This window comes from Cryobacterium sp. Y50, from assembly GCF_002929805.1.
Classification (GTDB): Bacteria; Actinomycetota; Actinomycetes; order Actinomycetales; family Microbacteriaceae; genus Cryobacterium.
The window spans coordinates 1-57,671 of sequence record NZ_PJJM01000102.1 but is presented as its reverse complement, the minus strand read 5'-3'; the positions used below and the strand labels follow the sequence as shown (position 1 = coordinate 57,671).

General features: G+C 63.9%; 56 protein-coding genes (1 of these 56 running past the window's edge). 49 read left to right on the top strand and 7 right to left on the bottom strand.

The genetic code is table 11. The features are described 5' to 3' along the window. The 13 genes from CXY73_RS17480 to dapF form a co-directional block, all read left to right on the top strand. Positions 1 to 49: the 3' end of an efflux RND transporter periplasmic adaptor subunit gene (locus CXY73_RS17480; RefSeq protein WP_199184380.1), read on the top strand. Its footprint begins 1,010 nt before the window's first position; only the last 49 of its 1,059 coding nucleotides appear in the window; the start codon falls outside the window, past its left edge; it ends in the stop codon at positions 47 to 49. Next, positions 46 to 741, top strand: coding sequence for an ABC transporter ATP-binding protein (locus tag CXY73_RS17475; protein ID WP_104139590.1), 696 nt, complete (start codon positions 46 to 48; stop codon positions 739 to 741). The genes CXY73_RS17480 and CXY73_RS17475 overlap by 4 nt, the downstream gene beginning before the upstream one ends. Further along, positions 738 to 1,964, top strand: a complete 1,227-nt coding sequence (locus tag CXY73_RS17470; RefSeq protein WP_104178461.1) for an ABC transporter permease — start codon at positions 738 to 740, stop codon at positions 1,962 to 1,964. The genes CXY73_RS17475 and CXY73_RS17470 overlap by 4 nt, the downstream gene beginning before the upstream one ends. A gap of 98 nt (positions 1,965 to 2,062) precedes the next feature. Next, a complete protein-coding gene (locus CXY73_RS17465; RefSeq protein WP_104178460.1) occupies positions 2,063 to 4,954 on the top strand; it encodes a DNA translocase FtsK in 2,892 nt (963 codons plus the stop codon). 3 nt (positions 4,955 to 4,957) lie between these two features. Beyond that, on the top strand, positions 4,958 to 5,551 hold the full coding sequence (pgsA, locus tag CXY73_RS17460; RefSeq protein WP_104178459.1) for a CDP-diacylglycerol--glycerol-3-phosphate 3-phosphatidyltransferase: 594 nt from the start codon (positions 4,958 to 4,960) through the stop codon (positions 5,549 to 5,551). Next, entirely contained in the window at positions 5,544 to 6,113 is a 570-nt protein-coding gene (locus tag CXY73_RS17455) for a CinA family protein (protein ID WP_104178458.1), read from the top strand. Before pgsA ends, CXY73_RS17455 begins: the two co-directional genes overlap by 8 nt. Before the next feature lie 155 nt (positions 6,114 to 6,268). Beyond that, the gene (locus CXY73_RS17450; protein WP_104139575.1) at positions 6,269 to 6,577 is read left to right on the top strand and encodes a helix-turn-helix domain-containing protein; all 309 of its coding nucleotides are present in this window, start codon (positions 6,269 to 6,271) and stop codon (positions 6,575 to 6,577) included. Positions 6,578 to 6,680: 103 nt separating this feature from the next. Beyond that, positions 6,681 to 6,905 carry a DUF3046 domain-containing protein gene (locus tag CXY73_RS17445; RefSeq protein WP_104139571.1) on the top strand — a complete coding sequence of 75 codons (225 nt, stop codon included), beginning with the start codon at positions 6,681 to 6,683 and terminating at the stop codon, positions 6,903 to 6,905. A gap of 355 nt (positions 6,906 to 7,260) precedes the next feature. Further along, entirely contained in the window at positions 7,261 to 8,406 is a 1,146-nt protein-coding gene (recA, locus tag CXY73_RS17440) for a recombinase RecA (RefSeq protein WP_104178457.1), read from the top strand. Between the two features lie 39 nt (positions 8,407 to 8,445). Next, complete coding sequence (locus CXY73_RS17435) at positions 8,446 to 9,126, top strand: regulatory protein RecX (RefSeq protein WP_104178456.1); 681 nt, start codon at positions 8,446 to 8,448, stop codon at positions 9,124 to 9,126. A 76-nt stretch (positions 9,127 to 9,202) separates the two neighbouring features. Continuing rightward, on the top strand, positions 9,203 to 10,807 hold the full coding sequence (gene miaB / locus CXY73_RS17430; protein WP_104139565.1) for a tRNA (N6-isopentenyl adenosine(37)-C2)-methylthiotransferase MiaB: 1,605 nt from the start codon (positions 9,203 to 9,205) through the stop codon (positions 10,805 to 10,807). Positions 10,808 to 10,830: 23 nt separating this feature from the next. Beyond that, positions 10,831 to 11,814 (top strand): tRNA (adenosine(37)-N6)-dimethylallyltransferase MiaA, encoded by a 984-nt coding sequence (gene miaA, locus CXY73_RS17425; protein WP_233198429.1) that lies wholly within the window; start codon positions 10,831 to 10,833, stop codon positions 11,812 to 11,814. 9 nt (positions 11,815 to 11,823) lie between these two features. Next, entirely contained in the window at positions 11,824 to 12,705 is an 882-nt protein-coding gene (gene dapF / locus CXY73_RS17420; protein ID WP_104178454.1) for a diaminopimelate epimerase, read from the top strand. A gap of 179 nt (positions 12,706 to 12,884) precedes the next feature. Here the strand turns inward: dapF and CXY73_RS17415 are convergent, their stop codons facing one another. Then, entirely contained in the window at positions 12,885 to 13,493 is a 609-nt protein-coding gene (locus CXY73_RS17415; protein WP_104178453.1) for a class I SAM-dependent methyltransferase, read from the bottom strand. Between the two features lie 40 nt (positions 13,494 to 13,533). On the opposite strand from CXY73_RS17415, the gene hflX reads away from it, so the two are divergent. Both hflX and CXY73_RS17400 read left to right on the top strand, forming a co-directional pair. Continuing rightward, positions 13,534 to 15,114, top strand: coding sequence for a GTPase HflX (gene hflX / locus CXY73_RS17410; protein ID WP_104178452.1), 1,581 nt, complete (start codon positions 13,534 to 13,536; stop codon positions 15,112 to 15,114). Between the two features lie 360 nt (positions 15,115 to 15,474). Further along, a complete protein-coding gene (locus CXY73_RS17400) occupies positions 15,475 to 15,951 on the top strand; it encodes a hypothetical protein (protein ID WP_146071807.1) in 477 nt (158 codons plus the stop codon). A 281-nt stretch (positions 15,952 to 16,232) separates the two neighbouring features. On the opposite strand, the gene CXY73_RS17390 is transcribed toward CXY73_RS17400, so the two are convergent. Continuing rightward, positions 16,233 to 16,535, bottom strand: a complete 303-nt coding sequence (locus CXY73_RS17390) for a hypothetical protein (protein WP_104178448.1) — start codon at positions 16,533 to 16,535, stop codon at positions 16,233 to 16,235. 22 nt (positions 16,536 to 16,557) lie between these two features. On the opposite strand from CXY73_RS17390, the gene CXY73_RS17385 reads away from it, so the two are divergent. Further along, positions 16,558 to 16,950 carry an LOG family protein gene (locus tag CXY73_RS17385; RefSeq protein WP_199185422.1) on the top strand — a complete coding sequence of 131 codons (393 nt, stop codon included), beginning with the start codon at positions 16,558 to 16,560 and terminating at the stop codon, positions 16,948 to 16,950. A gap of 111 nt (positions 16,951 to 17,061) precedes the next feature. Here CXY73_RS17385 and CXY73_RS17380 read toward each other — a convergent pair whose 3' ends face one another. Next, positions 17,062 to 17,697, bottom strand: coding sequence for a LysE family translocator (locus CXY73_RS17380; RefSeq protein ID WP_104178447.1), 636 nt, complete (start codon positions 17,695 to 17,697; stop codon positions 17,062 to 17,064). A gap of 421 nt (positions 17,698 to 18,118) precedes the next feature. On the opposite strand from CXY73_RS17380, the gene CXY73_RS17375 reads away from it, so the two are divergent. Continuing rightward, positions 18,119 to 19,084: a methylenetetrahydrofolate reductase gene (locus CXY73_RS17375; protein ID WP_199185421.1), complete on the top strand. Its 966-nt coding sequence runs from the start codon at positions 18,119 to 18,121 to the stop codon at positions 19,082 to 19,084. A gap of 88 nt (positions 19,085 to 19,172) precedes the next feature. Further along, positions 19,173 to 21,518 (top strand): 5-methyltetrahydropteroyltriglutamate--homocysteine S-methyltransferase, encoded by a 2,346-nt coding sequence (gene metE, locus CXY73_RS17370; RefSeq protein ID WP_104139532.1) that lies wholly within the window; start codon positions 19,173 to 19,175, stop codon positions 21,516 to 21,518. Between the two features lie 110 nt (positions 21,519 to 21,628). Here metE and lexA read toward each other — a convergent pair whose 3' ends face one another. After that, positions 21,629 to 22,333: a transcriptional repressor LexA gene (gene lexA / locus CXY73_RS17365; RefSeq protein WP_104139529.1), complete on the bottom strand. Its 705-nt coding sequence runs from the start codon at positions 22,331 to 22,333 to the stop codon at positions 21,629 to 21,631. A 290-nt stretch (positions 22,334 to 22,623) separates the two neighbouring features. On the opposite strand from lexA, the gene CXY73_RS17360 reads away from it, so the two are divergent. From CXY73_RS17360 to CXY73_RS17325, 8 genes are all read left to right on the top strand, one after another. Further along, on the top strand, positions 22,624 to 23,037 hold the full coding sequence (locus CXY73_RS17360; protein ID WP_104178446.1) for a LysM peptidoglycan-binding domain-containing protein: 414 nt from the start codon (positions 22,624 to 22,626) through the stop codon (positions 23,035 to 23,037). A gap of 31 nt (positions 23,038 to 23,068) precedes the next feature. Continuing rightward, a complete protein-coding gene (locus CXY73_RS17355; protein ID WP_104178445.1) occupies positions 23,069 to 24,193 on the top strand; it encodes a histidinol-phosphate transaminase in 1,125 nt (374 codons plus the stop codon). A 9-nt stretch (positions 24,194 to 24,202) separates the two neighbouring features. Beyond that, a complete protein-coding gene (hisB, locus tag CXY73_RS17350) occupies positions 24,203 to 24,826 on the top strand; it encodes an imidazoleglycerol-phosphate dehydratase HisB (RefSeq protein ID WP_104178444.1) in 624 nt (207 codons plus the stop codon). Continuing rightward, positions 24,823 to 25,455, top strand: coding sequence for an imidazole glycerol phosphate synthase subunit HisH (gene hisH, locus CXY73_RS17345; protein ID WP_104139517.1), 633 nt, complete (start codon positions 24,823 to 24,825; stop codon positions 25,453 to 25,455). The genes hisB and hisH overlap by 4 nt, the downstream gene beginning before the upstream one ends. Before the next feature lie 93 nt (positions 25,456 to 25,548). After that, positions 25,549 to 26,295, top strand: a complete 747-nt coding sequence (gene priA / locus CXY73_RS17340; protein WP_104139514.1) for a bifunctional 1-(5-phosphoribosyl)-5-((5-phosphoribosylamino)methylideneamino)imidazole-4-carboxamide isomerase/phosphoribosylanthranilate isomerase PriA — start codon at positions 25,549 to 25,551, stop codon at positions 26,293 to 26,295. Next, entirely contained in the window at positions 26,295 to 27,134 is an 840-nt protein-coding gene (locus tag CXY73_RS17335; RefSeq protein ID WP_104139511.1) for an SseB family protein, read from the top strand. Before priA ends, CXY73_RS17335 begins: the two co-directional genes overlap by 1 nt. A 48-nt stretch (positions 27,135 to 27,182) precedes the next feature. Then, complete coding sequence (locus tag CXY73_RS17330; RefSeq protein WP_104178443.1) at positions 27,183 to 31,793, top strand: ATP-dependent helicase; 4,611 nt, start codon at positions 27,183 to 27,185, stop codon at positions 31,791 to 31,793. Then, entirely contained in the window at positions 31,786 to 32,574 is a 789-nt protein-coding gene (locus tag CXY73_RS17325; protein ID WP_104178442.1) for a DNA-formamidopyrimidine glycosylase family protein, read from the top strand. Before CXY73_RS17330 ends, CXY73_RS17325 begins: the two co-directional genes overlap by 8 nt. A 68-nt stretch (positions 32,575 to 32,642) precedes the next feature. Here CXY73_RS17325 and CXY73_RS17320 read toward each other — a convergent pair whose 3' ends face one another. Then, entirely contained in the window at positions 32,643 to 33,008 is a 366-nt protein-coding gene (locus CXY73_RS17320; protein WP_104139504.1) for a DUF1844 domain-containing protein, read from the bottom strand. A 289-nt stretch (positions 33,009 to 33,297) separates the two neighbouring features. On the opposite strand from CXY73_RS17320, the gene infC reads away from it, so the two are divergent. The 14 genes from infC to CXY73_RS17250 all read left to right on the top strand — a co-directional run bounded on the left by infC (position 33,298) and on the right by CXY73_RS17250 (position 47,510). Next, a complete protein-coding gene (gene infC, locus CXY73_RS17315; protein WP_104081252.1) occupies positions 33,298 to 33,924 on the top strand; it encodes a translation initiation factor IF-3 in 627 nt (208 codons plus the stop codon). After that, entirely contained in the window at positions 33,917 to 34,111 is a 195-nt protein-coding gene (gene rpmI, locus CXY73_RS17310; RefSeq protein ID WP_092341054.1) for a 50S ribosomal protein L35, read from the top strand. The genes infC and rpmI overlap by 8 nt, the downstream gene beginning before the upstream one ends. A 35-nt stretch (positions 34,112 to 34,146) precedes the next feature. Then, positions 34,147 to 34,539 carry a 50S ribosomal protein L20 gene (gene rplT, locus CXY73_RS17305; RefSeq protein WP_092449848.1) on the top strand — a complete coding sequence of 131 codons (393 nt, stop codon included), beginning with the start codon at positions 34,147 to 34,149 and terminating at the stop codon, positions 34,537 to 34,539. Between the two features lie 125 nt (positions 34,540 to 34,664). Next, positions 34,665 to 35,465: an RNA methyltransferase gene (locus tag CXY73_RS17300; RefSeq protein WP_104178441.1), complete on the top strand. Its 801-nt coding sequence runs from the start codon at positions 34,665 to 34,667 to the stop codon at positions 35,463 to 35,465. A 263-nt stretch (positions 35,466 to 35,728) separates the two neighbouring features. After that, a complete protein-coding gene (locus tag CXY73_RS17295; protein WP_104178440.1) occupies positions 35,729 to 36,517 on the top strand; it encodes an amino acid ABC transporter ATP-binding protein in 789 nt (262 codons plus the stop codon). Positions 36,518 to 36,568: 51 nt separating this feature from the next. Further along, a complete protein-coding gene (locus CXY73_RS17290) occupies positions 36,569 to 37,441 on the top strand; it encodes a glutamate ABC transporter substrate-binding protein (RefSeq protein ID WP_104139495.1) in 873 nt (290 codons plus the stop codon). Between the two features lie 143 nt (positions 37,442 to 37,584). Further along, on the top strand, positions 37,585 to 38,232 hold the full coding sequence (locus CXY73_RS17285) for an amino acid ABC transporter permease (RefSeq protein WP_104139492.1): 648 nt from the start codon (positions 37,585 to 37,587) through the stop codon (positions 38,230 to 38,232). Next, positions 38,229 to 39,143 (top strand): amino acid ABC transporter permease, encoded by a 915-nt coding sequence (locus tag CXY73_RS17280; RefSeq protein ID WP_104139489.1) that lies wholly within the window; start codon positions 38,229 to 38,231, stop codon positions 39,141 to 39,143. The genes CXY73_RS17285 and CXY73_RS17280 overlap by 4 nt, the downstream gene beginning before the upstream one ends. Positions 39,144 to 39,163: 20 nt before the next feature. After that, on the top strand, positions 39,164 to 40,222 hold the full coding sequence (gene pheS, locus CXY73_RS17275; RefSeq protein WP_104139482.1) for a phenylalanine--tRNA ligase subunit alpha: 1,059 nt from the start codon (positions 39,164 to 39,166) through the stop codon (positions 40,220 to 40,222). Further along, positions 40,222 to 42,885 (top strand): phenylalanine--tRNA ligase subunit beta, encoded by a 2,664-nt coding sequence (gene pheT / locus CXY73_RS17270; protein ID WP_104178439.1) that lies wholly within the window; start codon positions 40,222 to 40,224, stop codon positions 42,883 to 42,885. The genes pheS and pheT overlap by 1 nt, the downstream gene beginning before the upstream one ends. Before the next feature lie 224 nt (positions 42,886 to 43,109). Continuing rightward, positions 43,110 to 44,228 (top strand): N-acetyl-gamma-glutamyl-phosphate reductase, encoded by a 1,119-nt coding sequence (locus CXY73_RS17265; protein ID WP_104178438.1) that lies wholly within the window; start codon positions 43,110 to 43,112, stop codon positions 44,226 to 44,228. After that, positions 44,225 to 45,406, top strand: coding sequence for a bifunctional glutamate N-acetyltransferase/amino-acid acetyltransferase ArgJ (argJ, locus tag CXY73_RS17260; RefSeq protein ID WP_104178437.1), 1,182 nt, complete (start codon positions 44,225 to 44,227; stop codon positions 45,404 to 45,406). The genes CXY73_RS17265 and argJ overlap by 4 nt, the downstream gene beginning before the upstream one ends. 2 nt (positions 45,407 to 45,408) lie before the next feature. Then, a complete protein-coding gene (gene argB / locus CXY73_RS17255) occupies positions 45,409 to 46,323 on the top strand; it encodes an acetylglutamate kinase (RefSeq protein WP_104178436.1) in 915 nt (304 codons plus the stop codon). Further along, the gene (locus CXY73_RS17250; protein WP_104178435.1) at positions 46,320 to 47,510 is read left to right on the top strand and encodes an acetylornithine transaminase; all 1,191 of its coding nucleotides are present in this window, start codon (positions 46,320 to 46,322) and stop codon (positions 47,508 to 47,510) included. Before argB ends, CXY73_RS17250 begins: the two co-directional genes overlap by 4 nt. Before the next feature lie 78 nt (positions 47,511 to 47,588). On the opposite strand, the gene CXY73_RS17245 is transcribed toward CXY73_RS17250, so the two are convergent. Further along, on the bottom strand, positions 47,589 to 48,215 hold the full coding sequence (locus CXY73_RS17245) for a TetR/AcrR family transcriptional regulator (protein ID WP_104178434.1): 627 nt from the start codon (positions 48,213 to 48,215) through the stop codon (positions 47,589 to 47,591). 76 nt (positions 48,216 to 48,291) lie between these two features. Between CXY73_RS17245 and CXY73_RS22995 the strand changes: the two genes are divergently transcribed. From CXY73_RS22995 to CXY73_RS17215, 7 genes are all read left to right on the top strand, one after another. Beyond that, positions 48,292 to 48,543, top strand: coding sequence for a hypothetical protein (locus CXY73_RS22995; protein ID WP_233198438.1), 252 nt, complete (start codon positions 48,292 to 48,294; stop codon positions 48,541 to 48,543). Then, positions 48,489 to 48,971: an MFS transporter gene (locus CXY73_RS17240; RefSeq protein ID WP_233198435.1), complete on the top strand. Its 483-nt coding sequence runs from the start codon at positions 48,489 to 48,491 to the stop codon at positions 48,969 to 48,971. The genes CXY73_RS22995 and CXY73_RS17240 overlap by 55 nt, the downstream gene beginning before the upstream one ends. 89 nt (positions 48,972 to 49,060) lie before the next feature. Continuing rightward, positions 49,061 to 50,701: an AMP-binding protein gene (locus tag CXY73_RS17235; RefSeq protein WP_104178433.1), complete on the top strand. Its 1,641-nt coding sequence runs from the start codon at positions 49,061 to 49,063 to the stop codon at positions 50,699 to 50,701. A 217-nt stretch (positions 50,702 to 50,918) separates the two neighbouring features. Next, a complete protein-coding gene (argF, locus tag CXY73_RS17230; RefSeq protein ID WP_104178509.1) occupies positions 50,919 to 51,848 on the top strand; it encodes an ornithine carbamoyltransferase in 930 nt (309 codons plus the stop codon). 183 nt (positions 51,849 to 52,031) lie between these two features. Beyond that, a complete protein-coding gene (locus CXY73_RS17225; protein WP_104178432.1) occupies positions 52,032 to 53,231 on the top strand; it encodes an argininosuccinate synthase in 1,200 nt (399 codons plus the stop codon). A 7-nt stretch (positions 53,232 to 53,238) separates the two neighbouring features. Continuing rightward, positions 53,239 to 54,675, top strand: coding sequence for an argininosuccinate lyase (gene argH, locus CXY73_RS17220; protein WP_104178431.1), 1,437 nt, complete (start codon positions 53,239 to 53,241; stop codon positions 54,673 to 54,675). A gap of 2 nt (positions 54,676 to 54,677) precedes the next feature. Continuing rightward, the gene (locus CXY73_RS17215; RefSeq protein WP_104139452.1) at positions 54,678 to 54,890 is read left to right on the top strand and encodes a hypothetical protein; all 213 of its coding nucleotides are present in this window, start codon (positions 54,678 to 54,680) and stop codon (positions 54,888 to 54,890) included. Positions 54,891 to 54,939: 49 nt separating this feature from the next. Here CXY73_RS17215 and CXY73_RS21660 read toward each other — a convergent pair whose 3' ends face one another. Then, positions 54,940 to 55,446: a hypothetical protein gene (locus CXY73_RS21660; protein ID WP_146071806.1), complete on the bottom strand. Its 507-nt coding sequence runs from the start codon at positions 55,444 to 55,446 to the stop codon at positions 54,940 to 54,942. A 114-nt stretch (positions 55,447 to 55,560) separates the two neighbouring features. Here CXY73_RS21660 and tyrS point away from each other — a divergent pair, with 114 nt between their 5' ends. Both tyrS and CXY73_RS17200 read left to right on the top strand, forming a co-directional pair. Continuing rightward, positions 55,561 to 56,862, top strand: coding sequence for a tyrosine--tRNA ligase (tyrS, locus tag CXY73_RS17205; protein WP_104139446.1), 1,302 nt, complete (start codon positions 55,561 to 55,563; stop codon positions 56,860 to 56,862). Between the two features lie 60 nt (positions 56,863 to 56,922). After that, positions 56,923 to 57,462, top strand: coding sequence for a GNAT family N-acetyltransferase (locus CXY73_RS17200; protein ID WP_104178430.1), 540 nt, complete (start codon positions 56,923 to 56,925; stop codon positions 57,460 to 57,462). Positions 57,463 to 57,671 lie beyond the last annotated feature (209 nt).

Below are 57,671 nucleotides of genomic sequence, written 5' to 3'. Positions count from 1 at the left end.
CGAGGTCTGTTTCGGCCCGAGCATCTCCAGCTTCGGGATCTCGAAATGACCCTGCTGCACCTTGAGGGAGTCACCCGCACCGTGCAGCTCATCGATGCGCCGCCGCTGACGATTCTCTCCAGCATCGACCTCGATGTCGATATCGGCGACCGCGTCTCGATCGTGGGCCGGTCAGGCTCGGGCAAAACCACCCTGCTCAACCTGCTCGGGCTGCTCGACAACCCTACGAGTGGCACAATGCTGTTCGAAGACCGCCCGGTGCATTCGCTGTCCTCCGGCGCCCGGGACCGGTTGCGCGGTCGTGCGGTCGGCTTCATCTTTCAACAGTTCAATCTGCTGCAGGGCCGCACCGCCCTTGAAAACGTGATGACTCCGCTGCTCTACGCGGAAGGTCGTCAGTTCTGGCAGCGCGCCCGAATCGCCACCGAGATGCTCGAACGGGTCGGCCTCGGCGACCGGCTCGGTTCACTGCCCGACCGATTGAGCGGCGGCGAGCAGCAGCGCGTGGCGATCGCCCGCTCGCTGGTACGCGGTCCACGGTTGATTCTCGCCGACGAACCCACCGGAGCACTCGACCTTGAAACCGGGGAAACGGTGATGGATCTCATCGACGACGTCGCCGCCGAATCCGGGGCAGCGCTCGTCACCATCACGCACGACCCGGCCATCGCCGCCCGAGCCTCCCGGCATCTGCGGCTCGACCACGGCGTGCTCCAGGTCATAAGCGCGGTGCCGGCATGAAGCGTGTCGCGAGCAACCTGGTTGGCTCCGTCATCGAAGCCTGGCAGGAGGTGAGAATCCACAAGACCCGCGTCATGCTTTCACTGATCGGCGTGGCCGTCGCCGTCTGCGCCATCACAACCGTCGTCGGACTCGGCGCGGTCGCCCAGCAGGCGACCCTCGAATCGAGCGAGCGGTCGGGGGGTCGCGCCGCCAGCCTCTCCTTATTCGCCTCGACGAACGACGGCTCCACCCCGACTAAAATGCCCGAAATCTGGCGCACGGCGCTCGAACGCTACCAAATCGACTACGCCAGCCGGGTGGTCAACACTAGCCAGACGGTGCAATTCGCCGACGGCGCTGTCCCGGTGCAGACCGTCGGCGTCGATCTGCCCTACGGCACCATGCACCGCATTACCCTCGAGAAGGGCGTTTGGTTTACCGACGAAGACCAGGCCAGGCTCGCGCCAGCCGTGCTGGTCAACTCCATCTTCTGGGACCGCCTTGGCCGACCCGACCTGCGCACTCATCCAACTGCGACCCTGGTGGGCGAACGCACTACGACAGCCGTCGTAACCGGTGTCTACCCTGCACTCTCGTGGGAGACCGAACCTGCCATGTACATGCTCGCCGATGCGCTCATCGCCATTACGCCCGTCGTCACCGACCCGAACCTGCAATTCGGACCACCGTCCTACGAGCTGTGGGTGCCGGTCGACGTGTCCGAACAGCTAGTGACCGCCCTGCAACGTGACGTGCAGGGCGCTCTTGGCGCTGAGGCATCCGTTCAGGTGAACCGGCAGGACTACGCGGCGTACATGGACGGCGACCCGTACCTTTCGCTCAAGCTCACCGTCGGCGCCATCGCCGGACTCGTGCTGCTTCTCGGTGCCCTCGGCCTGGTCAACATCGCTCTGGTCACCCTCAAGCAGCGCATTCGGGAGATTGGCATTCGGCGCAGCTTCGGTGCAACCGCTGCCCGGGTGTTCTTCGCGGTCATGATGGAAAGCGTCGTCGCGACCGTTGTCGCCGGAATTGTCGGGGTGATCGCCGCCGTGCTCATCGTCAAGAGCCCGCTCGTTGAAGACTTCATCAGCCAGGGCCAGGTCACCGATTTTCCCCCGTTCCCGGTCGAAGCGGCCGTCGTCGGCTTGGTCTGCGCGACGGTCGTCGGCGCCCTGGCCGGGCTGATCCCCGCGCTGGTGGCGGTGCGGGTAAAGGTTATCGACGCCATCCGCTATTGACATTGAGCGGATGCCGCCGGACGGCCTTCGCATGCTAGTCACCGAGGCCGTGGGCGTGGGGTCGGCCGAATGTCGGTGCTGCTTGGTAGCGTTATTCCATGGCTACGAGCACTAAGTCGTCCGGGCGTGCCCGCACCCCGGCAGCGAAGGGCGCTCCGGCGCGCAAACCGGCAACCCGCGGGGCCGGCGCGACCGCCGCACAGAAAACCGTCAGGTTCACCGCCGTCGACGTGAAACCGAGCCTCGGTGCCCGTGCCTGGATGGGTCTGGCCCACCTCACCGGCGGCGCCGCCCGCGCCCTCGGCCCCGAAAAGCTCTCGAAAGATGAACGCCGCGATGGACTGCCGTTCTTTCTCGTACTGCTCGCCATCTCGGGAGCCGTCGTTGAATGGTTTCTCATCAACGACGTCGTGGCGCAGCAGCTCGACGCATACACCTTCGGCGGATTGTTCGGCCGGGTCGCCTTCGCCCTGCCGGTCATCCTGCTTCTGTTTTCCGTCTGGCTGTTTCGCAAACCCAGTTCCGTTCACGACAACGGTCGCATCGGCATCGGGCTCAGCCTTCTCCTCGTGACCATTTCGGGCCTCTGCCACATCTTCGGTGTGCAGCCAGAGCCGCAGGACGGCATGCCAGCCCTCGCGCTGGCCGGCGGGGTGATCGGGTGGATGATTGCCGCCCCGCTGATCCTGCTGACCACGTCGATCGGCGCCACGATCGTCGTCATTCTGTTGTTGCTGCTGAGTTTGTTCATCATCACCAAAACGCCGCCGAATCGCATCGGTCAGCGTTCCCGCGAGCTCTACGACTGGCTGTTCGGCGCGCAACTGACCGACGACGAAGAACGCGCGGCCGCGAGCAAGGGTGCTAAATCGGGCAAGACCGCTCAGGTCGAACTCGACGGTGTCGACGACGAAGACGGCCAAGAAGGCGCATTGCCGTGGTGGCGCCGAAACAACAGCAAGCGCGAGGAAGACCCTGACTTCGGCAGCGCATTGTCGACCGAATCCAAACCTGGTCCGCTTGAGGCCGACCCGCTCAGCGTGCTTCTCGGCGGCAATTCGTCCCGCGGCGGTTTCGACAGCGCCATCGAATCGGAGGTCACCGACCACACCGCGCCGCCCGAACGCGACCACTACGGCACCGAGGTGCTCGAAGACCTGCGCAAGGCCGAGCTCGCCGTCAAACGGTTCACCGGCGAGGTCGACCTCGGCGCCGGCCCGTCCACCGGCCTGCACTCCGACGACCCGGCTGGCCACACCGAAGTCCTTTCCGGCTTCGACGATGTCTTCCCCGAACTGAGCCAGGCAGTGGATGCCGACGGTGCGACCCTGCCTCCCCTCGCTTCAGTCGATCCCCACCCGGCCATTCCGTATCTCGTGCCGGCGGCATCCACTTTGACGGCCGGGCCGCCAGCCAAGGCTCGCTCGGCTGCCAACGACGACGTGGTCAAATCGATCACGGAGGTGCTGCGCCAGTTCCAGGTCGATGCCAAGGTCACCGGGTTCTCCCGTGGTCCAACGGTCACCCAGTACGAGATCGAACTCGGCCCGGGCGTCAAGGTCGAGCGAGTCACCGCCCTGAGTAAGAACCTCTCCTACGCGGTCGCCTCCAACGAGGTGCGCATTCTCTCGCCGATTCCCGGCAAGAGTGCCATCGGTATCGAGATCCCCAACATCGATCGTGAAATCGTCACCCTCGGCGACGTGCTGCGATCGAGCACCGCCACCAACGCCACCCACCCGATGACCATCGGCGTCGGCAAAGACGTCGGCGGTGGCTTCGTCATCGCCAACCTCGCGAAAATGCCCCACTTGCTCGTGGCCGGCTCTACTGGTTCTGGCAAGTCGAGCTTCGTCAACTCCATGATCACGAGCCTGCTCATGCGCGCGAAGCCAAGTGACGTGCGCATGGTGCTGATTGACCCGAAACGGGTCGAGCTCGCCGCGTATGCCGGCGTGCCGCACCTGATCACGCCCATCATCACGAACCCGAAGAAAGCGGCCGAAGCGCTGCAGTGGGTCGTGAAAGAGATGGACATGCGCTACGACGACCTCGCCAGCTTCGGCTTTCGCCACATCGACGATTTCAACAAGGCCGTCGTTAACGAGGAGATTGTGCTGCCGGTCGGCAGCGAACGCAAGCTCAAGCCTTACCCGTACCTGCTGGTTGTTGTCGACGAGCTTGCCGACCTGATGATGGTTGCTCCGCGCGACGTCGAAGACTCGATTGTGCGCATCACTCAGCTCGCGCGCGCCTCCGGCATTCACCTCGTGCTCGCCACGCAGCGTCCGAGCGTCGACGTCGTCACCGGGCTGATCAAAGCCAACGTGCCCTCCCGGCTCGCCTTCGCCGTGACGAGCGTCACCGACTCCCGGGTCATCCTCGACCAGCCCGGCGCCGACAAGCTCATCGGCCAGGGCGACGCACTGTTCCTGCCGATGGGGGCCTCTAAGGCCGTGCGCGTGCAGGGCGCCTGGGTCACCGAAGGCGAGATCGAAAAGGTCGTCAAGCACGTCACCATGCAGGCCAGGCCCGACTACCGGCCCGATGTCTCCATGGTCGCCCCGCGCAAGGAGATCGACTCCGATATCGGCGACGACCTCGAGGTGTTGCTCGCCGCGGCCGAACTCGTCGTCTCCACCCAGTTCGGGTCTACGTCCATGCTGCAGCGCAAGCTGCGCGTCGGTTTCGCCAAGGCCGGCCGTCTGATGGACCTGCTCGAATCCCGCGAAATCGTTGGCCCGTCCGAGGGGTCCAAGGCGCGCGACGTGCTCGTCAACGCTGAACAGTTGCCGAGCGTGCTTGCACGACTGCGCGGCTCCGACGATGAACAGCACGCGCTCAAGGCTCAATCCGACGATTCCCGTGCAGCCACGGCGTCCGATCCGCGCTACGCCGACGACCCGGTGGAGAAAATGTCGCAGGGGTATCCTGAGGTGGACGGCACCGAAGACGACGAGGATGCCTGGAAACTAACGGGCAGGGACTGAGCCATGGCATCACCGCAAGCATCCGTCGTCCGCCCGAGCAACTGGAACCTGCCCAACCTGATCACGGTCGTGCGTATCCTGCTCGCCCCCGTGTTCATTTGGATGCTGCTGACCGCCAATGGCCCACACGACGCTCTGCGCTGGGCAGCCGCGGTGCTGTTCATCATCGCGATCGCCACCGACGGAATCGACGGAATGATCGCCCGCCGCCAAAACCTCGTCACCGACCTCGGCAAGATCCTCGACCCGATCGCCGACAAGATCCTCACCGGCGGCGCCCTGGTCTGCCTATCCATCCTCGGCGAGTTGCCCTGGTGGGTGACCATCGTCATCCTGGTGCGCGAAATCGGCATCACCGTGTTCCGATTCGTCATGCTGCGCGACCGGGTCATCCCGGCCAGCCGCGGCGGCAAACTCAAAACCGTGTCCCAGTCGGTGTCGATCTCGCTCGCGCTGCTGCCGTTTTGGCTGGTCTTCGGCGAGTGGGTGCACTGGCTCAACACGGCCACTATGACCATCACCCTGATCCTCACAGGGGTGACCGGCCTCGACTACCTGCTCTCGGCCTGGCGACTGCGCAAACACGACGATGCCTGACCCGGCCGATTCGATCGATCTTCCCGACGGCACCCTTCGCGCCCGCAACGTTCCGAGAGATCTGCAAGTGGATGCTACGGCGGAGTTGATCGCGCAGCTCACCGCCCGGCACCTCACAATTGCGGTCGCCGAGTCACTGACCGGCGGGCTGCTCGTAGCCGAACTCGTGCGCATTCCCGGGGCATCCGTAGTGGTGCGCGGGGGAGTCGTCGCCTACGACTCGGACCTCAAACGGAGCCTGCTTCAGGTCGACAGTAGTGTGCTCAACGTGCACGGCCCCGTGCACGCTGACGTGGCCAAGCAGATGGCAGTCGGGGTACGCACACTCCTCGCCGTGAACGACGTGCGGGCTGACGTGGGTGTGTCCACCACCGGCGTAGCCGGACCGGGCCCGGACGGCGGCCACCCGGCCGGAACTGTGTATATCGGACTCTCCAAGGGCACGGGCTCCTGGGCCGTTCCACTGCAACTCGAGGGGGACCGGGCCGAGGTTCGCGCCGAAACAGTGCGCCAGGCCGTCGTTGCTGTGCGTGCGCTGATAGCCCAGGATGACGCGGAATAGTTCGTGTTACGGGCTGGTTACCTCGAAGGCATTCACAAGCAAAGCCCAATGTTTCTCGGTTAGTGTCAGCTTGTCAGATGAATGACGTAGTGTTGGCACCAACTGGGAGTCCGATAGTTTGGGTTCACATTATTAGGCATAAGAAGGAGGTTCCGATGATTCTTGTTCGTCAGGAAATCGGCGATGTGCTCAGGGACTTCCGCCTGCAAAAGGGGCGTACCCTGCGTCAGGTCGCAAGCAAAGCCAGCGTCGCGCTCGGCTACCTCAGTGAGGTAGAACGTGGACAGAAAGAAGCTTCTTCGGAGATTCTTGCGTCAGTGGCCGATGCACTGGAGACTCCGATTTCGGTCATCATGCGTGAAGTTGGTGACCGTCTCGCTGTCATCGAGGGAATGGACCAATTCCCCGACACGGTGCCAGAGGACTTCGTCACCACGTTCGATTCCAATTTGATGGTGCGCTAGTCGCCCTCGCGCAGTCGATTACAAAACACCACCGCCGACACCTCGTGTCGGCGGTGGTTGTCTGTCAGGAGTGCTGTGAGCCAGTGCCATCCAGGGGAGTATCATGCGGTTGAGTGAATTTCGCACGGCACTGAAGCTCGAGTTCGGTGAAGCCTACGGGCGTGTACTGACACGCGACCTGGTGCTCACGCCTCTGGGCGGGCGTACGGCCGACCAAGCCATTGCCGCCGGCGTACCCGCTCGCGACGTCTGGCTAGCGCTCTGCGTAGAGGTCGATGTGCCGCGCAGTCGCTGGTACGGTGCCGGAATCCCCGCGCCTCGCCAGTAAAGCACCAGCCGATTGGTTCTGGACCGAGTGCCGTTGGCAGACTCGAGCGTTGGGTTCGGCGGACATTTCGACACGGCAGAAAATACTCTCGAAAATGCTCGAATACCTGTTCGGGATTGATAGGCTCCTTCACAGCAGACAATCTGACAGATTGTTCACCGTTCGATCGCGTTCCCGGCCAATGTCGGAGGTGCGGCGTACAGTCGAATTTGTCAGAGAAAGTCGGCGATTGCCTTGTCGAAACAGGCATCGGGGTCCTCCCGATGAGCGGGCCGACAGCCTATAGGCGCCACCGTGCACGTCCCGAAGCTCCGTTCAAAGCTAGCGATCGTGCAGAACCCAGGAGAAGAAGACCATGGCATCACAAGCGAACCGCGAGAAGGCCCTCGAAACCGCCCTCGCGCAAATCGACCGTCAGTTCGGCAAAGGCTCGGTCATGCGCCTCGGCAGCGACGAGCGTGCCCCCGTTGAAACCATTTCGACTGGGTCGATTGCCCTGGACGTCGCACTCGGCGTAGGCGGACTGCCGCGTGGCCGCATCGTGGAGATCTACGGTCCGGAATCCTCGGGTAAGACCACGCTCACCCTGCACGCCATCGCGAACGCGCAGAAGAATGGCGGCATCGCCGCGTTCATCGACGCGGAGCACGCCCTCGACCCGGAATACGCCAAGAAACTCGGCGTTGACATCGATGCTCTTTTGGTCTCGCAGCCCGACACGGGCGAGCAAGCCCTTGAAATTGCTGACATGCTCGTGCGAAGCGGGTCCATCGACCTCATCGTTGTTGACTCGGTTGCTGCCCTCGTGCCGCGTGCCGAGATCGAAGGCGAGATGGGTGACTCCCACGTCGGCCTCCAGGCTCGTCTCATGTCGCAGGCGCTCCGCAAGCTCACCGGTGGTTTGAGCCAGACCAACACCACCATGATCTTCATCAACCAGCTGCGTGAAAAGATCGGCGTCTTCTTCGGCAGTCCTGAGACCACTTCGGGCGGTAAAGCACTCAAGTTCTACGCCTCGGTGCGCCTCGACATTCGTCGCATTGAAACCCTCAAAGAAGGAACCGAAGCCATCGGTAACCGCACCCGGGTCAAGGTCGTCAAGAACAAGATGGCACCGCCCTTCAAGCAGGCCGAGTTTGACATTATCTACGGCATCGGAATCTCTCGCGAAGGCAGCCTGATCGACTTCGGAGTAGACCAGGGCATCGTCAAGAAGTCCGGTGCTTGGTACACCTACGACGGCGACCAGCTCGGCCAGGGTAAAGAGAACTCGCGCAATTTCCTGCTCAAGCACCCCGAGATGGCCAACGAGATCGAAAGTAAGATTCTGATCAAGCTCGGCATCGGCCCGGAGGGCATCGCGGCCAAGGCCGCCGAGAAGGCCGCTGCGGCCATTGTCGCCGAGGCCGAAGCGAAGGCCAAGGCAGAAGCGGATGCCGCGGCGATGCTCGATGGTGGTCCGGTTGCCACCAAGGCACCGGTAGCGCGCAAGAGCGCCTAACCGACACCACCGCACGACAACGAAAGGCAGGTCACGGGAATGGTTCACTTCGAACCCAAGAATGACGCAGCAGAACGTGCAGACGCCGGTTTGGCTCCCGTGACCTACCTGCCCGGCGCGGCCCCGGGAATGAAGCGCCGGTCTCCACTGCAAACAGGGCCCACCGAGCCCGTCGCTGAAGCTGAGACCGACGCTGAAGCCGGCGCTGAAACTGACGCTGATGCGCTCGACCAGCGTGAGCGGGCCGAGAAGGTGCTATTGCACCGGCTCCGGGGCCGCTCACTTTCCATCGTCGAGGCCTTGCTTGTGTTGAACGGCACCGGGGTCGACTCCGGCGAGGCGAGCGAGATCATAGAGAAGTTCATTCAGCTGCAATACCTCGATGAAGCCAAGCTCGCCGATCAGATCATCCACAGCCACAACGTGCGCAAGGGTCTCGGTCGCACCGCTGTCGAGGCTGAAATGCGTCGGCGCAAGCTCGATCCGGGCGTCATGATGGACAAACTCGAGGAGCTTCCCGACGACGAAGCCGAACGCGCCATCGACCTGGCCACCAAGCGTATTGGTCAGATGGAACGCTTTGACGATCAAACCATCGACCGCCGACTCACCGGGTTTCTCATGCGCAAGGGTTATGGGTCGGCCGCAGTACGAGTGGCGGTCAAAGCCGCAATGGACAGCCGCGGTGGCGGTGACGGCTCGCGTGTGCGCTTCCGCTGATATTTCCGCTCGTTATTCCTGACCGGGCGTCGTACACGGCGCACACACCGAATTGCTCGCGTAAACTATACCCACTATGAGTATCGTCGCCCCCGCACTTGCCCGCCGAACCGTGATCACCCCCTCGGTAGCCGCGATCGACGCCTCGGGGCGTGCGCGCACCTATGAGGTACGCACCTTCGGCTGCCAGATGAACGTGCACGATTCCGAGCGCTTGAGCGGCTCGCTCGAAGCCGCCGGCTACGTGTCGGCGAACGGTGGCGAGGCCGACATCGTCGTGATCAACACCTGCGCCGTGCGCGAGAACGCCGACAACAAGCTCTACGGCAACCTCGGCTACCTGGCCTCAGTCAAGCGCAAGCATGAGGGCATGCAAATCGCCGTCGGCGGCTGCCTCGCGCAGAAGGACAAGAACACCATCCTCGAGAAGGCGCCCTGGGTGGACGTCGTTTTCGGAACGCACAACATGGGCTCTCTTCCGAGCCTGCTCGAACGGGCCCGCCATAACGGCGAGGCGCAGCTCGAGATTCTCGAGTCGCTCGAAACTTTCCCATCCACCCTGCCGACCAAACGTGACTCCAGCTACAGCGGCTGGGTCTCCATTTCGGTCGGTTGCAACAACACCTGCACCTTCTGCATCGTGCCCGCTCTGCGCGGCAAAGAAAAAGATCGCCGTCCAGGCGAGATCCTCGCCGAGATCCAAGCCCTCGTCGACGACGGCGCCATCGAGGTCACCCTGCTTGGGCAGAACGTCAACTCCTACGGCGTTGAGTTCGGCGACCGCCTCGCCTTCGGCAAGCTGCTGCGCGCGGCCGGAAAGATCGAGGGACTGGAGCGCATCCGCTTCACCAGCCCGCATCCAGCCGCGTTCACCGACGACGTCATTGACGCCATGGCGGAGACGCCCTCCGTCATGCCCCAGCTGCACATGCCGTTGCAGTCCGGGTCCGACCACATCCTCAAGTCGATGCGTCGCTCCTACCGCTCGGCGAAGTTCCTCGGAATCCTCGACCGCGTGCGTGCACAGATGCCACACGCCGCCATCAGCACGGACATCATCGTCGGCTTCCCCGGCGAAACCGAGGAAGACTTTCAAGAGACCCTGCGGGTCGTCGAACAGGCTCGCTTTGCCACTGCGTTTACCTTTCAGTACTCGATTCGTCCGGGGACCCCGGCCGCAACGATGGCCGACCAGATTCCCAAGGCCATCGTGCAAGACCGCTACGAGCGTCTCGCCGCACTGCAGGAACGTATCTCCCTCGAAGAAAACCAGGCCATCATCGGCCGCGAGGTTGAACTGCTCGTCGCTAATGGTGGCCGCAAGGACAGCGAGACCCACCGCCTCAGCGGGCGCGCCCCCGACAGCCGGCTCGTGCACTTCGACGTGCCGGCCGGTTCGCCGCGTCCGCGTCCCGGCGACGTGGTCACCGTTGTCGTCACCCAGGCCGCACCGTTCCACCTCATCGCCGACTCGACCGACGGCGCGCCCCTCCGCATCCGTTCCACCCGTGCAGGCGATGCCTGGGACCGACTGGAAGCAGAATCCTGCGGCGTTCCATCACACGGTGGAGCAGGCGGCGGTACTGGTCCGGTCTCGCTGGGCCTGCCAACCATCGGCCTGCGAGTCGAGAGCCACTCGAGCACCATTCCCATCTACAACGTGAACGACGACGAGCGCTAGGAACGGTGTCGCCTGAAAGCCCCGTGCCACCCGAAACATTGGGGTCAGCCGCGTCGCCGATACTGATTGCGATCGTCGGATCGACCGGCACCGGCAAGTCTGAGTTGTCACTTGACCTGGCCGAACGGCTGATTGAGCGCGGCCAGCCGACTGAAATCGTCAACGCCGATGCCATGCAGCTCTACCGCGGCATGGACATCGGCACGGCAAAACTCACCCTCGCCGAACGCCGCGGCATTCCGCACCACCTACTCGATGTGCTCGAGGTGACCGCCGAGGCCACCGTGAGCAATTACCAAACGGATGCCCGTGCAGCGGTCGCCGAGATCATCGCGCGTGGCGCCGTGCCGATCCTGGTCGGCGGTTCAGGATTGTATGTCTCCTCGGTCGTGTTCGACTTTCGGTTTCCCGGTACTGAACCGGAGCTTCGCGCCCGGCTCGAAGCGGAGTTGATCGACGTTGGACCCGGCCTGATGTACACCCGGCTGCAGGCCGTCGACCCGCAGGCTGCACAGCGCATCGGCCCGCGCAACGGCCGCCGCCTCGTGCGGGCGCTGGAAATTGTCGAACTGACCGGTGCCCCGCACCTGGCCGCGCTCCCGGACGAGCCAGTCTATTGGCGCCCCAGCATCTTGCTTGGCCTCCGCACCCCGCGCGAAGAACTGACCCCTCGGCTCGACGCCCGAGTCGAGCGTATGTGGACGACCGGCATCGTCGATGAAGCTCGCTGCCTGCTCGCGGACGGCATCGAGGACGGCGTGACGGCGAGCCGCGCCATTGGCTACGCCCAGGCGCTCGGCCAAGTACATGGAACGCTCAGCCAGGCCGACGCAATCGAGACAACTCAGCAACTCACTCGTCGGTATGCCCGCCGACAGGTGAGCTGGTTCAAACGCTATGCCCACACGCACTGGATCGAATCCGACGCTGCCGACCGGGCCGATGACGCGCTCGCGCACGTCGACCGGGGCGTTTTGACTGCACAGCATCCAGCGACCGCCCCGTAAACTGGCGGCATGGGCATCACTCTGAACTTCACCAAGGGCCACGGTACGGGTAACGATTTCGTGCTGTTCGCTGATCCCGACGGAAAATTGGAACTGACGCCGGCGCAGATTCGTGCGGTGTGCGACCGCAAGTTCGGAGTCGGTGCTGACGGCATCATTCGTGCCGTGCGCAGCCAGAACCTACCCGACGGTGCTGCCGCCCTCGCCGAAGACGATGGGGCCGAGTGGTTCATGGACTATTGGAACGCCGACGGCACCGTCTCGGAAATGTGCGGAAACGGCATCCGCGTCTACGCCAAATTCCTGATTGAAAACAACCTGGCCGAGCTGCTGCCCGGCGACACCCTCATCATCGGCACCCGCGGCGGCGTGCGCGACGTACAGCGGAATGCGTCAGGTTTTCAGGTCGATCTCGGCCGGTGGAAGCTCGACGGAACCGAGCCGCTCGTGCGCACCAAGAACCTGCCCGTCGCCCGTCCGGGCCTCGGCATCAACGTCGGCAACCCGCACACGGTCGTCGCTCTCGCCGACGACGACGAGCTGGATACCGCGGACCTCACTTTCATCCCGCAGCTCGACCCAGAACCGGTCGGCGGCGTCAACATCGAATTCGTGGTGCCGAACGACCCGCTCGTCGTCAATGGCGTGGGGCGGTTCCGCATGCGCGTGCACGAGCGTGGCAGCGGCGAAACGTTGTCGTGCGGAACCGGTGCGGTCGCGGCCGCCCTGGCTACCCGGCACTGGGCCGGGAAAACGGCACCGCATCAGTGGCGGGTCGAGGTTCCCGGCGGCGTGCTCGGGGTGCGGATGTTCCCGGCGGAGGACGGCGAGCACGTGTCGCTATCGGGGCCGGCTGAACTGGTCTTTGACGGGGTACTGAATTTGGGCTGACGGCGGTTTCTGGTCGTGGGGCCGTGGTGGCGGCGTCATCCGACCCTCGCTCAAGCATCGTGGGTGCTCAGGGTGCTCAGGGCGCTCCGCGAAAAACGTGACCGGCGCCCTACTAGCCCGCGAAGCTCGTCACTCCGCGAAAGGCCCCGCCGTCACGGTCAGTTGCGAGTCGGAGGAGGTTACTTGCGGTGCACTTGGAGTACTCGGAAGCCCTTGCTGATGGCCTCACGGGTGGTCTCGAAGGTGTCGGGGAGCTCGGCAGTCAGCCAACGTTGGAGTGAGTCGGAGCCAAGGTTGCGCTGGACGACGAGCCAAGCATCCGCTTCTGATTCGAGGCGGGGCAGCCAATTCTGCATCAGGCCGTGTAGTTCGTCCTTGCCGACCCGAATGGGCGGATTCGACCACACGGTGCGAAAGCTGATGTCTGCGGGCACGTCGGCGGCGAGCACGGCCTTGACGTTGGTGAGTCCGAGGGTGGCGGCGTTGGTGCGCACGAGGTCGAGGGCGCGCTCGTTCACGTCCACGGCCCAAACGGTGGCCTCAGGGGAGGCCAGGGCGAGGTGGAGCGCGATTGGGCCCCAGCCGCAGCCGAGGTCTAGAAAGTGCCCAGTCAGGGGCGGATCGGGGGCGTACTTCAGCAGCACCTCGGTGCCGGTGTCGATGTGGGCGGGGCTGAACACCGAGTTGGCGGTCGTGAGTTCATGATCTTGCCCGTGCAACTGCACCGTAATCTGGCGGGTTTTCAGTACGGTGCCGGGCGCCGGAGAAAAATAATGGTCGGACGACATAAGAGGAACCTTTCAACTTCGTTGAACTAAGGTTAATGGGATGAAGGATTCAACGGCGCCCCGCGGCAACGACGCAGTAGAAAACGAGCCCGTAGAACCGGCACTTGACGCCGACGATGTCGTCGCGCGCGTGTTGGCCAGCGCCGACAGCAAGGCTGCCGGCTATTCACTCTTCCGCAGCGGATCGGCTCAGGCCCTGCAAGCGCAGTCTGCCGGCGAGTATGACGGCAGCGACCACGACGGTGACCAATCCGAACGTGCCGACCGTAACGCCCTGCGTCGCGTCGGCGGCCTGTCCACCGAGCTTGAAGACGTCACCGAGGTGGAATACCGCCAGCTGCGCCTCGAAAACGTGGTCCTGGTGGGCGTCTATACCCACGGCACCGTCGACGACGCCGAAAACTCCATGCGCGAACTGGCCGCCCTGGCCGAAACGGCCGGTGCAACCGTGCTCGACGGTTTGTTGCAGCGTCGAGCCACCCCCGACCCCAGCACCTACCTCGGCAAGGGCAAAGCTCAGGAAGTCGCCGACATTGTCAAAGCGCTCGGCGCCGACACCGTCATCGCCGACACCGAACTCGCTCCCAGCCAGAGGCGCGCCCTCGAAGACGTGGTCAAGGTCAAGGTCATCGACCGCACCGCTGTGATCCTCGACATTTTCAGCCAGCACGCCAAGAGCCGGGAGGGCAAGGCGCAGGTCGAACTGGCCCAGATGGCCTACATGCTGCCGCGCCTGCGCGGCTGGGGTGACTCGATGTCTCGCCAGGCCGGTGGCCAGGTCGGTGGCGCCGGGGCCGGAATGGGCTCGCGTGGTCCCGGTGAGACCAAGATCGAACTCGACCGTCGCCGCATCCACACCCGGATGTCCAAGCTGCGCAAGCAGATGGTTGAGATGAAACCCGCTCGCGAGGCCAAACGCGCCAACCGCAAGCGCAACACCGTTCCCTCGGTCGCGATCGTCGGTTACACGAACGCCGGCAAGTCCAGCCTGCTGAACCGCATCACCAAGGCCGGAGTGCTCGTCGAGAACTCCCTCTTCGCGACCCTCGACGCCACCGTGCGCAAGTCGACGACCACCGACGGCCGCTTGTACACCCTCACCGACACGGTCGGCTTCGTGCGCAACCTGCCCCACCAACTGGTTGAGGCGTTTCGCTCGACCCTGGAAGAAGTCGCCGACGCAGACGTGATCGTGCACGTCGTCGATGGATCCCACCCCGACCCGGTTGCGCAACTGGCGACCGTGCGCGACGTTATCTCCGAGGTCGGCGCTCGGGACATTCCCGAATTGGTCGTCTTCAACAAGAGTGACCTGATCAGCGACGACGACCGGCTCGTGCTGCGCGGCCTCGAGCCGAAAGCGACGTTCGTCTCGGCCCGAACCGGTGAGGGCATCGAAACCGTGCTGGCCGCGGTGGCACTGCTGCTGCCGACGCCGCAGATCGAACTCGACCTCCTCATTCCTTACGACCGCGGCGATCTGATAGCGGTGCTGCACGATCAGGGCCGCATCGAGACGACCGAATACGTCGAAGCGGGCACCCACGTGACGGCGTTTGTCACCCCGGAGATCGAGCCCCAGTTCGCCCCGTTCGTCATTCTGTCCGCGCTCTCTGCGTAGCTTTCTGCTTCAAGTCGGGCGTGCTCACGATGAAACGGTCTATTCCGCGGTTCCTTGTCTTCCTCGTCGTAATGGTGGCACCGAGTTCCGCTCTCATACTGGTCCTTTCGGCCAGTCTTGGTGTGGACGCCTCAATTCAGGCGTGGATTCCGATGGCGCTAGGTGTGCTCTTTGCGATTAGTGCCTTCGTGGCCTGGCTGGTTCGACCAAGTTGGAAACAGCTCACATCGCAATGGACGGAGTAAGTGGGTCTGAAGCCGCCGTTTTCGGGAGGGACCGGGCCATGAATGTCGCTTGTAAGCTGAACCCCGAATGGGAATGGCTACTAAAGCGCAGGCATGTGCAAGGTGGTGGTGGCGCGTGAGTACACTCAATCGACAGAATGCAGCAGTCTGCGATCCCGGATCGGTGATACTCACGATGCTTCTCGGGGTTTGTCTCGGCGTGGCCTCAGCGGCTGTATATGCCATCGGGTCACATCTCGCGGTCGCACTCGCAAATCCTTGGGCTGCGGCTCCGCCGCTGATGGTTGAACTCTTGTTCAGCACATTTACTGGCCTTCTGTTCAGCCTGGCCGCTCTCGTTGGGGCGTCTCTCGCTTTGGGTATATTCGATCATCGTCTGCAAACTTCACGCGTCGCCCAGGGCATCATTGCGGGTATCGGCACCGTTCTCCCTGGACTAGGGCTTTTCGCCTACTTTGGCCAGAGCGCAGCCATCGGTTTTGGTGGCATTGTCGGCGTGCTCACTTTCATCGCAGGTGCCTCATTTACATTGATGTACGTCCGGTCGCGGGCACACGTCGCGACCGACCCGCATCGGCGGCAACGCCACTGAATGGCGGTGCCGCCGACGCCTACCCGCGGAACCGCCTACGGGACCATTGCGTGTGCGTCGTCTTGGACGCGGAACAGCAGTCCTGCAAAAAGCAGAAAGACAGCGGCACCCAGCCATTCGCTTATGCCTCCGGGCTCTGATGCAACGAATAACGCGCTCACCCCCAGCCAAATCAGTACCCCGGCCAAAACCGCGAATAAGCGCATGCCGTACAGCGAGATGAACACTAGGTAGTGCGCTCCAACGATGATGAGTGCGGCGGGGAAGAAAAGAACGGTCTCCTACGTGCCGAGGGCGATTGCAATCAGTATCCCGAACGGTACGGTGAACGCGTACTGCAGAGGTAGTGCCGCTGATGGATGCCCCTTCGGTAAAGCGATTGGGCCGCCCAGCATCTTCATGAGCAGAGTGCTCAGCGGGAAGATCAGCATGCCGCCGAAGAAGAGCGCAGCCATGCCAGCACTGACGGGGCCCCAGGTGAACACCGCGCTGGCCGCCGCCCAGACGACCGCGGACACCACCGGTCCCGGGAATCCGGCACGGTAGATGCGACGCACATCGGCCTGGGCTTGTGAAACTTCCATGTCATCCCCAATGATCGAGCGATTGAGCGAACCGCAAATACGGATGCAGCCCCGAGCCGATCATGGTGCACGCTCCGCTACCGCACCAATCAAAAAGGTGCAGCCGCGCTCGCCCGTACGTTGGCTGACTAAGGAATCGGGATCGTTTATGGAGGAATTCTTTGAAGTCTGGACCTCGCAGCAACTGGGCATCCACACGAAAACCGTGGCGCTGTACAACATCGATGGTTTCTGGGGCCCGCTCATAGCTGCCATCGATGCCAGCGTGGATGCAGGATTTCTCCGACCGACTTACCGGGCCGCACTGATCATTTCTGACAACGCTCTGGACCTATTGAATCAGCTCAAAGTCTGGAAACCGGCACCGCAGAAGTGGAATGAATCAGGCACAACGAGGGTGGTCCCTTTCGCGTAATTTCGCACCCATGCGAGCATTCGGCGACTGTGTCGCCGATCCTATTTGGGAAACCCTCTGGGGGACGAAAACAAGCATGGAGTCCACGATGGACTTTCGGCCACAGTGTGGCTATCGGTGCTCGAGAGCGAGCTTGACACCAAATCCGATGAGAACAGTTCCGGCGCACCGGTCAATAATGCGAAGCGCGCGGGCCTGGGCCAGCCATCGACGCGCAGAGTTCGCCCCGACGATGATGACGGCGAACCAGACCAGGCTCATGAGCGCGTGAACGGCGGATAGAAGCAGCCCCATAGCGAGCGGCGAGGTGCCTTCTGGAATAAACTGAGGGATTGTTGCGATATAGAACACGCCAATTTTGGGGTTGAGCAGGTTGGTCCAGGTGCCGGTACTGAATGATCGCCATAGCGAGGCCGATTCGGTTGTCGCGGTGGTGGCGTGACCGTTGCCCGTGCTGTGGAAGCTCTTGACAATCATGCTGACACCCAGGTAACCCATATATAGCGATCCGCCGATAGTCACCATTTGGTACGCAAGGTGAGACGCCGCGAGTAGCGCGGCGGCCCCAAGCGCTGCAGCCGCACCCCAGATGAGCGCGCCGGTTGCGATTCCGAAAGCTGTCACGACGGCTTGACGCCGACCCCGCACGAGCGCAGAGCGGAGCACCAGAGTCGTGTCCAGTCCGGGGATGACCGTGAGGATCGCGGCTACTGTCGCAAATCCGAGTACCGCTTGCGAGATCGTCACCGCATCATGCTACGTGTACACCTGCGGCCTTTGAACACGATTGCGCACGTGTCGCCCAACGACTGAAACCGGACGGCCGCACAAAACGCCATCCATACCCTTCGTGTCCGACATCAGCTGACGCTCACCGTCGGTCGAATTCTCGCCGACCTTCTCGCGACGGCGAAACTCCCTGCCTCGAACGTTTGCGTCCTTGCCCAATAGATGCCGTCTGACCGCCGAGATGACACGAATTGTCATATTCGAATCGTTCGACGTCGGTGTTGTTACTGTCGAATCAATCGTTGCCGACGGAATTCATTTCCTTGGCATGGAGCGACAGCCGAGCCCGGCATCCGCCCGCGAAGAACCGCCAGCATGCTGGCGCGTACGCGGCCACCCGGCCATCACCCGCTGTACTGCTTCTGCCGAATGAGGAACCATGACCACGACAGGAATTTCCGCGTGCAACGCCCGCCCGGCGTTCTCGTTCGAGGTGTACCCGCCCAAATCGGCGGCCGCAGCATCCGCTCTCACGCACACCATCGACCGCCTGGCCGCAGCCGGCCCCGAGTTCATCTCGGTCACCTACGGTGCCAACGGCTCCTCGCGCAACTCTTCTCTGGACGTGCTGCGCTACATCAAGGACCACACCGAAGCGGATGCGATGGCGCATCTCACCTGCGTCGGCTCCTCGCACGCAGACGCGAGCCGCCTCATTCGGGAGTTCCTCGACGCCGGCATACGCAGCTTTCTGGCCATTCGCGGCGACGCACCGCAGGGCGCGGTCGAAGGCGACAACACTTTTCTCGGCGATCTGCACAGCGCGGGGGAGCTCGTGCAGCTTATTCACCGCGTGCAGACCGAACGGGTGCCGTACATCGAGACGGTGATTCCGGGCCTGCCCGGCGCCCGCGGGGTGAAAACGGAACGCAGCAAGGTGCGCATCGGAGTCGCGGCCTTTCCGAACGGACACCCCAACTCCCGGTCGGTCAGCCAGGACATCGACACCCTGCTGGCCAAACAAGCGGCCGGTGCCAACCTCGCCATCACCCAACTCTTCTTCCACGCCGACGACTACCTGAGCTTCATCCAGCGGGCTCGATCGGCCGGGGTGCTCTTTCCCATTCTTCCCGGCATCATGCCGGTGACCAGCCCGAACCGGTTACGCCGAATTCTGCAGCTCTCCGGCGAGAAGTTGCCTGCGGAACTCTGCATCGAGCTCGAGGTCGAACCGACCGAGGAAGGGCAGCGCCAGATCGGCATCGACTACGCCGTGCGCCTCGGGCAGGATGTGCTTGCGGGCGGCGCCCCCGGACTCCACCTCTACGCCTTCAACCAACACGAGACCGTGCTGCAGGTTCTCGAGGGGTGTGGGGCACTTCCAGTGCCGGCAGCCATGCTCTAGGCCTCACGCCCGCTTCAGCGTGCAGGCCCCCGTCACGTTCGATCTTTTTAACCATTCCAGCGACCAATGCTCCAATGAAGGAATATCCATGCCCAATTCACCCGCATTTCCCACCGGTACCATCCTCGGCTACCCGCGCATCGGTCGGCGGCGCGAGCTCAAGAAGGCCGTCGAAGCATTCTGGTCTGGGGCGATCGACGCGGTCGCTTTAGAGAGTGTGGCCGCCGAGCTGCGCTCGGCCACCCGCGAACGGCTCGTTGGCCTCGGGCTCGGCCGCACCGACTCGTCGATCCCCGAGTCGTTCTCGTACTACGACCAGGTGCTGGACACCATTGTCGCCGTTGGAGCGATTCCCACCCGGTTCGCCTCGCTCGTCGGTGCTGATGGAACCCTCGACCTGGCCGGGTACTTCACCCTGGCCCGCGGCGAGGGCGAGAACCTGCCGCTTGAGATGACCAAGTGGTTCGACTCGAACTACCACTACCTCGTGCCCGAGATTGGCCCGGAGACCGTGTTCTCGTTGGTCGGTGACCGCATCGTGCGCGAGTTTCTCGAGGCCAGGGCGGCCGGCTTCCTCACCCGTCCGGTGCTCGTCGGTCCGGTCACCTTTCTACTGCTCAGCAAGGCCAGCGATGAGGCGCCGGCCGGGTTCTCCCCGCTGTCCCGGCTCGACGACCTCCTTCCTGTCTACGCAGCGCTGCTATCGCGGCTAGCGGATGCCGGCGCCGACTGGGTGCAACTCGACGAGCCGGGACTGGTCAGCGAATCGATCGACGTACCACGCGGGGACACGCTGGCGGCGATCGCAGCCGCTTATGGAGTGCTCGGTCGACTCAGTGGCCGCCCCGCCCTGTTTGTCGCGGCGCCCTACGGAAGCCTCGATGATGCCCTGCCGGTTCTTGCCGACACTACCGTCGAGGCGATCGGCCTCGACCTGGTGCGGGGCACTCTGCCGCAGGCGGTGCCCGGGCTGGCCGCCAAGACCCTCGTTGCCGGGGCGATCGACGGGCACAACATCTGGCGCGGCGACCTCGCCAGCGCTTTCGAGCGCGCCGAGAGCGTGCGCGCGCTGTCCGACTCCGTCACCGTATCCACCTCGACCTCGCTGCTGCACGTGCCGCACGACGTGCTCGATGAGATCTCGTTGCCGCTCGACCTGACCAGCTGGCTGGCCTTCGCCGACCAGAAGGTGGGCCAGGTTGCCACCCTCGCGTTCGGTCTCGCTGCGGGGCGGGCGGCCATTGCCACTCCGCTCGCGGATGCCGCTGCCGCGCTGACCGCGCGCCTCGCCGCTCCGGGGGTACGCGACGGTTCGGTGCGAGCGCGTGCAGCCGCACTCACCGACGCCGATTTCACCCGTGGCGACTACGCCGATCGCCTGACCGCTCAGAATGCTGCGCTGCAGCTACCGCCGCTGCCCACGACCACGATCGGATCATTTCCGCAGACCGCCGACATTCGCCGGGCCCGCGCCCAGTTTCTCAAAGGAACCCTGCCAGCCGATGACTACCGCGACCTGATGCGCGCCGAGATCGGCCGCGTCGTCGCCCTGCAGGAAGAGATCGGACTCGACGTGCTCGTACACGGGGAACCCGAGCGCAACGACATGGTGCAGTACTTTGCTGAGAACCTCGACGGGTTCGCCGTGACCGAGAACGGCTGGGTGCAGTCCTACGGCAGCCGCTGCACCAGACCATCCATTCTGTGGGGCGACGTCTCGCGCCCGGCCCCGATCACGGTGGACTGGTCGGTGTACACGCAGAGCCTGACAGCCAAGCCGGTTAAGGGCATGCTCACCGGACCGGTGACGATTCTGGCCTGGTCGTTCGTGCGTGACGACCAGCCGCTTGGCGAGACCGCTCGCCAGGTCGCCCTTGCACTGCGCGATGAAATCGGCGACCTGGAAGCTGCGGGTATCAAGATTGTTCAGGTTGACGAGCCGGCCTTGCGGGAGCTGCTGCCGCTGAAGAAGAAGGACCACGCCGACTACCTGGACTGGTCGGTCGGCTCCTTTCGGCTGGCCACGGCCGGGGTCGCGAAAGCGACTCAAATTCACACGCACCTCTGCTACTCGGAGTTCGGCGTCGTCATCGAGGCTATCCGCAACCTCGACGCCGACGTCACGAGCATCGAAGCGGCCCGCTCACGCATGGAGGTGGTACGGCAGATTGAGGCCGGCGGGTTCAACCACGGTATCGGGGCCGGCATCTATGACATCCACTCGCCGCGAGTACCTAGCGTCGACGAGCTGACGACCCTGCTGGACACCGCCTTGGAGTCCATCCCCGAACGCCAGGTGTGGGTGAACCCGGACTGCGGCCTCAAGACGCGTGGCTACGAGGAGACGGTGCGGTCCCTGCACAACATGCTGGCTGCGACCCGGGTGGTGCGCGATCGCCGCGCTGCCGATGTGAGAGCTAGCGTCACCCGGTAGCTCACCCGCGTACCTGGCGCCGGCAGGCAGTCTTCAGGCCCGATCACCGTTTAGTGATCGGGCCTCACGCCGTGCTTTGGTCGTTCTCTTCTTTGCTTGGATCTGGCTCGCTAGACCGAGCGCAAAACGGCGACGACTTTGCCGAGGATATCGGCGTAGTCGCCAACGATGGGTTCGAAGTTGCTGTTGCGCGGCAGCAGCCAGGTGTGGCCGTCGCGCTTGCGCAGCACCTTTACGGTGGCTTCGTTGTCGAGCATGGCCGCCACGATCTCGCCGTTCTCCGCGGTTTTCTGCTGGCGAACGACAACCCAGTCGCCGTCGCAGATCGCCGCATCGATCATCGATTCACCGACGACCTTGAGCATGAACAGTTCGCCCTGGCCGACGAGCTGACGGGGCAGCGGGAAGATCTCGTCGATCTGCTGATCTGCCGTGATCGGAATGCCGGCAGCGATACGACCGACGAGGGGAACCATCGCAGCGTCGCCGACCTGCACGCCCGGGTGAAAACTGTCCTGGTCGCCGGTTCCGATGTCTTCGGGCGGGCGTTGAATCTCGATGAGCACTTCGAGAGCGCGGGGACGATTCGGGTCGCGGCGCAGATAGCCGCTTAGCTCAAGCTGGTTGAGCTGGTGAGTCACGCTCGACAGCGAGGCGAGGCCGACGGCGTCACCGATCTCACGCATGCTCGGCGGGTAGCCGCGTGAGCTGACGGAACGCTGAATCACGTCGAGGATGGCGAGCTGGCGCGGGCTCAAACTCTTGCGGCGCCGAGTGCCGGCCTTGTCGCGGGTACCGCTGGTGTTTTGTGTCACGAGGAGCGCTCCTTGAGTCGGTCCCGCGCGGATTGAAGGACGTCTCGCGGGAATGTCGGTGGTATCTGGTTGAGTAGCAATCAAGCAATTGACCTATCGAAAGTTTATCCAGTTCTCGGCCCTGAAACAAACACTTATTCGAGTGTGTTGCGCGATTTTCCGGGCAGAGACGAGAAAAAGCTTGCATGTTCGATTGTTCGAAGTTATATTCGGAACATAGTTTCGTATTCGGTCCTCCCGGCCGAGGGCCGAATACGAGACTCGCAGCCCGCCAACCTTGGAGGTTTGACATGACCACAGCATTTGCTCCCGCAGTTTCTCTCTCGCCCGTCATACGTCTTCGCCTCACCCGGCGTGGGCGAGTCGTTTTCACCACGCTCGCTGCATTGCCAGTTGTCCTGGGCGCCCTCGCATTCGCCGTCAATGGGGGAGGGGCCGAAGCCTCTGGATCTGCTAGCGGCATCGATCTCGTGTCGTACACAACCGACTCAGGCATCCTGGCCACGCTGGCCTATTCGCCGACCGACGTCGGTTCAGCCCGATTCATCACGGTCACACCCGGCCAAACTCTCTGGAACCTTGCCGAAGAGAACTTTCCCGCCGCCGACCCGCGCGACGTCGTCGCCGACATCAAGCGCCTCAACGCATTGTCCGTAGAAACGCTGCAGCCGGGTCAGCGCCTGGAACTCCCCGCTAACTCCTAGGTAGCGATGGGCAGCAGCACGTGGCCTTAGCATGGAGAGGGTGACCAGTCTCGAAGATCTTCCCCTCCGCACCAACCTGCAAGGCCGTTCGCCATACGGTGCCCCGCAACTGCATGTTCCGGTAGCCCTGAACGTGAACGAGAACACGCACGCCGTTCCCGAAGCTGTGGCCCGCGACATCCTCGCCGGCTTGGCCGAGGCCATCCGTTCAGTGAATCGGTATCCCGATCGAGAGTTCACCGCTCTGCGCGAGGCGCTCGCCCGATATCTTGGCGAAGGACTGACCGCCGACAATATCTGGGCGGCCAACGGCTCCAACGAGGTGCTGCAACAGGTGCTGCAGGCCTTCGGTGGACCGGGACGCAGCCTATTGGGCTTTGCCCCGACCTACTCGATGTACTCGATCCTCGCGTCGGGAACGGACACCACGTGGATTGCGGGAACGCGCGACGCGGACTACGAGCTGTCACCGGCTACCGCCGTGAGTGAGATCGTGCGTACCGACCCCGATATCGTCTTTCTCTGCTCGCCGAACAATCCCACGGGCACGCCGCTATCCCTCGAGACCATCGCGGCCGCCTACGATGCGACCGACGGCATCGTCGTAGTTGACGAGGCGTACGCCGAATTCGCACCCGTCGGCACGCCGAGCGCGCTCACCCTGCTGCCCGGTCGGGAACGCCTGCTCGTCTCCCGCACGATGAGCAAAGCGTTCGCCTTCGCTGGTGCCCGAGTGGGCTACCTGGCCGCCGATCCGGCCGTGGCGGATGCCCTGCGCCTGGTTCGTCTGCCGTACCACCTGTCCGCGCTGACCCAGGCGGCGGCGAACGCGGCCCTCGCTCACAGCGCCGAGATGCTCGCGATGGTCGATGACATCCGCGGGCAGCGTGACCGTCTCGTCGTCGAGCTCGCACGTCTGGGCTATGCCCCGCACCGTAGCTGGAGCAACTTCGTACTGTTTGGGGGAGTAACCGAACCGCGCGAGACCTTCGAAGCGCTGCTGGGTGAGGGAATCCTCATTCGCGATGTGGGCATCGCTAACCACCTGCGCGTGACGGCCGGCACCGAGCAGGAGACGACCCTGTTCCTCGACGCCATTGCCCGACTTGGTCGCAGTGACCGCCCCGGTCAAACCGTGCCCGCCCAAGCCGAATAAACTAGACCCATGAGCTCACCTGCTGACACTCCCGTGCCCCGCGTCGTACACCTGCAACGGGAGACGAGTGAATCCAGCATCGATCTGTCGCTGAATCTCGATGGCACGGGCGTGAGCGACATCCGCACCTCGGTGCCGTTCTACGACCACCTGCTGACGGCGTTCGCCAAACACTCCCTGACCGACCTCACGGTGCGCGCCTCCGGCGACATCGAAATCGACGTGCACCACACCGTCGAAGACGTTGGAATCGTACTTGGCCAGGCGATTCGTCAGGCGCTTGGCGACAAGTCGGGCATCTCCCGCTACGGAGACGCCCTCGTGCCCCTCGACGAGGCGCTCGCCCAGGCCGTCGTCGATATTTCCGGCCGTCCCTATCTCGTGCACACCGGCGAGCCGGCTGGCTTCGAATTCCACCTCATCGGTGGGCACTTCACCGGCTCTATGGTGCGTCACGTCTTCGAAGCGATTACCTTTCACGCCGGCCTGACGGTGCACGTCACCTTGCTTGGCGGACGCGATCCGCACCACATTGCCGAGGCCGAATTCAAAGCGTTCGCCCGCGCCTTTCGACTCGCCAAAGCCCTCGACCCGCTGGTGCACGGCATCCCGTCTACCAAGGGAGCCCTATGACGAACGTCGTCGTCTTCGACTATGGAACCGGAAACGTGCACTCCGCCGTCAAGGCGCTCGAGTTGGCCGGCGCCGAAGTCATTCTCACGAGCGACCGCATGACTGCACTAGAGGCCGACGGTCTCGTCGTGCCGGGGGTTGGAGCGTTCAGCGCCGTGATGGCAGCGCTCAAATCCGTGCGCGGTGACGACATCGTCGACCGTCGTCTGGCCGGCGGTCGCCCGGTGCTCGGAATCTGCGTGGGAATGCAGGTCATGTTCGAGCACGGAGTGGAACGCGGCGTGGACACCGAGGGCCTCGGCGAATGGCCGGGAACGGTCACCGAACTTCCCGCGAAGATCCTGCCGCACATGGGTTGGAACACCGTCACGAGCGCACCCAACTCCGAATTGTTCCGAGGCATCGAAGATGAGCGGTTCTACTTCGTGCACTCCTACGCGGCGCAATCCTGGACGCTCGAGGTCATGCCGCCGTTTCCAGAGCCCCGGCTGACCTGGGCTGATCACGGGGCTCCGTTCCTGGCGGCGATCGAGAACGGACCACTCAGCGCGACCCAGTTTCACCCGGAAAAATCGGGGGAGGCAGGCATCCGTTTGCTGAAGAACTGGATCGGCACGCTGCACAGATAGCCCTGCGCGCCTAGACTTCACAGTTCAATCCACACCACAGCCACGGCCCCTGCAATTGGTCGCACAGCGCGACCGCACCAATCAAGGACATCAATGAGTGAGTTCAACAAGACACCGAGGCTCGTCCTCCTGCCCGCCGTCGATGTGGCCGGCGGCAAGGCTGTGCGCCTGACCCAGGGCGAGGCCGGCACCGAAACGAACTACGGTGACCCCGTCGACGCCGCGGCCGACTGGGCACGGCAAGGCGCCGAGTGGATTCACCTCGTCGACCTCGACGCGGCCTTCGGCCGGGGCACCAACACCGGTGTGATCAAGAAGGTCATTCGTCAGGTCAAGGGCGTGAACATCGAGCTTTCCGGCGGTATCCGCGATGACGAATCGCTTGAAGCGGCACTGACCACGGGCGTCAAGCGCATCAACCTCGGTACCGCAGCGCTGGAAAACCCGGAGTGGGCGGCGAGCGTCATCGCACAATACGGTGAGGCAGTCGCCGTTGGCCTTGATGTACGTGGAACCACGCTGGCCGCGCGTGGCTGGACCAAAGACGGCGGGGACCTCTGGCAGGTTCTCGAACGGCTCGAAACTGCCGGGTGCGCCCGCTATGTGGTGACCGACGTCACCAAGGACGGCACCCTGCAAGGCCCGAACATTGACCTGCTACGTCAGGTACTCGACCGTACGCGCAAGCCGGTCATTGCCTCCGGCGGCATCTCGAGCCTCGATGACATTGAAGCGTTGCGCAAACTCGTACCACTGGGGCTCGAGGGTGCCATCGTGGGCAAGGCGCTCTACGCCGGCGCGTTCACCCTGGCCGAAGCCCTGGACGTCGCGGGGGACTAATGGTTCGGGCGCGAAACCTCGGCTCAACGGGAGACCCCTCGGGTGGGCCGGGCTCGGGGCGTTCAGATGACGCGAATGAGCCAGCCAACACGGCCGACTCGGCCGGCCAGCCATGGGCCGGCCGTGAATTCGAGGCCAATCCCGATGCCGGTGATGACGGGGTCGCGCCCGCCGCTCTTGCTGCTGCCGTCGCCCGTTTCCAGGCCCGAGAAGCCGGCGAAGAAACCGTCATTGACGCCATTCGCTCTTCGAGGCTGCTGATTCCGCTGGTGACCAGGCTCGGCGATGCTGCACTGAACGCGCGCGGGCAAACAATCGACAAGACCCAGGAACTATCGATTATCACAGTCGCCGGCCCGGACGGCCGCACAGTGCTCCCCGCCTTCTCGTCGACCGCGGCCATGACGGCGTGGAACCCTCTCGCCCGGCCCGTTCCAGCGGATGCCGTGCGTGTCGCCCTGGCCGCCGCGCAGGAAAACACCGATCTGGTCGTGCTCGACCCGACATCGCCCGGCGAATTTGTCGTTCGGCGGCCGGCGCTCTGGGCGATCGCTCAGTCGCTGCCGTGGACCCCGAGCTACGCGAGCCGCTTCATCGCCGACGCCTTCACTGCATCAATCGCCACGGAACTCTCGGTGCTCTCGGTTCAGCTCATGGCGGGTGACCCGCTGGCGCAGCTCAAGGGTCCCGAACTCGTGGTCCAACTGGAATTGATCGACGGCCTCACCCAGTCGGACCTTGACGCGATTCTGAGCCGCCTCGGCACCCGGTGGTCGGAGAGCGAGATCATCACGACCGGCGTGGATTCATTACGAGTCAAGCTCGTCGCTTCCGCGTAGGGTTCCAAGTGAAATCCGAATGTCGGTGGTGTGAGCGACAATAACGGTATGAGCGACGTTCTTGAACGATTCTCCCCGGCAACTCGGGCCTGGTTCACCGAGGCCTTCGCGGCGCCGACAGCCGCGCAGCTGGGAGCCTGGGACGCCATTTCGCTTGGTTCGCACGCCCTCGTGGTGGCTCCGACCGGGTCGGGCAAGACCCTCGCCGCGTTCTTATGGGCCATTGACCAGCTGGCCAGCGAGTCGGCAGTGCCCGGCACCCGAGTGCTGTACATTTCGCCGCTCAAGGCACTCGGCGTTGACGTGGAACGCAACCTCACCGCTCCGCTCGTGGGAATCACTCGTTCGGCCCAGCGGCTCGGTCTGGTACCGCCGCAGGTCACGATTGGCGTGCGCTCGGGAGACACCCCGGCCGCCGACCGGCGCAAACTGGTCAGCTCGCCGCCGGACATTCTTATTACCACCCCGGAGTCGCTATTTCTCATGCTGACCTCGGCCGCCCGCGAATCGCTGCGCGGCGTGCAGACCGTCATCATCGATGAGGTGCACGCGGTCGCGGCGAGCAAACGCGGCGCCCACCTGGCCGTGTCCCTTGAACGACTCGACGCCCTGCTGAGCCATCCGGCTCAACGTATTGGGCTCTCGGCCACCGTGCGGCCGCAGAGTGAGGTGGCACGATTTCTCGGCGGTGCAGCTCCCGTGCAGATCGTGGCGCCGCCCGCGTTGAAGCGGTTCGACCTGCGGGTGGTGGTTCCGGTCGACGACATGAGCGACCTCGGGCCGGTACCGCAACGCGAGGGGGTCACGTCGGCCGCGGCCCCGCAGACCGGGTCGATCTGGCCGCACGTCGAGGAGGCCATCGTCGACGAGGTGCTCGCGCATTCCTCGAGCATTGTGTTCGCCAATTCCCGCCGGCTCACCGAACGCCTCACCGCCCGGTTCAACGAAATTTATGCTGAGCGCCTGGCCGGAGAGGAGGCGTCCGCTCTCGTGAGGGTGTCGCAGGGTGACGCCGGTATGGTGGGCACACTTCAGGCCGCCAGGCCGCCGGCCGAGCTCATGGGCGCGAGTGGCGAGAGTGCGGGGGCCGAACCGCTGCTCGCGCGCGCGCATCATGGTTCGGTCAGCAAAGAGCAGCGCGCGCTCATCGAAGACGACCTGAAATCGGGGCGGCTGCGCTGTGTCGTCGCCACGTCGAGCCTCGAACTCGGCATCGATATGGGCGCCGTCGACCTGGTTGTGCAGGTGGAGTCACCGCCGTCGGTGTCGAGCGGGCTGCAACGGCTCGGCCGGGCCGGGCATCAGGTGGGTGAGATTTCGCGCGGAGTTATCTACCCCAAGCATCGGGCCGATTTGATTCACGCCGCGGTCGCCGCCGAGCGCATGGTCGCCGGAGCCATCGAATCGCTGCGGGTGCCGACGAATCCGCTCGATATCCTGGCACAACAGACGGTCGCGGCCTGCGCGCTCGAACCGATCGACGTCGAGACTTGGTTCGACACCGTGCGGCGCAGCGCACCCTTTGCAACCCTGCCCCGCTCCGCCTATGAGGCCACCCTCGACCTGCTGGCTGGCCGGTATCCATCAGATCAGTTCGCGGAATTGCGCCCGCGCATCGTCTGGGATCGCGACGCCGGCACCCTCACCGGCCGCCCCGGCGCGCAACGGCTGGCCGTCACCAGCGGTGGCACCATTCCCGACCGTGGTCTATTTGGTGTCTTCATGGTCGGCGGAGAGCAGGTCACCGGCAAACGGGTCGGCGAGCTCGACGAGGAAATGGTCTACGAGTCGCGCGTGAACGATGTTTTCGCGCTCGGCACTACGAGCTGGCGCATTCAGGAGATCACGCACGACCGGGTGCTCGTCGTGCCAGCCTTCGGGCAGCCCGGGAGGCTGCCATTCTGGAAGGGCGACGGGCTGGGCCGACCGGCCGAACTCGGCCAGGCTATCGGCGCGTTCGTGCGCGAGGTCGGCAGCCTCCCGGACGACCAAGCCAGGGACCGCTGCGCCGTGGGTGGCCTCGACGAACGGGCGATCAGCAACCTACTGGCTTTTCTCGGCGAGCAACGCGCTGCGACCGGGCAGCTGCCGACCGACCGCACGCTCGTGGTCGAACGCTTTCGGGACGAACTGGGGGACTGGCGGGTCGTGTTGCATTCCCCGTACGGCACCCCGGTGCACGCACCGTGGGCGCTCGCAGTCGGTGCTCGAGTGCGCGAACGCTATGGAATCGATGGCTCCTGCGTGGCGAGTGACGACGGCATCGTCGTGCGCATTCCCGACACTGAAACCGAGCCGCCCGGCAGCGAATTGTTCGTGTTCGACCCCGACGAACTCGAACAGCTGGTCACCGAGGAGGTCGGCGGCTCTGCTCTGTTCGCCTCCCGGTTTCGCGAATGCGCCGCCCGGGCTTTGCTTCTGCCCCGCTACAAGCCCGGCGCCCGCTCGCCGCTCTGGCAGCAACGCCAGAAGGCCGCCCAACTGCTCGACGTGGCCCGCACCTTCCCCACTTTTCCGATCATTCTCGAAACCCTGCGGGAATGCCTGCAAGACGTTTACGACCTGCCTGCCCTCGGGGTGCTGGCCCGGAAGATCGCCTCACGCGAGCTGCGCCTGATCGAAGTCACGACCGACACCGCCAGCCCGTTCGCGAGTACTCTGCTGTTCGGCTATGTCGCAGCCTTCATGTATGAGGGCGACACCCCGCTGGCCGAGCGGCGGGCGACCGCCCTCGCTATCGACTCGAGCCTGCTGGCCGAACTTCTGGGCCGGGTCGAACTGCGGGAGCTTCTCGACCCGGCAGTCATCGACCAGACCGACCGGGAACTGCAGCGGCTCACCCCCGACTATCGGGCCAAGGGCGTTGAGGGTGTCGCGGATCTGCTGCGCACCCTGGGGCCACTCAGGACCAGCGAGGTCGCCGAGCGGATGCTTATGCCCGCGCCCGAATCGCCGCCCGCGCACGATGCGATTGGCGTGGAGGAGGCCCTGCTCGCCCTCGTCGATGCCCGCCGCGCCATCCGGGTCAACGTCGGTGGTGAGGATCGCTGGGCGGCGATCGAAGATGCCAGCCGGTTGCGCGATGCCCTCGGCGTTCCCCTGCCGATCGGCGTTCCCGCCGCCTTTACCGAATCCGTGCCTGATCCGCTCGGTGATCTGGTGAGCCGCTATGCACGTTCCCACGGCCCCTTTACGACGGATGCCGTCGCCGACCGGTTTGGCCTCGGCACGGCCGTTGTACAGATCGCCCTGGGCCGACTCGCCGACGCCCGACGAATCGTGGCCGGCGAGTTCCGACCGAACGGCAGCGGCCTGGAATGGTGCGACGCTGAGGTACTGCGGCGGCTCCGTCGTCGTTCCCTCGCGGCGCTCCGGCACGAGGTTGAACCGGTCGACCAACGGGCGATCGGCCGGTTTTTGCCGGCCTGGCAGCACGTGGGCGGAAAGCTGCGCGGAATCGATGGGGTGGCATCCGTTGTTGAGCAGCTGGAGGGGGCACGTATTCCGGCATCCGCGTGGGAAACGCTCATTCTGCCCGCCCGGGTCAGTGACTACCAACCCGGAATGCTCGACGAACTCACCAACGCGGGGGAGGTGCTCTGGGCTGGTGCGGGAACGCTCGCCGGCAATGACGGCTGGGTGAGTCTGCACCTCACCGAAACCGCCCAACTCACCCTGCCGGTGCCCATCGATGTCGAAACGACGCCGCTGCAGCAGGAGATTCTGGCGACCCTGGGCAGCGGGGGTGCCTATTTCTTTCGGCAACTCGCCGATGCCGTCGGCAGCCAGGATGACCCGGAAATGGTGCAAGCGCTGTGGGACCTGGTTTGGGCCGGGCTGATCAACAACGACACCTTCGCCCCCGTACGGTCGCTCCTGTCCGGTGGTCACACCGCCCATCGACAGAGCCGGGCCGTGCCCCGGGCGCGCCTGCACCGTGGACGGTCGATGCCCCGGCCGAGCCTCCCGAGCCGCGGTGGACCACCGACGGTGTCGGGTCGCTGGTCGATTCTGCCCGTGGCCGATGACTCACCGACCCGTCGCGCGCATGCCCTGGGAGAGACCCTGCTCGAACGCTACGGAGTGGTGACGCGTGGCGCGGTCATAGCCGAGAGTGTTATCGGTGGATTCTCCCTCGTCTACCGCACGCTCACCGGATTCGAGGAGATGGCGCGCTGCCGACGCGGCTACTTCATCGAGGGGCTCGGCGCTGCCCAGTTCGCCACCGGCGGCACCATCGACCGGCTGCGCACCTTGGCCGCCGGGGTAGCCGACTCGTCGGCCGGGCATCCGGCTGTGGTGACCTTGGCCGCGACCGACCCGGCGAACGCCTACGGCGCCGCCCTGCCGTGGCCGGCATTACCCGGCGATACCACCCATCGCCCGGGCCGGAAGGCGGGCGCACTCGTTGTGCTCGTCGATGGCGCCCTCGTTCTCTACGTCGAGCGCGGCGGCAAAACCGTAGTTGCCTTTGAGAGGGATGAGACCACGCTCGTGGCCGCCACTGCGAGCCTGGCCGCTCTGGTCACGACGGGTCGCATCCAGAAAATCGCGGTCGAGACGGCCAATGGTGTGTTCGTCATCGGCACCGAGGTGGGTGCGGCTCTGCGCGCCGCCGGATTCACCGAGACTCCGAAAGGGCTGAGGCTTCGTGCCTGAGGGCGATACCGTCTATCGCACGGCCCGAAACCTCGACCAGGCGCTGCGCGGCAGCATTCTCTCCGGCTGCGACATCCGCGTGCCGGCATTCGCGACCGTCGATCTCACGGGCCAGACCGTGCACGAGGTCGTCAGTCGGGGCAAACATCTGCTGCACCGGGTCGGCGAGACGAGCATCCATTCGCATCTCAAGATGGAGGGCGCCTGGCACCTGTATCGACCCGGCACGCGGTGGCAGCGGCCGGCGTTCCAGGCCCGCATTGTGCTGCAGACCCCGGACTGGGTCGCGGTCGGGTTTGAGCTCGGTGTGCTGGAGTTGATTCCCACCCGGGCCGAGTCGGAGGTGGTCGGCTATCTCGGACCCGACCTGCTCGACACCGAATGGAATGCGGGCGATAGCGCCGAAGCTGCCACTCGCCTCGCTGCAAGGCCCGAACAACCGGTCATTCTGGCCCTCGCCGACCAGCGCAATCTGGCCGGGCTCGGCAACGTCTATGTCAACGAACTCTGCTTTTTGCGCGGACTATTGCCCGCCCGGCCCATGGCCGACGTCACCGACGTCCCCGGGCTCATCGCATTGGCCCGGCGCTTGCTTCTGGCCAACAAAGACCGCGACGAACGCACGACCACCGGCAACCTACGACGCGGAGCCCAGACCTGGGTCTACGGGCGAGGCGGTCAGGCGTGCCGACGCTGCGGCACCCACATTCAACGCAGCACCCTCGGCCGCAGCGATGTCGAGCAGCGCAACACATTCTGGTGCCCACGCTGCCAGAGCTGACTCAAGCTGCGCGGAACGGATGCCATCAGTCGGGGTGACCGGCGACATCCGTTCGTAAGGCAAGGAGGTCAGTTGACCGGGCCGGTGAGCTTCTCGCCGGGGCCTTCGCCGATCGCGTCGGGAATGGCGGATGCCTCGCGGAACGCCAGCTGCAGTGAGCGCAGCCCGTCGCGCAGGCTTCCTGCATGAATACTGGAGATGTCCGGGGCGGCGGCAGTGACCAGTCCGGCGAGGGCCGTGATGAGCTTGCGCGCCTCGTCGAGGTCGATTTGGGCGTCGGGATCCTCGGCCAGCCCGCACTTGACGGCGGCCGCGCTCATCAGATGCACCGCGGCCGTCGTGATGATCTCCACTGCGGCCACATCGGCGATATCGCGTGTTGCCTGTGCTGCGTCCTGCTCAAAACCCGTATCCTGCTCAAAACTTTGGCTCACTGCATTCCTCTGCTACGATCGTTATTAGTTCCGAGACAATAGTCTCGGTACGAAAGTGGAGAATCTCCCACCCGCGCATACCGCTTCATCAAGGTTACCGGGTAGATTGCACTCCGCCGTAACGTTATGGCCTCCCTCGGGAAGGTAGCAGCGTGAAGGTAGACAGGGTGCCGTGTGGAACACGTCAACGAAAAAGTTGGTGTGGAAATCGCGTGATTTTCCTCTCTTCGTCCCCAGTCGGCATCCGCTGTCTGGTTGTGATCACGAAGTTAACCAAGAGGAGAGACGCATCAGCGATCCCCGTACAAATGACCGTATACGCGTCCCCGAAGTTCGTCTCGTTGGTCCCAACGGCGAGCAGGTCGGGGTCGTGGCGATTGATGTTGCCCTGCGCCTGGCACAGGATGCCGACCTCGACCTCGTCGAAGTCGCACCCGAAGCCAAGCCGCCCGTGGCCAAGATCATGGACTACGGCAAGTTCAAGTACGAGGCTGCGCAGAAGGCCAAGGAGGCCAGGCGCAACCAGGCGAACACGATCCTGAAAGAGGTTCGTTTTCGTCTCAAGATTGATACGCATGACTACGAGACCAAGCGCAAACGCGCCGAAGGCTTCCTGAAGTCCGGTGACAAGGTCAAGGCCATGATTCTTTTTCGTGGCCGTGAACAGTCCCGGCCTGATCAGGGCGTACGACTGCTCCAAAAATTTGCCGAGGACGTCGCCGAGTACGGTTCCGTGGAATCTACTCCGATGATCGACGGTCGAAACATGGTCATGGTGATTGGCCCGTTGAAGAACAAGTCAGAAGCCAAGGCTGAGATCAACGCCCACAAGGCTGCCGAGAAAGCAGACAAGGTCGCCGATAAGGCAGACAAGGTTGCCGACAAGGCAGCGAAACAGGAGGAACCGAATGCCTAAGATGAAGACCCACTCCGGAACCAAGAAGCGTTTCAAGGTCACCGGCAGCGGAAAGATCATGAAGCAGCAGGCCGGACTTCGACACAACCTCGAAGTCAAGAGCACGCAGCGCAAGTCCCGTTTGAACCAGGACCAGGTGCTGGCCAAGTCAGACCAGAAGGTCATCAAGAAGCTTCTCGGTCTGTAACACCAGGCCCCGTAACGAATAAGGATTTGTAAAAAATGGCAAGAGTAAAGAGGGCCGTCAACGCCCACAAGAGTCGCCGCGTTATTCTCGAACGCGCCAAGGGCTACCGCGGTCAGCGTTCACGCCTGGTCACCAAGGCGAAGGAGCAGCTCACTCACTCCTTCACCTATAGCTACCGTGACCGTCGTGCACGCAAGGGTGACTTCCGTCGCCTGTGGATTCAGCGGATCAACGCTGCATCGCGCGCGAATGGCCTGACCTACAACCGTCTGATCCAGGGCCTCGGCCTGGCTGGTATCGAGGTTGACCGTCGTATCCTCGCCGACCTGGCCGTCAACGAGGCAGCGACGTTTGCCGCCCTCGTTGAGAGCGCCAAGGCAGCCCTTCCCGCCGACACGTCGGCACCGAAGGTCGCCGTCAAGGCGTAATGCTCTACCTCGATTGACCACCACCGGCTGCCTCCTGGGCGTGAACGTGGTGAATCGGTCAGAGTTCCACAGCGAGGAGCGGGCGACCTGGTAGCCCGCTCCTTTTCTGCAAGTAAACTTGCCACATGCTTGATAACCCACGTTCACCGCGCGTCCGTGCCGTCGCAAAACTTTCCAAGCGCGACGCACGCCTCGAGTCCGGCCTTTTTCTCCTCGAAGGCCCACAGGCCGTCTCAGAAGCCCTCACCTTTCGCCCAGAGCTCGTCGTGGAGCTGTTCGCCACGCCCACCGCGCTCGACCGCTACACCGACCTGGCCCAGAAAGCTGTAGACGCCCAGGTCGAGGTGGAGTTCGTCTCCGAAGAGGTACTCGAGGCCATGGCCGATACGGTCACCCCGCAGGGCTTCGTGGCTGTCTGCCACCAGTTCCCCACCTCGGTGAAGAAGATCTTCAACGCCAAACCCAAGCTCGTCGCCATTCTCGAAGAGGTGCGCGACCCTGGCAACGCTGGCACCATCATCCGGGCAGCGGATGCCGCCGGCGCGGACGCCGTCATCCTCACCGGTCGCAGCGTTGACCTATACAATCCCAAGGTCATCCGTTCCTCGACCGGCTCCATTTTCCACCTCCCCGTCGCCGTAGCGGCCGATCTCTCCGACGTGCTCGACCGCGCCCGTTCCGCCGGTCTGCAGCTGTTCGCAGCCGACATCAAGGGTTCCAACCTGCTTTCCGCCCGCAATGAAGGGCTGCTCGTTGCTCCGACGGTATGGTTGTTCGGCAACGAAGCTCGCGGCCTGAGCGACGAAGACCTCGCCCGGGTCGACCGCAGCATTAGCGTGCCGATCTACGGCGAAGCCGAGTCGATGAACCTGGCGACCGCGGCATCAGTTTGCCTGTACGAAAGTGCATTCGCCCAGCGCGCCTGACCTGCCCTTCCGCACAAAAACCCGATGCCCGGACAGCTCCGTCCGGGCATCCGGCATGCCAGGGGCGAGTGTGCTCGGGCCTGGCCGAGCCGACCCTTTTTCTGCGGCGGCCGAGCCGCTGAACGGGCCGGCTGGTGCCCGGTCGGAGACCGCCGGCTGACCGACTACATAGCACAGACAACGGAGGCCTGGACTGTTACAAATGCGTTACTGTCCGGGAATTTGGCACCCCTCATCTGATGATCTGTTCTAAGTTGGGGGGTATGGAGCCAATAGATTCGTCCCCGGCCACCTCGAATATCACCGTTCGTCGGGGCGAACCGCTAGTCGTCGTCAAGGACATCAACAAGCACTACGGAGAACTGCACGTTCTCAAGAACATCAACGCCGTGGTCAACCGCGGCGAGGTGGTCGTCGTGATTGGACCGAGTGGGTCGGGAAAATCGACGCTCTGCCGGGCCATCAACCGCCTCGAGACCATCGATGACGGCGTCATCACCATCGATGGCGTCAAGTTGCCGGAAGAGGGCAAAACCCTGGCCCACCTCCGTGCGGACGTCGGCATGGTCTTTCAGGCCTTCAACCTGTTTGCGCACAAGACCGTGCTTGAAAATGTGACCCTCGGTCCGATCAAGGTGCGCGGCCTCAAAAAAGCAGACGCCGAGAAGAAGGCGATGGCACTGCTCGACCGTGTCGGAGTAGCCAACCAGGTGCAGAAGATGCCCGCACAGTTATCCGGTGGCCAGCAACAGCGCGTCGCCATTGCGCGTGCCCTGGCAATGGATCCGAAGGTCATCCTTCTCGACGAGCCGACCAGTGCCCTCGACCCGGAGATGATCAATGAGGTGCTCGAGGTCATGGTCGACCTCGCCAACGACGGTATGACCATGATCGTCGTGACGCACGAGATGGGCTTCGCCCGCAAGGCCGCAGACCGCGTCATCTTCATGGCGGAGGGCGAGATCGTGGAGGAGACCACGCCCCAGGAATTCTTCACCAACCCCCAAAGCACGAGAGCGAAAGACTTCCTCTCCAAAATACTTGCCCACTAATCGGTGGACAGGGTTTACACAGCAGCAGTACCAGCAATCAGGAGAAAAACCATGAGACTCAAAAAAGGTCTAGTGATTTCGGCCGTTGCGATCGCAAGTGCGCTCGTGCTCAGTGGCTGCGCGGACTCGGGTGCCCCCACCGGCGACGCCGCCCCCGTGGAGACGGCGGTGTCGTTCCCCGAGGGAAGCACCATGGCCCGCCTGGCCGACGCCGGTTCCATCAAGATTGGAACCAAGTTCGACCAGCCGCTGTTCGGCCTGCTCGGCCCCAATGGCGATCCAGTCGGCTTTGACGTTGAGATGGGAAAGCTCATCGCAGCAAAGCTCGGCATTCCGGCATCGGGCATCAATTGGAGCGAGGCGGTGTCTGCCAACCGCGAGCCGTTCATTGAGAACGGCCAGGTCGACCTCGTGATCGCGACCTACACGATCAACGACGCCCGCAAGGAGGTCGTGTCCTTCGCTGGACCGTACTACTCCGCCGGGCAGGACCTGCTCGTACTCGCGGGCAACCCGGACAACATCACCGGTCCGGAGGACCTTGCCGGCAAGAAGGTGTGTACCGTGAGCGGTTCCACGTCGGAGAAGAACATCGCCGAGTACACGACGGACATCATTGCCTCGGATACTTACTCCAACTGCCTCGGTCCGCTGCGCAGCGGTGAAGTCGCCGCAGTGACCACCGACAACGTGATCCTGGCTGGTCTGGCTGACCAGAACGCCGGTCAGTTCGAGGTCGTCAACAACGCATTCACCGAAGAGCCCTACGGCATCGGCCTCGCGCATGACGACACCGAATTCCGTACGTTCATCAACGACGTGCTCGAGAAAGCGTATGAGGATGGTAGCTGGGTCTCGGCTTGGGAATCCACCGCAGGCACCGTGCTCGACACCCCCACCCCGCCAGCCGTCGACCGCTACTAGGTCGACCCCTGCTAATCGCTAGCTAGCTCGCGCTAACCAGCATTGAGCCGTGGCGATCCGCCCAGGGGCGGGTCGCCACGGTGACGAAATCAGCATGTTCCACGTATTGACAAACAGACAGACAAAAGACGAGGAGGTGAGTTGTGGACGCAGTCATCGACAACCTGCCGCTGTTCCTGGAAGGCTTCCGGAACACACTGGGCCTGCTCATCATCGCCGGCATCGGTGCATCCGTAATCGGCCTGATCGTCGCCGCCATGCGCATCTCACCGATTTCGTCATTTCGCGTGTTCGCAACCGCCTACACGGAACTGGTTCGCAATACCCCGCTGACGCTCGTACTGTTCTTTTGCGCCTACCTCCTGCCGCTGCTGGAGTTCAGCCCCGGATACTTCCAGCTGGCAGCCATCGGGCTCACGGTTTACACCTCGCCCTTCGTCGCCGAGGCACTTCGATCCGGCGTCAACGGCGTGCACGTGGGGCAAGCCGAAGCAGCACGCAGTGTGGGCCTCACCTTCGGGCAGACGCTCACCTTCGTGGTGATGCCCCAGGCCATCCGCATGGTGGTGCCACCACTGATCAATGTGCTCATCGCTCTTACCAAGAACACCTCTGTCGCCGGTGCGTTCTTCGTCTTCGAGCTGTTCGGTGCCGCCCGTAAAGTGACCAACGACCGCGGTGATGCCGTTATCCCTATCCTGCTTGCGGTCGCAGCGTTCTACCTGGTGATCACCATTCCTCTTGGCCTTATCGCTGGCAGGATCGAGAAGAAGGTGGCGGTGCTCCGATGAGTTCTGTACTGTACGACGCCCCCGGGCCGAAGTCCCGCGCGCGATCGCGTCTCATCTCCGTTCTCGGAACGATCGTCCTGGCCGGTGGTTTTCTCGCCCTGATCGTGTTGCTCGGCCTGCCCAAGATCAGCGCCAACGGGGCGGTGGAGCCTGGCTTGTGGGATATCAGTCGCTGGGACGTCTTCAACGACCTGCTGGTCTGGCGTACCCTCGGGTTCGGCGCGCTTGCGACCTTGCGTATGGCCGCGGTCGCCGCCGTCTTCGCGCTGGTGATCGGAGTGCTGTTCTCCTTTGGGCGTTTGTCGGCATCTGCTTGGATCCGGGTGCCCACCACTGTGCTGCTCGAATTCTTCCGCGGTATGCCCGTGCTGCTCATGATGCTTTTCATCCTGCTGGTGTTCGCGACCGGGTCGTTCTGGGCGGGTGTGGCCGCCCTGTCGGTGTATAATGGCGCCATCATCGGTGAGGCACTCCGCGCTGGGATCAACGCCCTGCCGCGCGGGCAGCGAGAGGCTGGGCTTGCCATCGGGCTGACCCCGGTGGCCACGCGGTTCCGCATCGAGTTCCCGCAGGCCTTTCGCCAGATGCTGCCGATCATCATCGCCCAGCTGGTGGTGTTGCTCAAGGACACGTCACTGGCCTTTATCGTGGGCTACAACGAACTGCTTCGGGCCGGGCTCAACCAGCTTGCCAACTTCTTCGGCGAACAGTACAAGTTCTCGTTTTTCTTCATTGTGCTCGCTATCTATCTGACCATGAACCTTTCACTGTCCTGGCTGGCACGCAGAATTGCCAAGCGCACCGGGCCGCAGGCGGGCAGCGTCACCGACGAGGACTCGACACCTCCGGCTGACCCTGACCGGGTCGACCCGCAAGCGCTGGGTGCTCGGAGCAAAAGCCAGACCTTCTAAGGCGGGTAAACTCAGGGACTGTGTCTGATTCCGCTGGTCCCATCGACCCACCCGCCATTACCGAAGAGGCAGTGAACGCCGCGGTTGACGCGGCATTAGCCGCCATCGCCGTCGCCACAACGACCGCCGCGCTCAAGCTTGTGCGCAGCGAGCATGCGGGGGAGTCGTCGCCATTGTCGAAGCTCAACGCGCTGATGCGCAGCGTGCCCGGAAACCAGAAGGCTGCCGTTGGAAAGCTTGTCGGCCAGGCCCGCGGCACCGTCACTAAGGCGTTGACCGCCCGCGAAGACGAGATCGGCATGGCTGAAGCGGCCGCCCGGCTCCTCGCCGAAACGGTGGATGTGACAGCTGCGGCATCCGCTTGGAAAGCCGGGGCGCGGCATCCGATTTCGCTGCTCAGCGAACGAGCCGCCGACGTGTTCGTGGCCATGGGCTGGGAAGTGGCCGAGGGGCCAGAGCTCGAGAGCGAATGGTTCAACTTCGACGGGCTCAACTTCGACGAAGACCACCCCGCCCGGGCCATGCAAGACACCGTCTTCGTCGAACCGACGGACGCCCATCTTGTCCTGCGCACGCAAACCTCGCCCGTGCAACTGCGCGCATTGCTGAGCCGGGAATTGCCGGTCTATGTGGTTGCGCCCGGACGGGTGTTTCGTACCGACGAACTCGATGCCACGCACACGCCCGTGTTCCACCAGATCGAGGGCATTGCCATCGACAAGGGCCTCACCATGGCCAACCTGCGCGGCACGCTCGATCACTTCGTGCAGGCCCTGTTTGGTCCAGAAGCAAAGGTGCGTCTGCGCCCTAATTACTTTCCGTTCACCGAACCCAGTGCGGAGCTCGATGTCTGGCACCCCACCTTCAAGGAAGGTGCACGCTGGATCGAGTGGGGCGGCTGCGGCATGGTGCATGCCAACGTGCTGCGCGCCGCCGGAATCGATCCCGAGGTCTATTCTGGGTTCGCGTTCGGGGTCGGCGTTGAGCGCGCACTGATGTTTAGAAATGACGTAAAGGACATGCACGACATGGTCGAAGGCGATATTCGGTTCAGCCAGCAGTATGGGATGACGGTCTAATGCGGGTACCACTGTCCTGGCTCGGCGAATTCGTCGACCTCGCCTCCGGTACCACGCCGGAAGACGTGCATGCGGCGCTCGTGAGTGTCGGCCTCGAAGAGGAAGACATCCACCGATTCGAGGTCTCCGGCCCGATCGTGGTCGGCGAGGTCCTCGAATTCGTCGGCGAAGAGCAGACCAACGGCAAGACCATCAACTGGTGCCAGGTGCGCGTAGCGCCCGACGGCGAACTCGCTGCCGACGGCGGCCCGGCCATCCACGGCATCATCTGCGGCGCACACAACTTCGCCGTCGGCGACAAGGTCGTCGTGACCCTGCCCGGCGCTTCGCTGCCCGGTCCGTTTCCAATCGCGGCCCGAAAGACCTATGGCCACGTCTCCGACGGCATGATCGCCTCGGCTCGTGAGCTCGGTCTCGGCGACGAGCACGACGGAATTCTGCTGCTCTCTTCGCTCGGCATTGACGCTCCGGTGGGAACGGATGCGATCCCGTTGCTCGGCCTGGATGACAGCGCCGTCGAGATCAACGTCACCCCCGACCGTGGCTACGCTTTCTCTATTCGTGGCGTCGCCCGCGAATATTCGCATGCCACCGGAGTGCCGTTTCGCGACCCTGCGCTCGCCCTGACGGTCGTGGCGCCGGTCACCCGCTTTCCGGTCACGATCGACGACCAGGCTCCGATTCGGGACCGTGCCGGAGCGAGCGTGTTCGTGACTCGCGTTGTGCGCGGAGTTGACCCGACCCGGCCGACTCCGGCCTGGATGATCGCGCGGCTGGGACTGGTCGGTATCCGCTCGATCTCGCTGGTCGTCGACGTGACCAACTATGTGATGTTTGAGCTCGGCCAGCCGTTGCATGGCTACGATCTCGACAAACTGCAGGGCGGTATCATCGTGCGGCGCGCGACCGCTGGTGAGAAGTTAACCACGCTCGACGCGGTCTCCCGCACGCTCAGTGTCGAGGACCTGCTGATCACCGACGAATCCGGACCTATAGGTTTGGCCGGCGTGATGGGCGGGGCGAACACCGAGATCAGCAAGACGACCGTCAACGTGCTGGTCGAGGCCGCGAACTTCGACCCGGTGTCGATCGGACGCTCGGCCCGCCGCCACAAGCTGCCGAGCGAGGCGAGCAAACGGTTTGAACGCGGCGTCGACCCGCGTGTGGCCGCTGTCGCTGCCGCCCGCGTCGTGCAGCTGCTCGTGGACCTCGCGGGGGGAGTCGCCGACGATCTCGGTTCGGTCTACGATGAGGCTCTGGTGCCACAGCCGATTCTGCTGCCGACCGGGTTCGTATCGGGCCTGATCGGCCTCGCCTACACCGGCGACGAAGTGCGCGATGCCCTGGTCGACGTCGGTGCTTCGCTGGCCGAAGTTGACGGCGACCTGCAGGTCACCCCGCCGAGCTGGCGCCCTGACCTCACCGATAAGTGGACCCTTGCCGAGGAGGTCGCCCGTATCGTCGGCTACGACCGCATCCCCTCGGTGCTGCCCGTTGCACCGCCCGGCCGCGGCCTGACCCGTACGCAGACTTTGCGCCGCACTGTCGCACACACCCTGGCGGCCACCGGTCACACCGAGGTGCTGACCTACCCGTTCGTCTCCGAGCGGGCCAACAATCTGTTCGGCGTGGCCGTTTCATCGGCTGTTTCAGCTGGTGAAGCGGATGCTGGCGCCGGTGTTGCCGACGCGGGTGCGGCATCCGCTACCCCGGTTTCGGTTCCGGTTTCTGTGGTGCAGGTGAAGGTCGCGAACCCGCTCGACGGTGAGGCGCCGTTCCTGCGCACGTCCATGTTGCCGGGCATGTTACAGATCGCACATCGAAACCGTTCACGCGGACTGGTTGACGTCGCCATTTATGAGCAGGGTCCGGTGTTTCGGCCCGAGGCTGGAGTGAGCTACGGCACGGCCGTGCTCCCGGCCGGGGCGCAGCGCCCGAGCGCCGAGGCCGAGGCGGCGCTGAACGCGGGAATTGTGCCGCAACCGCTCCTGGTCGGAGTCGTTCTTGTTGGCAACGACGTGCGGCACCAGCCGGGCCTCCCCGCGGTTGCCGCGGGTTGGCAGTCAGCGTTGGCCGCCGTGCAGCAGGTGGCGCTGGCTACCGGCGTGCGCATCGAGGTTCGCCAGGGGCGGCACCCGGCGATGCACCCGGGCCGTACTGCGGAACTGTTCGTGACCGTGCCGACCGCGGTCGCAGCGGCTTCGACCGATTCGGCGTCGACGGTGGCAGGCTTAACCGTGTCGGTCGGGTTCGCCGGAGAGCTGCTCCCGGCGGTTGCCGACGACTACGACCTGCCCGCTGTCGTTGCCGTCGCGGAGATCAACCTCGCGCTCGTCTTCGCGCAGGCCGACGGCGATCTTTCGGTCACGCCGATCCGTACGATGCCCGCCGCCACGCAGGATCTCTCGCTCGTCGTTTCGGCTTCCGTGCCGGCTGCCGACCTGCGTTCGGCCGTCGCGGAGGGTGCCGGCGATCTGCTCGAGAGCATCGAGCTCGTCGACGACTATCGCGGTGCCGGGGTCGACCCTGGTCAGAAATCGCTCACGTTCGCGCTTCGTTTTCGCGGCGAGGAGCGTACGTTGACCGCCGCCGAGGCGAGCGCCGCCCGCCTGTCCGGTGTCGCGTTGGCCGCAGACCGCTTCGGAGCGGCCCTCCGCGAGTGAGGCTGGCCTGAAGCGGATGCCGCGGCCCGACCTTCGGGGTCGGCCCGCGGCATCCGCTCGTCGTGGCATGTGTTTGGGAAGTTGGCACTGGTTTGAACACGTGCTGGCTTCTCAAACGAGTGCCGCGAGCCATATCGGGAACGCGACGGCGAGTGGATGCCCCGCCCGTTACGCTGCGCGCCGCCGGGCAAACGGGGCTGCCGGGGCCGCGCTAGGTTTAACCCATGGTGTTTTCGGTGGCAGTGGCGGGCGCGAGCGGGTATGCGGGCGGCGAACTGCTGCGGCTGCTCGCCGGTCATCCTGAGTTCGAGGTGCGCACGGTTACCGCGCACAGCAACGCCGGGCAGCGCCTGATCGATGTGCAACCATCGCTGCGTTCTCTCGCGCGCCTGACCCTCGTCGACACGACGTCAAAGAATCTGAGCGGCCACGACGTGGTCTTCGTGGCCCTGCCGCACGGAAAATCCGGCGAGCTCACGGCGCACCTGCCCGCCGAGACCCTCGTCATCGACTGCGGAGCCGACCACCGCCTCGAAAATTCCGAAGACTGGGCCGCCTTCTACGGCGGCGACTACTTCGGCGCCTGGACCTACGGCGTACCCGAACTACCCACCGCCCACGGCAAGCAGCGCGACAAAATCGTCGGCGCTCGTCGAATCGCCGCTCCCGGCTGCAACGCCAGCACCGTCGCCCTCGCCCTGGCCCCCGGAATCCAGGCCGGCGTGATCGAAGCGCAGGACCTCGTCGCCGTGCTTGCTGTCGGCCCGAGCGGAGCCGGAAAGAGCCTCAAGCTTCCGAACCTCGCGGCCGAGATCCTCGGTTCGGCCAACCCCTACGCTGTCGGCGGCACCCATCGCCACATTCCCGAAATCGTGCAATCACTACGCTGGGCCGCCGCCGCTTCTGTTGATAGGACTGGCCGATTCGCCACCAGCGACGCGGCCGCAACGACGAGCCCCGCCGCCACTTCGGCGAAAGACGCCACCATCTCCTTCACCCCGGTGATCGTGCCGATGGCGCGCGGCATCCTCTCGACGGCGACCGCCCGCATCGTGCCGGGCACAAGCGCCGCCGCGGTGCGCGCCGCCTGGCAGAACGCCTACGCCGACGAACCGTTCGTGCACCTGCTGCCCGAAGGGCGCTTTCCGCGCACGGCTGACGTCCTCGGAGCCAACACCGCTCTGATTGGCCTGGCCATCGACGAAGCAGCCGGCCGAGTGGTCACGATCACCGCGATCGACAATCTGGTCAAGGGCACCGCCGGCGCTGCCATCCAATCCGCCAACATTGCCCTGGGCCTGACCGAAACGCTCGGTTTGACCCTGAATGGAGTTGCTCCGTGAGTGTCACCCTTCCCGCTGGTTTTGTTGCTGCCGGTGTCACCGCCGGCCTGAAAAAATCTGGCGGGCTCGACCTCGCCCTCGTGCAGAATCTCGGTCCGCTGCAAAACGCCGCGACGGTGTTCACGAGCAACCGCTGTCAGGCCAACCCCGTCATTTGGAGCACCCAGGTCATGAGCGACGGCCGCGTCAGCGCGATCGTTCTTAACTCCGGCGGCGCTAATTGTTACACCGGCAGTATCGGCTTTCAGACCACCCACGCCACGGCCGAAGCCGTCGCGACTCGCCTCGACATCTCGTCCGGCGACGTTCTGGTTTGCTCTACCGGATTGATCGGGGAACAGCTCGACCTCGACCTCGTCACCGCCGGCGTCTGGGACGCCACCCTCGCTATCAAAACGGATGCGGCCACTACGCCCGCCGCCGGCCTCCTGGCCGCGCAGGCGATCATGACCACCGACACTCGTCCGAAGCAAGCCTCACATACCTCGCCTCACGGCTGGAGCATCGGCGCCATGGCCAAAGGTGCCGGTATGCTCGCGCCGGGCCTGGCCACGATGCTCGTCGTCATCACTACCGACGCCGTGCTCGACTCGGCCGACCTCGACACAGCACTTCGCACGGCGACCCGGGTCACCTTCGACCGCCTCGATTCCGATGGCTGCATGTCGACCAACGACACAGTGAGCCTGCTCTGCTCCGGCGCGAGTGCCGTCCTCACCGACCACGTGGAATTCACCGCAGCGCTCACCGACATCTGCCGCGACCTGGTCCTGCAGCTGCAGGGTGACGCCGAGGGCGCCGCGCATGACGTGGCGATCACGGTCACCAACGCGGTCTCCGACGATGAAGCCGTCATCGTGGCCCGCGCCGTCTCGCGCAGCAACCTGTTCAAATCAGCCATCTTCGGCAACGACCCGAACTGGGGCCGCGTGCTCGCCGCCGTCGGCACGGTACCGCTCAACGCCGCCGCCTTCGACCCGTACGGCATTGACGTCGCCATCAATGGTGTTCAGGTGTGCACAGCAGGGGAGCCCGACCAACCGCGCGAACTCGTCGACCTCTCGGGCCGAGCCGTCACCGTGCTGATCGACCTGCACGCGGGCAGTGAAACGGCCACGCTGTGGACCAACGATCTCACCCACGACTACGTCGAAGAGAACAGCGCGTACTCGAGCTGATCATGACCGAAACACCGAGAACTAGCGCCGACGAGACCAGCCAGGCCGAGGCATCCGTTAAAGCGGCGACGCTGATCGAAGCGCTGCCATGGCTCAAGTGCTTTCACGACCAGATCATCGTTGTGAAGTTCGGTGGCAACGCCATGGTGAGCGAAGAGCTTCAGCGTGCGTTCGCCGAAGACATGGTCTACCTGCGCTACGCCGGTATCCGCCCGGTCGTCGTGCACGGCGGCGGCCCGCAGATCTCGGCCATGTTGGCGCGTCTCGGCATCGAGAGTGAATTTCGCGGCGGCTACCGGGTGACGACGCCCGAAGCGATGGACGTGGTGCGCATGGTGCTCACCGGCCAGATCAACCGTGACCTGGTCAGCCACATCAACCAGCATGGCCCGCTCGCCGCCGGACTCAGCGGCGAAGACGCCGGCCTGTTCCGTGGAAGACGCCGTGGCGTGGACATCGACGGCGAAGAGGTCGACCTCGGATTGGTCGGCGACGTCATCGGCGTCGACCCCGAAGCGGTGCTCGCGCAGCTCGCGGCCGGCCGCATTCCGGTGGTCTCGTCGATCGCGCCCGATACGGATGTCCCGGGCCAATCCCTCAACGTCAACGCCGACGCTGCTGCTGCCGCGCTCGCGATCGCGCTCGGCGCGGCCAAGCTCGTGATTCTCACCGACGTTGCGGGGCTGTACCGAGACTGGCCGAACCGGGATTCGCTGGTGTCGATCATCGACGTCACTGAGCTGCGAGACCTGCTGCCTGCGCTGGAATCGGGCATGATTCCCAAAATGACGGCCTGCCTCGACGCCGTTGACGGCGGCGTCGCTAAAGCCGCGATCATCGACGGGCGAGTGCCGCACTCGATCCTGCTTGAAATTTTTACTGGAAGCGGCATCGGCACGGAGGTAGTACCCGCATGAGTTTGTCCGCAGAAAAACCCTGGCAGAACCGGTTCGCCGACGCGATGATGCGCACTTTCAGCCCTCCGCTGGCGATGCTCGTGCGCGGTGAGGGCTGCTACGTCTGGGACGAGAAGGGCACGAAGTATCTCGACTTTTTGGCCGGCATCGCTGTGAACTCGCTCGGCCACGCGCACCCCGAGGTCGTCGCGGCCGTGACCAGGCAGATCGGCACGATCAGCCACGTCTCCAACTATTTCGCAACCCCGCCGCAGATTGATCTGGCCGAACGTCTCAAGCGCATCACCGGCGCCGGCGAGACGGGCCGGGTTTACTTCTGCAATTCCGGTGCCGAGGCCAACGAGGCCGCGTTCAAACTGGCCCGCCTCAACAATAAAGGCCACCGCACCCGCATTGTTTCGCTACACGATTCCTTCCATGGCCGTACCATGGGAGCCCTCGCACTCTCTGGCAAACCGCACATGCGCGAGGCCTTCGAACCGGTGCCCGGCGGTGTCGAACACATCGACAGCACGATCAAGGCGCTCGAAGCGACCATCGACAACACCGTTGCTGCACTATTTCTTGAACCGGTCAAGGGCGAGGCCGGCGTCATCGATCTGCCAGATGGTTATCTGAAGCGTGCGCGCGAACTGTGCACCGAGCACGGCGTGCTGCTCATCCTCGATGAAATCCAGACCGGCGTCGCCCGCACCGGCGCCTGGTTCGCTTATAACCACGCTGATATTCTTCCGGATGCCGTCACCATGGCCAAGGGAATGGGCGGCGGCGTTCCTATTGGCGCGCTCGTCACCTTCGGCTGGGCCTCCGAGCTGTTCAGTCGGGGCCAGCACGGCTCGACGTTCGCCGGCAACCCGCTCGTGACCGCGACCGCCAACGCCGTACTCGGCGTGATCGAACGCGACGATCTCGCCGCCAACGCCGCCCGCCGCGGCCACCAACTGCGCGAGATTATTCTCGGCTTTCACTCGTCATTGATCGAAGAGGTGCGCGGACGTGGCCTGCTACTCGGCGTCGGCCTGACCGAACCGGTGGCGTTGAAGCTGGGCGCGGCCGCGCTCGCCCAGGGCCTCATCGTTAACGCCGCCAACGAGACCAGCATTCGCATTGCGCCGCCGCTGATCGTGGGCGACGCCGAACTCGCCGACTTCCAAGCGCGGTTCGGGCGTGCCTTGGCCAGCCTTTAGTCTCTGGCGGCCAGAAGTCGGGCGTTACCCGCTGATCGGCTGAGCGGCTCAGCTGCACCTGAAGTCGCTGACCGCGGGTCAAGGACTTGCGGGTGCAGCATTTTCGTCGGGGAGAATCGAATCGGTTTCAGCACCCACGATACGCAGCGCGAACCTCCCATAGTGCCGAGCCACGTCGATGTCGGATATTCCGCCGTCCTGGTGGAACCACGCTTTGGCGTTGTTGCCCATCTCGACCACGGCAAAGGCCGCCACGTACGGCACGTCAATGTTGAAACGAGTCTCTGCGCAGCCCAGCTCGATAATCTCGAGGATGCGCCCGGTATAACTGCGTCGTTTATCGATCACACGGGTTCGATTCGGCTCGTCCAGGCAATAAATCTCGGCGCGACACACCGTCACATCGTCGGGATGACGCAGGGACTGCAGCACGAGAGACTCCGTAGCCCGAAACAGCCGCGTGCTCGCGTCGGCGACGCCGTTCAGAGTGTGATCCATGGCCTCGAGGGCGCGATCCATCGTCGTCATCATGATCTCCACCAGGATGTCCTGCTTGGACTGCACGTGGTTGTAGAGGCTCGGGGCCACGACCCCAAGCGCGTCGGCCAGGTCGCGCATCGACGTGCCATGATAGCCACGGTCGGCGAACAGGCTCGAAGCCGCTTGCAGCACCGCCGCGCGATTCAAGGTTCTTGACCGAGTCATAGTTCACGGTATACCGTAACGAATGAACATTCGTTAGTTTAGAGTGTCATTCCATTACAAAGAGGTAATGATTCTCATGACTCAAATTCTGCAAGCTCCCGCCACCTCGTGGCCGCTTCGGCGCGTCGCCGCATCCGTTCTCATCGGCACCACGATCGAGCGGTCCGACTTCATGCTGTACGGCTCCGCCGCAGCCTTGGTCTTTGGGGTGCTGTTCTTCCCACCCGCCGCCCCGGTCACCGGCACCCTGCTGGCGTTCTCTACCTTCGCGGTCTGCTCCCGACGTATGCGTCCATCGGTGCTTGGGCCCCGATTCTGCTGGTTCTGATGCGACTCATCCAGGGATTTAGTACCGGCAGCGAGTGGGGCGGCGCAGTGCTGACCGCCGGCGAATACGCACCGCCCAGTAAACGCGGTCTGTACTGGAGCCTGCCGCAGGTCGGCGTTCCGGCCGGGCTGCTGCTCGCCACGATCGCGATTCTTGGAGTGTCGCAACTTTCGAAAGATCAGTTCATGTCGTGGGAGTGGCGGGTCCCCTTTCTGATCAGCGTCGTCTTGGTGGCGATCGGCCTCTCCATCCGGCTCAAGCTCGAAAAGACTCTGTCTTTGGTGAACGTCAAAGCCACCAAGAGTGAGGCGAAGGTGCCGCTCCTGACCGCAATCACGACCTACCCGAAGCAGATATTGCTCACCACCGGATCGATGATCAGCACGGGCGCCTATCGCTGCATCGCCAACACGTACTCCAGCACCTAAGCCACCACGGCCGACGCAAGCTGATTCTGGTCGGCCGGTTCAAGTTTCTCGTAGCTGGAATGAAACCATCCGATTAAAGGAGATTGTGAATGCTGTCATACACCAACGCGCCATCGGATCAGCCGCTGCTGGAGTGCACGATCGGGACGCATTTCGAGCAGACCGTCGCCCGATTCCCGACGCGTGACGCGCTGATCGAGGTAGTCACCGGGCGAAAGTGGACGTACGCCGGTCTGAACGCGGCCGTGGACGCGCTCGCGCGGGGCCTCTTGGCGTTGGGGATCGCGCGCGGTGACCGGGTGGGAATCTGGTCACCCAACTGCGCCGAGTGGACCATTGTGCAATACGCCACCGCCAAGATCGGTGCGGTGCTGGTGAACGTGAATCCAGCCTTCCGGCTCGGCGAACTGGAATTCGTGGTCAACCAATGCGGCATGCGGATGCTCATCACCGCACCATCGGATCGGTACAGCGACTACACAGCCATGGCAAGGGAGGCCCTGCAGAGCTGCCCGGAGCTTCGAGAGCTCGTGTTCATCGACGGCGACGCCTGCCAGGAGAACGAGTACACCTACGACCAGGTGGTCGTGGCGGCCACGGACGTCGCCCCGGTCGCGCTCGCCGCCCGCATGGCCGACCTCGAGGCCGCCGACCCGATCAACCTGCAGTACACCTCCGGAACAACAGGCTTTCCCAAGGGTGCCACGCTCACACACCGTAATATTCTCAACAACGCCTTCTTCATCGGCGAAATGCTCAACTACACCGAACACGATCGCGTTGTGCTGCCGGTGCCGTTCTACCACTGCTTCGGCATGGTGATTGGTAACCTCAACATCTACTCGCACGGGGCCGCAGCCATTCTCCCGGGTCGCAGCTTCGCTCCGGCATCTACTCTGCAAGCCGTGCAAGAGCACCAGGGAACCTCGCTCTACGGTGTTCCCACCATGTTCATCGCCGAACTGGCGCTGCCAGGCTTTGCTGATTACGACCTCTCGACCCTGCGCACCGGGGTGATGGCCGGGACAAGCTGCCCGGCCGAGGTCATGAAGCGCGTCATCGAAGAAATGAACATGAAAGACGTCGCCATTTGCTACGGCATGACCGAGACATCCCCCGTGTCCACGATGACCCGTCAAGGGGACAACATCGAACGCAGAACCTCAACCGTAGGCCTGACGATGCCCCACCTCGAGAATAAGATCGTCGATCCGGACACCGGCGAAACGGTGAAGCGCGGCCAGATCGGTGAGCTCTGCACGCGCGGATACAGTGTTTTGCAAAGTTATTGGAACCAGCCCGAGATGACGGCCGAGGCGATTGACCAAGACGGCTGGATTCATACCGGGGATCTGGCCAGCATGGATCAGGACGGGTATGTCGCTGTCGAGGGCCGGATCAAGGACATGGTGATCCGCGGTGGGGAAAACATTTATCCACGGGAGGTCGAGGATTTCCTCTACCGGCACCCCTCCATCCAGGACGTGCAGGTGATCGGGGTGCCCGATGAGAAGTACGGCGAGGAACTGGTGGCCTGCATCATCCTCAAGCCCGGGGCCGCAGCACTTTCCGCCGATGACGTGGCGGAGTTCTGCCGCGGCAGTCTGGCGCACTTCAAGATCCCGCGCTTCACGAACGTGCGAGACAGCTTTCCCCTGACGGTTTCCGGCAAAATCCGAAAGATCGCCATGCGCGAGGAGGCCATCGCCAGAATGGGCCTGGGCACCTAACACTTGCCGGTCGAAGACGAGCTCAGCCCGATCCATCATCGGGTCGGACTGGGCACAGGTACCCAACCAGGTGACAAAAAATGACCTGACCAGTACTTTTCAAAGTTTGAACGCGCCTGACCTGAAAACTCCCGCTAGGGTGGATGAATCCCACTTTGCGCGAGTCCGACCCGTTTCGCATGCCGCGCAATACCGTCAATTCTTCGAAAGTGACACCGTGACCCGCCATTTCCTGCGCGACGACGACATCTCCCCGGCCGAACAGGCCGAGATTCTCGACCTGGCCCTGGAACTGAAGCGAGACCGATTCGCGGTGCGCCCGCTCGCCGGCCCGCAGACCGTCGCGGTCATTTTCGACAAGTCCTCAACACGCACCCGGGTGTCCTTCGCGGTCGGTATCGCCGACCTCGGCGGCAGCCCCCTCATCATCAGCACCGCGAACAGCCAGCTCGGTGGCAAGGAGACCGCCGCCGACACCGCTCGCGTGCTCGAACGCCAGGTCGCCGCGATCGTCTGGCGCACCTACGGCCAGGCCGGGCTCGAGGAGATGGCGCTTGGCACGACGGTGCCCGTCATCAACGCGCTCAGTGACGATTTTCACCCCTGCCAGCTGCTCGCCGACCTGCTCACCATCCGTGAACACCGCGGAGATTTGGCCGGCCAAACTCTCGCATTTCTCGGCGACGGCGCCTGCAACATGGGCCAGTCTTACCTGCTCGCCGGCGCCACCGCCGGCATGCACGTGCGCATCGCGTCCCCGGTCGGGTACACCCCCACCGATCAGGTCGTAGCGGATGCGACGGCCATCGCTGCCTGCACCGGCGGCTCGGTCGCCCTGTTCACTGACCCGCGCGAGGCCGTCACCGGTGTCGATGTGGTCATCACCGACACCTGGGTGTCGATGGGTAAGGAAGAGGAGAAGGCCACGCGACTCGGTGACCTCGGTGAGTACCGAGTCGATGCGGCTCTGTTGGCCCTGGCCAAGCCCGGCGCGCACTTCATGCACTGCCTGCCGGCCGACCGCGGCTACGAGGTGACCGCCGAGGTCATCGACGGCCCGCAGAGCATCATCTGGGATGAGGCGGAGAACCGCCTGCACGCCCAGAAGGCCCTACTGGTCTGGCTGCTCGCCCACAACGTGGCCTGACCGCCGCGCCCGTGCCCATCCGCTCTGGAGCCGGCGCGGCCCAGGCCCGGCAACGCGGCCCGCGATAGATCATGGGCCCGTTTTCCGGCCCCGGGCGCAGAAAGAGTATCGGTTCTCAGCGGGCGACAGGGGCCAGCGCCCCAGCACGTAAACTTTAGTCAGATCAAGATTTTAGGGAGAACCATGGCGGAACGCGTTGTACTCGCATACTCGGGCGGACTGGATACCTCGGTCGGTATCGGCTGGCTCAAAGATGCCACCGGTAAAGAGGTCGTAGCCCTCGCCGTCGACGTGGGGCAGGAGGGCGAAGACATGGACGTGATCCGTCAACGCGCCCTCGATTGCGGCGCTGTCGAATCCATCGTCATCGACGCCAAGGACGAGTTCGCGAACGACTACATCGTGCCGACGCTCAAGGCGAACGCTCTATACCAGAAGCGTTATCCGCTCGTTTCGGCCATCAGCCGTCCGCTGATCGCCAAGTACCTCGCCTCGACCGCCAAGGAACTCGGCGCGGACAGCGTCGCCCACGGCTGCACCGGCAAGGGCAACGACCAGGTTCGCTTCGAAGCGGCTGTCGCCGCCCTCGCTCCCGAACTGACCTCGCTCGCCCCGGTGCGCGACTTCGCGCTGACCCGGGACAAAGCCATCGAGTACGCCGCCAAGCACGACCTGCCCATCGTGCAATCCAAGAAGAGCCCGTACTCGGTCGACCAGAACGTCTGGGGTCGCGCCGTGGAAACTGGATTCCTCGAAGACCCGTGGAACGCACCGATCGAAGACCTCTATACCTACACGCAGGACCCGTCGGTTACCCGCGCCCCGACCGAGGTTGTCATCTCCTTCGAGCAGGGCGTGCCCGTCGCCATCGACGGCAAGAAAGTCACCCCGCTCCAGATGATCCAGCTCATGAACCGCCTCGCCGGCGATCAAGGTGTCGGCCGCATCGATATCGTCGAAGACCGCCTGATCGGCATCAAGAGCCGCGAGATCTATGAGGCTCCGGCCGGTATCGCCCTGATCGCCGCCCACGAAGAGCTCGAAAACATGACCCTCGAGCGCGACGTTGCCCGCTACAAGCGTGGCGTCGAGAGCAAATGGGCTGAGCTCGTCTACGACGGTCTCTGGTTCTCCGGTTTGAAGAAGAGCCTCGATGCGTTCATCGAGGACACGCAGAAGTACGTGACCGGCGACATCCGTTTGAAAATGCACGCTGGCAGTGCCGTCGTCACCGGCCGTTCGAGCACGACCAGCCTGTACGACTTCAACCTTGCCACTTACGACACCGGCGACTCCTTCGATCAGTCCATGGCCAAGGGCTTTATCGAGCTGTGGTCGCTGCCGAGCAAGGTCGCCGCACGACGCGACTCCGCCGCGAAGTAGGGCATCTGTGTCGAGTGAGAAGAATGCGAACCGCGCCGGCAAGGCGGGCGCCCTCTGGGGCGGCCGTTTCGCCGGGGGACCGTCGCCGGAATTGGCACGGCTGAGCAAGTCGACCCAGTTCGACTGGATGCTGGCCGAATACGACCTGCAGGGCAGCTGCGCGCACGCCAGGGCCCTCGCCGCAGCCGGATATCTCACCGACACCGAATTGACCCAGATGGTCGGCGCGCTCGAAGAACTCGAGCGCGCCGTCCTGGCCGGCGAATTTCAGCCGACCGAGGCCGATGAAGACGTGCACTCCGCCCTCGAGCGTGGCCTCATCGACATCATCGGCGTCGAAGTGGGCGGCAAACTTCGCGCCGGCCGCAGCCGCAATGACCAAGTCGCAACGCTCGTGCGCATGTGGCTGCGCGACCATGCCGCAGTCCTCGCCTCCCTCGTCATCGAACTGATCGATGCCCTCGCCACGCAGGCCGAAGTTCACGAAACCGCCATTATGCCCGGCCGCACGCACCTGCAGCACGCCCAGCCGGTGCTGCTCGCCCACCACTTGTTGGCGCACTGCTGGCCGCTGGTACGCGACCTCGACCGCTTCGTGGACTGGGGTCGGCGAGCGGATGCGTCCCCCTACGGTTCTGGCGCCCTCGCCGGCAACACCCTCGGTCTTGACGCGACGCGAGTGGCGACCGATCTGGGCTTCTCCGCCGTGGTGGAAAATTCCATCGACGGCACCGCGAGCCGTGACCTGGTCGCCGAATTTGCCTACATCACCGCGCAAATCGGCATCGATATGTCCCGCCTGGCCGAGGAGATCATTCTCTGGAACACCCGCGAATTCGGTTTCGTCACCCTCGACGACGCTTATTCCACCGGCTCGTCGATCATGCCGCAGAAGAAGAATCCCGACATCGCCGAGCTCGCCCGTGGCAAGTCCGGCCGAATGATCGGCAACCTTACCGGGCTGCTCACCACGCTCAAGGGCCTGCCACTCGCCTACAACCGCGACCTGCAGGAAGACAAAGAGCCGGTCTTCGACTCGATCCAGACCCTCGAAGTACTGCTGCCCGCCTTCACCGGTATGGTCGTGACCATGACTTTTCACACCGAGCGGATGGCCGAGCTCGCGCCGCAGGGGTTTTCCCTCGCAACGGATGTTGCGGAATGGCTGGTTAAACGCCACGTTTCGTTCCGCGATGCGCACGAAATCACCGGTTCGCTGGTGAAGTTCGCCGAAACGAACGGACTCGACCTGCACGAGGTCGACGACGAGGCGCTGCTGGCCATTTCGCCGCACCTTGTTCCTGAGGTGCGAGAGGTGCTCACCATTCGCGGATCGGTCGACAGCCGCGACGGCGTCGCCGGAACCGCCCCTGTGCGGGTCGCCGAGCAGCGCGCCCACCTGGTCAACCGGGTACGCGACCTGACGACAGCGCTCAGCCGGTAGCCGTGGCATTCGCGCCGGGCCTGCTGGAGAGTCAGGACGATGACCATGCCGCTGACGAGAACCGTGTGCCAGAAAACATCATGGTTGGTGAGGCTGCCGCTGATGTTCAACAGAAGGTGAAAGAGCACGCCGGGCAGGATGCTGCGCGTTATTGCGACCACGTAACCCCGCGCCTCGCCGCCCAGAGAGAATTCAGCGAAAACCAACCGGGTTGAAGCGCGAGTGCACGGCTCAGATACCGGTTGCTCGATTTCATTCTCAGATCTACTGTGGAAATCCCATCGCAACGACCGCGAAGCAAATGAGCGCCCACGAGATACTGGTGAGTGTTCCTAAGATCCTCATGGCGGGGACGTGATTGGACGATGAAGTGTATTGTCCGAGCGCTTTTATGCCCAGAAGTATCGCTGCCACTTCAGGAAGGCCGAGAAGGAGGGCCAAAACAAACCCAAATCGCTCGATCATTCCGATCCACACGGTGGCGGGAAGAGCCTCACCAGCCGGGGCAGGGTCCTTGCGCAGAGCGAGCTTCAAGGTTGCTTGAACTACCGGACCACCTCCCATAGTTGCTGATGCGATCGCTGAAATTGTGACCCACCAGCGAAGTTCCTGTTCAAACGGTGTACCCAAGGCAGCGACAGATAAACAACCGCCGAGGAGCGCGAGCACCGCAACACCACAGAGGGTTGCTGCCACCGAGCGGCGGCTGAATGTTCCAATGGTTCCAGCAACGCCAGCAGCGGTCAGAAGTACACAGGCGAGCAGGGTCACGATACTGACATTACTGGCTGAAAAGTAGGACAGGAGACAGAATAGGGGCGCGTTCTGGCTGCCTCCCTTCGGCCGCACCGTAGGTGGCTTGTTTCTGGCTGGTAATCTGAACGCGTGTCAGACCCAACCATCCTCGCCCAGCAGACCAATGACCCTTCCTTCGATTCCGTCTGGGAGGAGATCAAGTGGCGCGGCCTTGTACACGTCTCCACCGACGAGAGCGAGCTCAAAACGCTGCTCGATGGTGACCCGATCACCTATTACTGTGGATTCGATCCGACCGCGCCGAGCCTGCACCTGGGCAACCTCGTGCAGCTATTGCTGATGCGTCGCTTGCAACTGGCTGGACACCATCCGCTTGGACTGGTCGGCGGATCCACCGGACTCATCGGGGATCCGCGCCCGACCGCCGAGCGCACCCTGACCCCGACCGACACCGTCGCCGAATGGGTCGGCTACCTGCAGGCTCAGGTTTCGCGGTTCTTGAGCGCAGAGGGCGACAATGCCGTCACCCTGGTGAATAACCTGGACTGGACCGCACCGCTCAGCGCGATCGATTTTCTGCGCGAAATCGGAAAGTACTACCGCGTCGGTACGATGCTCAAGAAGGATGCCGTCAGCGCGCGCTTGAATTCTGATGCCGGCATCAGCTACACCGAATTCAGCTACCAGATTCTGCAGGGCCTTGACTACCTCGAACTGTTCCGCAGCTACGGCTGCGTGTTGCAGACCGGCGGCAGTGATCAGTGGGGCAATCTCACGAGCGGAACTGATCTCATCCGTCGGGCGGAAAACGGCAGCGTGCACGCGATCGGTACGCCGCTCATCACCAACAGCGACGGCACCAAATTCGGTAAGAGCGAGGGAAACGCGGTTTGGCTCGACCCGAACCTGACGAGCCCTTACGCCTTTTACCAATTCTGGCTGAACACCGACGATGCCGACGTGATCTTTCGGCTCAAGGTATTCACATTTCTGTCCCGCATCGAAATCGAGAGGTTCGCCGAGCTCGTCGAAAACGAACCGTTTCGTCGTGAGGCGCAACGCCGACTCGCCTTCGAGGTGACCAGTCTCGTGCACGGCCAGGCGGCGACGAATGCTGCCCTCCACGCTGCCGAGGCGCTGTTCGGCCAGGGCGACCTTGCCGAACTCGACCCCGATACCCTTGAGGCCGCGCTGCGCGAACTTCCGCACACGACGACGGCGCCGCACGCCACCGTGTTACAGTTGCTCGTCGACACGGAGTTGTCGAAGAGCCTCGGTGACGCGCGCCGCGCGGTACAGCAGGGCGGGGTCTACCTGAACAACGAGAAGGTCACGAGCGTTGACTTGACCATCGAAGGATCAGTGCTTCCCGGGGGAGTGGCTGTACTGCGCCGCGGCAAGAAGACCCTCGCCGGCATTTTCGTGGAGTAGCTTTCGCGAGGTGTGAGCTCGGTAGAGGGATCGGGCAGGTGCGAGTGGCAAAATGTCGAAGTGGACACTCTTCGAACCGAGCGCTTGCTGCTGCGCCCCTGGAGCCTCGATGACACCGGCTTTGTCTTCGGGCTGTACTCGTTGTGGTCTGTGCAGCAACACATCGGGCTGCATCCGCGGGTGATGACCGATCGCGCCGAAGCGATCGCGGTGATTACCCGGTGGCAGGGAATGGATCACCCCATTCACGCCATCAGAGCCGTAACGGATGCCGACACCGGCGAAATTTTCGGCAACCTGCTGCTCAAGTCGATTCCGGCATCGAGCCCGGTCACGCCGCTTGAACCGTCGGGGGATACCGAGATCGGCTGGCACTTTCACCCGAAAGCATGGCACCATGGCTACGCGACCGAGGCTGCATCCGCTGTACTAGCCGAAGGCTGGAAGACGGGACTCGACCGGGTGGTGGCCGTGACCACCCCGAGTAATCGCCCGTCACAGCGGGTCTGCCTGCGCATTGGTATGACGCATAAGGGGACAACCGACCAGTACTACAGCTCGGTGAGCGAGCTTTTCGTGACCGAGGCTCCGACGAACTAGCGCTCCCTGAGTGGATGCGGCACCCCACCCCATGCGCGTCGGCCTGGTAGCAGCGTCGTGTATGGGCTTGTCTGCGGAATGTTTCCATTTCGTTGATCGAGCTTGTCGAGATGGCCATCGGACCGGCATGGGGTGGTTTGCGGTCCTGGTTTTGTGGTTGGTTGGGGGGTGGTTTTGGTTTGGCGACACGCCCGGGTGGGGGGCGTTTT

Bases quoted from the DNA above. Each gene is read 5' to 3' on its own strand.
- CXY73_RS17475 (WP_104139590.1), top strand. From the start codon at position 46: ATGACCCTGCTGCACCTTGAGGGAGTCACCCGCACCGTGCAGCTCATC.
- CXY73_RS17470 (WP_104178461.1), top strand. From the start codon at position 738: ATGAAGCGTGTCGCGAGCAACCTGGTTGGCTCCGTCATCGAAGCCTGG.
- CXY73_RS17465 (WP_104178460.1), top strand. From the start codon at position 2,063: ATGGCTACGAGCACTAAGTCGTCCGGGCGTGCCCGCACCCCGGCAGCG.
- pgsA (WP_104178459.1), top strand. From the start codon at position 4,958: ATGGCATCACCGCAAGCATCCGTCGTCCGCCCGAGCAACTGGAACCTG.
- CXY73_RS17455 (WP_104178458.1), top strand. From the start codon at position 5,544: ATGCCTGACCCGGCCGATTCGATCGATCTTCCCGACGGCACCCTTCGC.
- CXY73_RS17450 (WP_104139575.1), top strand. From the start codon at position 6,269: ATGATTCTTGTTCGTCAGGAAATCGGCGATGTGCTCAGGGACTTCCGC.
- CXY73_RS17445 (WP_104139571.1), top strand. From the start codon at position 6,681: ATGCGGTTGAGTGAATTTCGCACGGCACTGAAGCTCGAGTTCGGTGAA.
- recA (WP_104178457.1), top strand. From the start codon at position 7,261: ATGGCATCACAAGCGAACCGCGAGAAGGCCCTCGAAACCGCCCTCGCG.
- CXY73_RS17435 (WP_104178456.1), top strand. From the start codon at position 8,446: ATGGTTCACTTCGAACCCAAGAATGACGCAGCAGAACGTGCAGACGCC.
- miaB (WP_104139565.1), top strand. From the start codon at position 9,203: ATGAGTATCGTCGCCCCCGCACTTGCCCGCCGAACCGTGATCACCCCC.
- dapF (WP_104178454.1), top strand. From the start codon at position 11,824: ATGGGCATCACTCTGAACTTCACCAAGGGCCACGGTACGGGTAACGAT.
- CXY73_RS17415 (WP_104178453.1), bottom strand. From the start codon at position 13,493: ATGTCGTCCGACCATTATTTTTCTCCGGCGCCCGGCACCGTACTGAAA.
- hflX (WP_104178452.1), top strand. From the start codon at position 13,534: ATGAAGGATTCAACGGCGCCCCGCGGCAACGACGCAGTAGAAAACGAG.
- CXY73_RS17390 (WP_104178448.1), bottom strand. From the start codon at position 16,535: ATGGAAGTTTCACAAGCCCAGGCCGATGTGCGTCGCATCTACCGTGCC.
- CXY73_RS17375 (WP_199185421.1), top strand. From the start codon at position 18,119: ATGACCACGACAGGAATTTCCGCGTGCAACGCCCGCCCGGCGTTCTCG.
- metE (WP_104139532.1), top strand. From the start codon at position 19,173: ATGCCCAATTCACCCGCATTTCCCACCGGTACCATCCTCGGCTACCCG.
- CXY73_RS17360 (WP_104178446.1), top strand. From the start codon at position 22,624: ATGACCACAGCATTTGCTCCCGCAGTTTCTCTCTCGCCCGTCATACGT.
- CXY73_RS17355 (WP_104178445.1), top strand. From the start codon at position 23,069: ATGGAGAGGGTGACCAGTCTCGAAGATCTTCCCCTCCGCACCAACCTG.
- hisB (WP_104178444.1), top strand. From the start codon at position 24,203: ATGAGCTCACCTGCTGACACTCCCGTGCCCCGCGTCGTACACCTGCAA.
- hisH (WP_104139517.1), top strand. From the start codon at position 24,823: ATGACGAACGTCGTCGTCTTCGACTATGGAACCGGAAACGTGCACTCC.
- priA (WP_104139514.1), top strand. From the start codon at position 25,549: ATGAGTGAGTTCAACAAGACACCGAGGCTCGTCCTCCTGCCCGCCGTC.
- CXY73_RS17335 (WP_104139511.1), top strand. From the start codon at position 26,295: ATGGTTCGGGCGCGAAACCTCGGCTCAACGGGAGACCCCTCGGGTGGG.
- CXY73_RS17330 (WP_104178443.1), top strand. From the start codon at position 27,183: ATGAGCGACGTTCTTGAACGATTCTCCCCGGCAACTCGGGCCTGGTTC.
- rpmI (WP_092341054.1), top strand. From the start codon at position 33,917: ATGCCTAAGATGAAGACCCACTCCGGAACCAAGAAGCGTTTCAAGGTC.
- rplT (WP_092449848.1), top strand. From the start codon at position 34,147: ATGGCAAGAGTAAAGAGGGCCGTCAACGCCCACAAGAGTCGCCGCGTT.
- CXY73_RS17300 (WP_104178441.1), top strand. From the start codon at position 34,665: ATGCTTGATAACCCACGTTCACCGCGCGTCCGTGCCGTCGCAAAACTT.
- CXY73_RS17295 (WP_104178440.1), top strand. From the start codon at position 35,729: ATGGAGCCAATAGATTCGTCCCCGGCCACCTCGAATATCACCGTTCGT.
- CXY73_RS17290 (WP_104139495.1), top strand. From the start codon at position 36,569: ATGAGACTCAAAAAAGGTCTAGTGATTTCGGCCGTTGCGATCGCAAGT.
- CXY73_RS17280 (WP_104139489.1), top strand. From the start codon at position 38,229: ATGAGTTCTGTACTGTACGACGCCCCCGGGCCGAAGTCCCGCGCGCGA.
- pheT (WP_104178439.1), top strand. From the start codon at position 40,222: ATGCGGGTACCACTGTCCTGGCTCGGCGAATTCGTCGACCTCGCCTCC.
- CXY73_RS17265 (WP_104178438.1), top strand. From the start codon at position 43,110: ATGGTGTTTTCGGTGGCAGTGGCGGGCGCGAGCGGGTATGCGGGCGGC.
- argB (WP_104178436.1), top strand. From the start codon at position 45,409: ATGACCGAAACACCGAGAACTAGCGCCGACGAGACCAGCCAGGCCGAG.
- CXY73_RS17250 (WP_104178435.1), top strand. From the start codon at position 46,320: ATGAGTTTGTCCGCAGAAAAACCCTGGCAGAACCGGTTCGCCGACGCG.
- CXY73_RS17245 (WP_104178434.1), bottom strand. From the start codon at position 48,215: ATGACTCGGTCAAGAACCTTGAATCGCGCGGCGGTGCTGCAAGCGGCT.
- CXY73_RS22995 (WP_233198438.1), top strand. From the start codon at position 48,292: ATGACTCAAATTCTGCAAGCTCCCGCCACCTCGTGGCCGCTTCGGCGC.
- CXY73_RS17235 (WP_104178433.1), top strand. From the start codon at position 49,061: ATGCTGTCATACACCAACGCGCCATCGGATCAGCCGCTGCTGGAGTGC.
- CXY73_RS17225 (WP_104178432.1), top strand. From the start codon at position 52,032: ATGGCGGAACGCGTTGTACTCGCATACTCGGGCGGACTGGATACCTCG.